General features: G+C 70.8%; 50 protein-coding genes, 1 pseudogene and 1 riboswitch (1 of these 52 only partly in view). Of the genes and pseudogenes, 36 read left to right on the forward strand and 15 right to left on the reverse strand.

The annotated features are described in order from the left end of the window. From C7444_RS20195 to C7444_RS05945, 3 genes are all read left to right on the forward strand, one after another. A partial coding sequence (locus tag C7444_RS20195; protein ID WP_170130649.1) for a hypothetical protein occupies positions 1-231 on the forward strand: 231 nt, incomplete at its 5' end. A 48-nt stretch (positions 232-279) separates the two neighbouring features. Then, on the forward strand, positions 280-531 hold the full coding sequence (locus C7444_RS05940; RefSeq protein WP_110399917.1) for a helix-turn-helix transcriptional regulator: 252 nt from the start codon (positions 280-282) through the stop codon (positions 529-531). Beyond that, positions 528-1814 (forward strand): type II toxin-antitoxin system HipA family toxin, encoded by a 1287-nt coding sequence (locus tag C7444_RS05945; RefSeq protein WP_245909426.1) that lies wholly within the window; start codon positions 528-530, stop codon positions 1812-1814. The genes C7444_RS05940 and C7444_RS05945 overlap by 4 nt, the downstream gene beginning before the upstream one ends. 5 nt (positions 1815-1819) lie before the next feature. Here the strand turns inward: C7444_RS05945 and C7444_RS05950 are convergent, their stop codons facing one another. Then, positions 1820-2752, reverse strand: coding sequence for a class I SAM-dependent methyltransferase (locus C7444_RS05950; protein ID WP_110400053.1), 933 nt, complete (start codon positions 2750-2752; stop codon positions 1820-1822). A 253-nt stretch (positions 2753-3005) separates the two neighbouring features. Here C7444_RS05950 and C7444_RS05955 point away from each other — a divergent pair, with 253 nt between their 5' ends. From C7444_RS05955 to C7444_RS20770, 10 genes and pseudogenes are all read left to right on the forward strand, one after another. Then, on the forward strand, positions 3006-3398 hold the full coding sequence (locus tag C7444_RS05955; RefSeq protein WP_110399918.1) for a PAS domain-containing protein: 393 nt from the start codon (positions 3006-3008) through the stop codon (positions 3396-3398). A 5-nt stretch (positions 3399-3403) separates the two neighbouring features. Continuing rightward, positions 3404-5005 carry a PAS domain-containing sensor histidine kinase gene (locus C7444_RS05960; RefSeq protein ID WP_110399919.1) on the forward strand — a complete coding sequence of 534 codons (1602 nt, stop codon included), beginning with the start codon at positions 3404-3406 and terminating at the stop codon, positions 5003-5005. Positions 5006-5408: 403 nt separating this feature from the next. Further along, on the forward strand, positions 5409-6377 hold the full coding sequence (locus C7444_RS05965) for a WD40/YVTN/BNR-like repeat-containing protein (protein ID WP_211317492.1): 969 nt from the start codon (positions 5409-5411) through the stop codon (positions 6375-6377). Positions 6378-6396: 19 nt separating this feature from the next. Then, a complete protein-coding gene (locus tag C7444_RS05970; protein WP_110399921.1) occupies positions 6397-8883 on the forward strand; it encodes an efflux RND transporter permease subunit in 2487 nt (828 codons plus the stop codon). 53 nt (positions 8884-8936) lie between these two features. After that, entirely contained in the window at positions 8937-10184 is a 1248-nt protein-coding gene (locus C7444_RS05975) for an MFS transporter (protein ID WP_110399922.1), read from the forward strand. Between the two features lie 40 nt (positions 10185-10224). Next, positions 10225-11040 (forward strand): cyclase family protein, encoded by an 816-nt coding sequence (locus C7444_RS05980; protein WP_110399923.1) that lies wholly within the window; start codon positions 10225-10227, stop codon positions 11038-11040. Positions 11041-11048: 8 nt separating this feature from the next. Then, positions 11049-11639: a cupin domain-containing protein gene (locus C7444_RS05985; RefSeq protein ID WP_110399924.1), complete on the forward strand. Its 591-nt coding sequence runs from the start codon at positions 11049-11051 to the stop codon at positions 11637-11639. Between the two features lie 14 nt (positions 11640-11653). Further along, positions 11654-12427, forward strand: a complete 774-nt coding sequence (locus C7444_RS05990) for an SDR family NAD(P)-dependent oxidoreductase (RefSeq protein WP_110399925.1) — start codon at positions 11654-11656, stop codon at positions 12425-12427. 15 nt (positions 12428-12442) lie between these two features. After that, positions 12443-12751: pseudogene (locus tag C7444_RS20765) on the forward strand (fumarylacetoacetate hydrolase family protein); the annotation flags it as partial. Between the two features lie 7 nt (positions 12752-12758). Then, positions 12759-13022, forward strand: coding sequence for a hypothetical protein (locus C7444_RS20770; RefSeq protein ID WP_259372553.1), 264 nt, complete (start codon positions 12759-12761; stop codon positions 13020-13022). 40 nt (positions 13023-13062) lie between these two features. Here the strand turns inward: C7444_RS20770 and C7444_RS06000 are convergent, their stop codons facing one another. After that, entirely contained in the window at positions 13063-14061 is a 999-nt protein-coding gene (locus C7444_RS06000; protein WP_110399926.1) for a PDR/VanB family oxidoreductase, read from the reverse strand. After that, the gene (locus C7444_RS06005) at positions 14058-15137 is read right to left on the reverse strand and encodes an aromatic ring-hydroxylating oxygenase subunit alpha (protein ID WP_110399927.1); all 1080 of its coding nucleotides are present in this window, start codon (positions 15135-15137) and stop codon (positions 14058-14060) included. Before C7444_RS06005 ends, C7444_RS06000 begins: the two co-directional genes overlap by 4 nt. A 111-nt stretch (positions 15138-15248) precedes the next feature. Between C7444_RS06005 and C7444_RS06010 the strand changes: the two genes are divergently transcribed. Further along, a complete protein-coding gene (locus tag C7444_RS06010; protein ID WP_110399928.1) occupies positions 15249-15971 on the forward strand; it encodes a TetR/AcrR family transcriptional regulator in 723 nt (240 codons plus the stop codon). A 24-nt stretch (positions 15972-15995) separates the two neighbouring features. Here C7444_RS06010 and C7444_RS06015 read toward each other — a convergent pair whose 3' ends face one another. After that, positions 15996-16970 carry a LysR family transcriptional regulator gene (locus C7444_RS06015; RefSeq protein ID WP_110399929.1) on the reverse strand — a complete coding sequence of 325 codons (975 nt, stop codon included), beginning with the start codon at positions 16968-16970 and terminating at the stop codon, positions 15996-15998. 381 nt (positions 16971-17351) lie between these two features. On the opposite strand from C7444_RS06015, the gene C7444_RS06020 reads away from it, so the two are divergent. The 20 genes from C7444_RS06020 to C7444_RS06115 all read left to right on the forward strand — a co-directional run bounded on the left by C7444_RS06020 (position 17352) and on the right by C7444_RS06115 (position 39177). Beyond that, on the forward strand, positions 17352-19061 hold the full coding sequence (locus tag C7444_RS06020; RefSeq protein WP_170130650.1) for a DUF1302 domain-containing protein: 1710 nt from the start codon (positions 17352-17354) through the stop codon (positions 19059-19061). 27 nt (positions 19062-19088) lie between these two features. Beyond that, positions 19089-20438 carry a DUF1329 domain-containing protein gene (locus C7444_RS06025; RefSeq protein ID WP_110399931.1) on the forward strand — a complete coding sequence of 450 codons (1350 nt, stop codon included), beginning with the start codon at positions 19089-19091 and terminating at the stop codon, positions 20436-20438. Between the two features lie 45 nt (positions 20439-20483). Then, entirely contained in the window at positions 20484-21647 is a 1164-nt protein-coding gene (locus tag C7444_RS06030; RefSeq protein ID WP_110399932.1) for an alpha/beta hydrolase family protein, read from the forward strand. A 90-nt stretch (positions 21648-21737) separates the two neighbouring features. Further along, positions 21738-22685, forward strand: coding sequence for a VOC family protein (locus C7444_RS06035; protein ID WP_110399933.1), 948 nt, complete (start codon positions 21738-21740; stop codon positions 22683-22685). 1 nt (position 22686) lies between these two features. After that, a complete protein-coding gene (locus tag C7444_RS06040) occupies positions 22687-23040 on the forward strand; it encodes a Rieske (2Fe-2S) protein (protein ID WP_110399934.1) in 354 nt (117 codons plus the stop codon). Positions 23041-23101: 61 nt separating this feature from the next. Continuing rightward, positions 23102-24232: an FAD-dependent oxidoreductase gene (locus tag C7444_RS06045; protein ID WP_110399935.1), complete on the forward strand. Its 1131-nt coding sequence runs from the start codon at positions 23102-23104 to the stop codon at positions 24230-24232. Positions 24233-24423: 191 nt separating this feature from the next. Further along, entirely contained in the window at positions 24424-24870 is a 447-nt protein-coding gene (locus C7444_RS06050; RefSeq protein WP_211317495.1) for a VOC family protein, read from the forward strand. 80 nt (positions 24871-24950) lie between these two features. After that, positions 24951-26234, forward strand: a complete 1284-nt coding sequence (hisD, locus tag C7444_RS06055) for a histidinol dehydrogenase (protein WP_211317496.1) — start codon at positions 24951-24953, stop codon at positions 26232-26234. A gap of 327 nt (positions 26235-26561) precedes the next feature. Then, positions 26562-27326, forward strand: a complete 765-nt coding sequence (locus tag C7444_RS06060) for an SDR family NAD(P)-dependent oxidoreductase (RefSeq protein ID WP_110400056.1) — start codon at positions 26562-26564, stop codon at positions 27324-27326. A gap of 24 nt (positions 27327-27350) precedes the next feature. After that, complete coding sequence (locus C7444_RS06065; RefSeq protein WP_110399936.1) at positions 27351-28340, forward strand: fumarylacetoacetate hydrolase family protein; 990 nt, start codon at positions 27351-27353, stop codon at positions 28338-28340. Next, complete coding sequence (locus C7444_RS06070) at positions 28341-30194, forward strand: phytoene desaturase family protein (protein ID WP_110399937.1); 1854 nt, start codon at positions 28341-28343, stop codon at positions 30192-30194. Between the two features lie 4 nt (positions 30195-30198). Continuing rightward, entirely contained in the window at positions 30199-31152 is a 954-nt protein-coding gene (locus tag C7444_RS06075) for an NAD-dependent epimerase/dehydratase family protein (protein ID WP_110399938.1), read from the forward strand. 34 nt (positions 31153-31186) lie between these two features. Beyond that, positions 31187-32119 (forward strand): VOC family protein, encoded by a 933-nt coding sequence (locus C7444_RS06080; protein WP_110399939.1) that lies wholly within the window; start codon positions 31187-31189, stop codon positions 32117-32119. 105 nt (positions 32120-32224) lie between these two features. Then, positions 32225-32581 (forward strand): Rieske (2Fe-2S) protein, encoded by a 357-nt coding sequence (locus C7444_RS06085; protein ID WP_110399940.1) that lies wholly within the window; start codon positions 32225-32227, stop codon positions 32579-32581. 45 nt (positions 32582-32626) lie between these two features. Further along, entirely contained in the window at positions 32627-33868 is a 1242-nt protein-coding gene (locus C7444_RS06090; protein ID WP_110399941.1) for an alpha/beta hydrolase family protein, read from the forward strand. A gap of 64 nt (positions 33869-33932) precedes the next feature. After that, on the forward strand, positions 33933-35066 hold the full coding sequence (locus tag C7444_RS06095) for an FAD-dependent oxidoreductase (RefSeq protein WP_110399942.1): 1134 nt from the start codon (positions 33933-33935) through the stop codon (positions 35064-35066). A 59-nt stretch (positions 35067-35125) separates the two neighbouring features. Then, on the forward strand, positions 35126-35878 hold the full coding sequence (locus tag C7444_RS06100; RefSeq protein WP_110399943.1) for an SDR family NAD(P)-dependent oxidoreductase: 753 nt from the start codon (positions 35126-35128) through the stop codon (positions 35876-35878). A 335-nt stretch (positions 35879-36213) separates the two neighbouring features. After that, positions 36214-37014, forward strand: coding sequence for a TIM barrel protein (locus C7444_RS06105; RefSeq protein ID WP_110399944.1), 801 nt, complete (start codon positions 36214-36216; stop codon positions 37012-37014). A 62-nt stretch (positions 37015-37076) separates the two neighbouring features. Further along, the gene (locus tag C7444_RS06110; protein ID WP_110399945.1) at positions 37077-38111 is read left to right on the forward strand and encodes a Gfo/Idh/MocA family oxidoreductase; all 1035 of its coding nucleotides are present in this window, start codon (positions 37077-37079) and stop codon (positions 38109-38111) included. A 34-nt stretch (positions 38112-38145) separates the two neighbouring features. Then, positions 38146-39177: a LacI family DNA-binding transcriptional regulator gene (locus C7444_RS06115; protein ID WP_110399946.1), complete on the forward strand. Its 1032-nt coding sequence runs from the start codon at positions 38146-38148 to the stop codon at positions 39175-39177. 28 nt (positions 39178-39205) lie between these two features. Here the strand turns inward: C7444_RS06115 and C7444_RS06120 are convergent, their stop codons facing one another. Continuing rightward, positions 39206-40867: an IclR family transcriptional regulator domain-containing protein gene (locus tag C7444_RS06120; RefSeq protein ID WP_110400057.1), complete on the reverse strand. Its 1662-nt coding sequence runs from the start codon at positions 40865-40867 to the stop codon at positions 39206-39208. 155 nt (positions 40868-41022) lie between these two features. On the opposite strand from C7444_RS06120, the gene C7444_RS06125 reads away from it, so the two are divergent. Together C7444_RS06125 and C7444_RS06130 are read left to right on the forward strand one after the other, a co-directional pair. Beyond that, the gene (locus tag C7444_RS06125) at positions 41023-42495 is read left to right on the forward strand and encodes an aldehyde dehydrogenase (NADP(+)) (RefSeq protein WP_110399947.1); all 1473 of its coding nucleotides are present in this window, start codon (positions 41023-41025) and stop codon (positions 42493-42495) included. An 88-nt stretch (positions 42496-42583) separates the two neighbouring features. Further along, complete coding sequence (locus C7444_RS06130) at positions 42584-43360, forward strand: hypothetical protein (RefSeq protein ID WP_110399948.1); 777 nt, start codon at positions 42584-42586, stop codon at positions 43358-43360. Between the two features lie 64 nt (positions 43361-43424). On the opposite strand, the gene atzF is transcribed toward C7444_RS06130, so the two are convergent. The 10 genes from atzF to C7444_RS06180 form a co-directional block, all read right to left on the reverse strand. Beyond that, positions 43425-45269: an allophanate hydrolase gene (gene atzF / locus C7444_RS06135; RefSeq protein WP_110400058.1), complete on the reverse strand. Its 1845-nt coding sequence runs from the start codon at positions 45267-45269 to the stop codon at positions 43425-43427. A gap of 384 nt (positions 45270-45653) precedes the next feature. After that, entirely contained in the window at positions 45654-49334 is a 3681-nt protein-coding gene (gene uca, locus C7444_RS06140; RefSeq protein WP_110399949.1) for an urea carboxylase, read from the reverse strand. A gap of 239 nt (positions 49335-49573) precedes the next feature. Then, positions 49574-50248, reverse strand: a complete 675-nt coding sequence (locus tag C7444_RS06145; RefSeq protein WP_110399950.1) for an urea amidolyase associated protein UAAP2 — start codon at positions 50246-50248, stop codon at positions 49574-49576. Positions 50249-50259: 11 nt separating this feature from the next. Beyond that, on the reverse strand, positions 50260-51072 hold the full coding sequence (locus tag C7444_RS06150; RefSeq protein ID WP_110399951.1) for an urea amidolyase associated protein UAAP1: 813 nt from the start codon (positions 51070-51072) through the stop codon (positions 50260-50262). 52 nt (positions 51073-51124) lie between these two features. After that, positions 51125-52000 carry an ABC transporter ATP-binding protein gene (locus C7444_RS06155; protein WP_110399952.1) on the reverse strand — a complete coding sequence of 292 codons (876 nt, stop codon included), beginning with the start codon at positions 51998-52000 and terminating at the stop codon, positions 51125-51127. An 8-nt stretch (positions 52001-52008) separates the two neighbouring features. After that, on the reverse strand, positions 52009-52797 hold the full coding sequence (locus C7444_RS06160) for an ABC transporter permease (protein WP_110399953.1): 789 nt from the start codon (positions 52795-52797) through the stop codon (positions 52009-52011). Between the two features lie 101 nt (positions 52798-52898). Next, complete coding sequence (locus C7444_RS06165; RefSeq protein ID WP_110400059.1) at positions 52899-53933, reverse strand: ABC transporter substrate-binding protein; 1035 nt, start codon at positions 53931-53933, stop codon at positions 52899-52901. 64 nt (positions 53934-53997) lie between these two features. Next, a riboswitch (guanidine-I (ykkC/yxkD leader) is annotated at positions 53998-54147 on the reverse strand. 190 nt (positions 54148-54337) lie between these two features. Further along, positions 54338-55297 carry a 2-hydroxyacid dehydrogenase gene (locus C7444_RS06170; RefSeq protein ID WP_110399954.1) on the reverse strand — a complete coding sequence of 320 codons (960 nt, stop codon included), beginning with the start codon at positions 55295-55297 and terminating at the stop codon, positions 54338-54340. Between the two features lie 71 nt (positions 55298-55368). After that, positions 55369-56097 (reverse strand): FadR/GntR family transcriptional regulator, encoded by a 729-nt coding sequence (locus C7444_RS06175; RefSeq protein WP_110399955.1) that lies wholly within the window; start codon positions 56095-56097, stop codon positions 55369-55371. Between the two features lie 146 nt (positions 56098-56243). Beyond that, a protein-coding gene (locus C7444_RS06180; protein ID WP_110399956.1) for an SMP-30/gluconolactonase/LRE family protein crosses the window boundary here: on the reverse strand, positions 56244-56643 show its 3' portion. It continues 713 nt past the right edge of the window; 400 of the gene's 1113 nt are visible here — the last part of the coding sequence; its start codon lies off the right edge, out of view; the stop codon is at positions 56244-56246.

Raw genomic sequence — 56643 nt, forward strand, 5'->3', positions numbered from 1 at the left:
CTGCTGACCGGCCTGACGCTGGCGGTGGGCGTGGCCACCTGGGTGTTCTCGCCCATCAAGTTCCAGGCCGACATGGGCCTGCTGCTGGCCTTCATGTTCCTGTGGAACATGCTCGGCGCGCTGGTGCTGCTGCCCGCGCTGGCCCACTGGCTGCTCCGGCCGCTGGTGAAGGCCGCCGCGCCGGTGCCGGCCGCGGCCGGCACGGGGGGGATGCAGATGGCGAGGACATGATCCGTAAAAGATGCTTTTTATTAAAAAAGCATCGTATATGATTCATGCATGGATGCTGAAACCCTTCTCTCCACGCTGGGCACCCAGTTGCGGGCTGCCCGTCAGTCCCGCGGCCTGACGCAGGCGCAGCTGGCCGAGCGAGCGGGCCTGACGCGGCTGAAGATCGGTCAGGCGGAGGCGGGAGCGGGCACGGTGTCGGCCGCGGCCTACGCGAAGATGGCGGCGGCCATGGACCTGGGCTTTCATCTGCTGCCGGTGCGCCGACCGACGCTCGATGAGCTCGAGGACTTCCTGGGATGAGCGTGAGCCTGCCCGCGGCGGCCTTGTCCGTGACGACCCCGGAGGGCCCTGCCGGCGTGCTGGCGCGTGACCGTCAGGGGTATGTGTTCACCTGCAGTGCGGGTGCGAGCGCTGCGGTGGGGGTCTCGCTGACCATGCCCGTGCGCTTGCGTCCGTACGAACGGGCGGGGCTGCATCCGGTGTTCCAGATGAACCTGCCCGAGGGTTTTCTGCTGGAGCGGCTGCGCCATCGACTCGCCAAGGCCACTGCAGCCGATCCGCTGCTGCTGCTGTCGGTGCTGGGGGGCGAGAACGCGGTGGGCCGCCTGCGTGTGGCCATGCCTCTTGCCCCGTCCAGCACCGGCATGGGCCCGCAGCAGACGGAAACCCTGTCGTCCCTGCTGGCCCATCGGGGGGCCGAGGGCTTGTTCGATCGCCTGGTGGATCGTTACCTGCTGCGCTCCGGACTCAGCGGGGTGCAGCCCAAGGTGCTGGTGCCCACGCTGATCGAGACTCCTGCTGCCGACCGGTCCGGCGAGTCCGTCTCTCCCGCCTCGAAGGCGTCGGTCCTGACCCGGGATCTGATCGTGAAGTCCGGCCTGGGTGAGTTTCCAGGCCTGGCGATCAACGAGTTCATCTGCATGACGATGGCCGCGCGAGCGGGCATCGAGGTGCCCGAATTCCATCTCTCCGATGATCGGCGGCTGTTCGTGATGCAGCGATTCGACCGTCGCGGCGACGGGCAGCTCATCGGTTTCGAGGACATGGCGGTGCTGGCCGGTCGGGATGCGAGCGACAAGTACAAAGGCAGCTACGAGATGGTGGCACGACTCGTCCAGGCCTTCTGCGCAGCGCAGCACCGTGTCGAGTCCCTGCGGCGCCTGTTCGACATCGTGGCGCTGTCTTGCCTGGTCGGCAATGGTGATGCCCACCTGAAGAACTTCGGTGTGCTGTATGACGGCGTGAGCGACGAGATGGCCGGCTCCGTCCGCCTGGCGCCGGCTTTTGACATCGTCAACACCACCTGCTATCTGCCCGAGGACAGTCTGGCGCTGGAACTGGCCGGCGGTCGCAGCCTGTTCGCCTCACGTCAATCCCTGCTGGATTTCGCCCCCGCCTGCCTGTTGACGCCACGCCAGGCCCGTGCGCGCATCGTGCGCCTCATCGAGGCGGCCCATGACGTGATGTTCGAGTTCGACGAGCTGGCCGCAGAGGTGCCCGGTTTCCGGTCGACGCTGCAGCGCCGTCTGGAGCTGTTCGGGCAGACCTTCCGTGCGCCTGCGGCCGGTTCCGGGCGATCCTGACCGGCTCAACCGCGCTGCAGCTCCGGTGCGCGGTAGACCAGCACCTTCAGCGCCCGCTCGGGGGACACGTCCGCGAACTCCGGCGGGTTCTCGACCCGCTGCACGAAACACAGCTCGGGGGCGAGTTCGTGCATCTGGTCCTGCAGGAAGGCCAGCCCCAGCTCGGGCGCGTTCAGGCACAGCAGCGCGTGGCCGCCCGGGGCGAGCAGGTCGGGCAGGCGGCGCATCAGGCGGGCGTAGTCCTTGGTGGCGACGAAGCTGCCTTTCTGGTGGCTGGGCGGGTCGAGGATGATCAGGTCGTACGGGCCGCCGCGGCTGATCTTGCCCCAGGTGGTGAAGATGTCGTGGCCCAGGAAGCTGGCCCCCGCCGCCAGTCCGTTGAGCGCATGGTTGCGCTGCCCGATGGCCAGCGCCCCGCGGCTCATGTCCACGTTGACCACCTGCCGCGCACCCGCCTGCAGCGCCACCACCGAGAAGGCGCAGGTGTAGGCGAACAGGTTCAGCACCTTCATCCGGGCGCGGGCGGCGACATGGCCGCGCACCCAGCGCCGGCCCTCGGCCATGTCCAGGAACAGCCCGTGGTTCTGGCCGCGCAGCACATGCACCCGGTACCGCGCGCCCTGCTCGAGCACCTCGTGCGGCTCGGGCACTTCGCCGGCCATCAGCCGGGTCTCGCCGTGCCCGGCGTGGCGGCACTGGTAGACCCAGTTCAGCGGCTGTCCGGGCGCCAGCTGCTGCCAGCGTGCCTGCAGCGCCGCCTGCACGGTGGCCAGCGCCTCGTCGGTCATCGGCTCGAAGCTGGTCAGCACCCAGACCGGCGGGAAGGCGTCGAGCGCCCACTGCTCGCAGCCCGGGTGCAGGCCGCCCCGGCCGTGGAAGATGCGGCGGGCGTCGGTGGGCAGCGGAGCGCAGGCGATGGCGGTGAGCAGGGGCAGCATGGGGTGGAGCGACACGCTGCAGAGGCAGGGGCCGGGGCGGGTTCCAGGGAGCGCGATGGTAGTCCGGTGCCGATCACGTCGGATTCCAGGCGGATGTGACGGGGGCTGCAGCCCCTGATGGCGCCAGGAAGATCAGGGTATTCCCTGATGATTTGCCGATCTTTTCCTGCCGAAACCCACTTCATGCACCTGCCGCGCGTCCGCAGCGTTCGGCGGCAGGCTCCCTGCCCATCCACTTCCTGCCCGAACCGCCATGACCGCGACCCAGTTGAATGCCCTCGCCTTCGACCAGCCTGAGCTGCTGTCTGCCCTCGATGGCCTGGACGATGCCGCCCTCGACGAGGTCAGCTTCGGCGTGATCGGCTTCGATGCCGAGGGCGTCGTCAGGCGCTACAACAGCACCGAATCGCGTCTGGCGGGCCTGCGCCCGGAGCGGGTGCTGGGCCTGCAGTTCTTCGGCGTGGTGTCGCAGTGCATGAACAACTACCTGGTGGCACAACGCTTCGAGGACTGCCTGGCCCAGGGCGAGCCGCTGGACGCGATGCTGGACTACGTGCTGACGCTGCGCATGAAGCCCACCAAGGTCAAGATGCGCCTGCTGTCGCATCCGGCGCATGACATGCGCTACATCTGCATCCTGAGGTGAGCGCCATGTGCCCCACCCATGGTGATGACCGGGACGTGGATGCCGTCCCGATGCCCGACCCGGACGAGCCTTCGCTGGAGCAGGATCACGAGGCGCTGCTGGCCTTCCTCTACGCCGCCCCGGTCGGCCTGGTGCAGATCGACCCGCGCGGCCAGGTGGAGCTGATGAATGCGGTCACCGCGATGCTGCTGATGCCGCTGTCCCTGCAGCACGACTGCGGCATGGACAACCTGTTCCACCTGCTGCGCCCCCTGGCCCCGGACCTGAGCGAACGTGTGGCCGCCCTCGGCCCCCGCCAGGGCCCGGTGTGTGACGACCTGCGGCTGCTGCTGTCGTCACCGGGCGAATCCCCCCGGTACGGCTCGCTGCGGCTGATCAAGCTCGACGCCCAGCGCCTGATCGCCACCATCACCGACATCACGCAGCAGGTGATGGCCGAACAGGGGCGGCTGCAGGCCGAGGAGCGGCTGCGTTTTGCGCTGGAGGCGGCCCAGGTCGGAGACTGGTCGCTCGATCCGGACAGCGGGCGCCTGCAGGGCTCTTCGCTGCACGACCGCTGCTTCGGCCCCGAACCCCTGCCGGCCGACTGGAACCTGGACGCCCTGCTGGAGCGTGTCCACCCCGACGACCGGGCCGCCGTCCAGCAGGGCCTGGAGAGCGCGCTGCGCGAGAGCAGCGCCTGGCGCAGCGAATTCCGCGTGCGCTGGTCCGACGCCAGCGTGCACTGGCTGGCCCTGCACGGTCGCCCCTTGCAACGCCCTGGCGGGGCCGTCCAGCTGGCCGGCGTGGTGCTGGAGACCACCCCCGAGCGCGAGGCCGACACGATGCGCCAGCGGGCCCGCGAACTGGAGGCCGACAACCGCAGGCTGTCGGACGCCAGCCGGCTCAAGGGCCAGTTCGTCGCCACGATGTCGCACGAACTGCGTTCGCCGCTGACCTCGATCATCGGATTCACCGAGCTGCTGCGCGGTGGCGTGGCCCCGGCGGGCACGGCCGAGCACGACGAGTGCCTCAACCACATCGCGGGCAATGGCCGGCATCTGCTGCAGCTGATCAACGACGTGCTCGACCTGTCCAAGATCGAGGCGGGCAAGTTCGAGTTCAGGCCGGCGCCGCTGGACCTGGCTCGGCTGGCGACCGAGGTGCGCGACACCATGGCGCCGCAGTGGAAGGGCCGACGGCAGGACTTCGAGCTCGATCTGCCCGAGGGCCTGGACGGGCTGCACCTGGACGCGTCACGCCTGCGCCAGGTGCTCTACAACCTGGTGTCCAACGCCATCAAGTTCACGCCGGAGGGCGGTCGGGTGGTGCTGCGTGCACGGGCCCTGCCGCAGGACCGGTTCGAGCTGGAGGTGTCCGACACCGGCATCGGCATCGCCGCGACCGATCTGCCCCTGCTGTTCACGGAGTTCCACCAGCTCGACAGCGGGGTGGCCCGCACACACGCGGGCACCGGACTCGGGCTGGCCCTGACCCGCCGCATGGTGCAGGCCCAGGGGGGCGACATCAGCGTCGAGAGCGTGCTGGGCACGGGCACGGTCTTCCGTGTCCGCTTGCCGCGCCGGCATGCCGACGGCGCTCAGCAGGCGTCCACCTCCCTGTCGTGACGCAGCAGGTTGGGGGGTTAACCCCCAACCTATTGACGCCATCGAACGGAAAAATGGAAGAAAACCATTTAGTGAATGGTTTGACCCTCGGTAATCTCCGGGACATCGCACAAGCCGAGGCGCACCGTCCGGATCCTTGAACCGGATCAAGCGCCCGCCGCATCCGGAGACCGACATGATTCCCGTACCGATGGTGCCCCCGGGCCGCCAGGGCGCAGCCTGGCCCGCCGACCCTTTGCTTCCGCCTTCGCCTTCGACCGAGCTTCGGCCATGCCGCCGCCGCGTGCTCGCCTGGCTGGCCGCGGGGCTGGCCGGCACGGGTGCCGCGGCCCGTGCGGCCGATGCGGGGCCGGTGCCACCGCCTTCAGCGGGGGCGATCGGCTCCGCGCTCCAGCGCCCTGCCGTGAGCACTGCGCTGGGGGCCCGGTCGGTGCTGCAGGGCGCCGCACAGGCGGGCCGCCGCCTGGTGGCGGTGGGGGAACGGGGCCTGATCCTGGTGTCGTCGGACGACGGGCAGTCCTGGCAGCAGCGGCCCTGTCCGGTCAGCACCGGCCTGACGGCGGTGCGTTTCGCGGACGACCTGCACGGCGTGGCGGTGGGCCATGGCGGCGTCGTCCTGAGCACGCAGGACGGTGGCCAGCAGTGGCGCCTGGTCCTGGAGGGGCTGCAGGCGGCCCGGCTGGAGCGGGAGGCGGCCCGGGCGCGTGGTGACGCGGCGGCGCTGCGGTCGGCCGAACGCCTGGTGGCCGACGGTGCGGACAAGCCCTGGCTGGACGTGCTGACGAGTGCGCCCGGGCGGCTGCTGGCCGTGGGCGCCTACGGCCTGGCCCTGGCCAGCGGCGATGGCGGCCTGACCTGGACGAGCTGGCGCGACCGGCTGGACAACCCGCGCGAGCTGCACCTCTACGGGGTGCGCCAGCGGGGCGAACGGCTGCTGATCGCCGGCGAGCAGGGCCTGGTGCTGCTGTCGGGGGATGGCGGGCGCAGCTTCCGCCGCCTGGTGCTGCCGTATGCCGGCAGCTTCTTCACCGCCGAGCTGCCGCCGGACGGCAGCCTGGTGGTGGCCGGCCTGCGTGGCAACACCTGGCGCTCGACCGACGGGGGCGCGAGCTGGCAGGCGCTGGCCGCGCCGGTGCCGGTGTCCATCGTCGCCTCGGCGCTGGCGCCCGACGGGGCGCTGCTGCTGGCCAGCCAGGCGGGCCAGGTGCTGCGTGCCGCCCCGGGCGAGCTCGCCTTGCGGGCGCTGCCGCTGCCGCCCCAGCCCCCGCTGACCGGGCTGCTGCCGCTGGCCGGGGGCCGGCTGCTGACCCTGTCCATCCTGGGGGCTCGACGCCTGAGCCTGTCCGACGCCGTGGCGCCTGCGCCTCACTGAAGCCCTGTTGCCGCCTGCCATGACGTTCACCTCCGCCGTTTCGCCTGCCGTCTCGCCCGCCACTTCGCTGGCCGGCTTCGACCCCCGTTCGGGCTCGCTGGTCGAGCGCGCCCTGTTCAATCACCGCGGCCTGGTCGTGCTGCTGTGCCTGCTGGTCACCGTGCTGCTGGGCTGGCAGGCCACCCGGCTGCAGCTGGGGGCCAGCTTCGAGAAGACCATCCCCACCCACCACCCCTACATCCAGAACTACCTGGCCCACCAGGGCGACCTGAGCGGGCTGGGCAATGCGGTGCGCATCGCCGTGGCCAATCCCTCGGGGGACATCTACGATGCGGCCTACCTCGAAACCCTGCGCCAGCTCAGCGACGAGGTCTTCCTGATCCCCGGCGTGTCGCGCCTGCAGATGAAGTCGCTGTGGACGCCCTCCACCCGCTGGGTGGGGGTGACCGAGGACGGGCTGGAGGGCGGGCCCGTCATCCCCGACGGTTACGACGGCGGTCCGCGCAGCCTCGAGCGGCTGCGCGCCAACATCGCCCGCTCCGGCGAGATCGGCCAGCTGGTGGCGCTGGATGGCCGCTCCAGCGTGCTCTTCGTTCCGCTGCAGGCCCGCGACGCACAGGGCCGGGCGCTCGACCATGCGGCGTTCGCGCAGCGTCTGGAGGCGCTGCGCGAACGCTACGAGTCACGCGGCGTGCGGCTGCACATCACCGGTTTCGCCAAGATCGTCGGGGACCTGATCGATGGCGTGCGGGCGGTGCTGGGGTTCTTCGCGCTGGCGGTGTGCATCGCGGCCGGCATGGTCTACGGCTATACCCGCTGCGTGCGCTCGACCCTGCTGGTGGTGCTGGCCTCGCTGGTCGCGGTGGTGTGGCAGCTGGGCCTGCTGCCGGCGCTGGGCTACACGCTCGACCCCTACTCGATCCTCGTGCCCTTCCTGGTGTTCGCCATCGGCATGAGCCACGGCGCGCAGAAGATGAACGGCATCATGCAGGACATGGGCCGCGGCATGCACCGGCTGGTGGCGGCGCGGTTCACCTTCCGGCGCCTGTTCCTGGCGGGCCTGACCGCGCTGCTGGCCGATGCGGTCGGCTTCGCGGTGCTGCTGCTGATCGACATCCAGGTCATCCGCGAGCTGGCCGTGGCCGCCTCGCTGGGCGTGGGCGCGCTGATCTTCACCAACCTGATCCTGCTGCCCATCCTGCTGAGCTACGCCGGCGTGAGCCCCGCGGCGGCGCGCCGCAGCCTGCGTGCGGAAGCGGCGGCCCGGGCCGCCAGCGGCGACCTGAGCGAGAACAGCGGCCGCTTCAAGCCCGACGCCGGCCTGTGGGCGGTGCTGGACCGCTTCACCCAGCGGCGCTGGGCGCTGGGCACGGTGCTGGTCTCGGCCCTGCTCGGTGCGGGCGGCTGGGTGATGAGCACGCAGCTCAAGATCGGTGACCTGGACCCCGGCGCGCCCGAGCTGCGCGCCGACAGCCGCTACAACCGCGACGTGGCCTTCATGAATGCGGCCTACGGCGCCGGCAGCGACGTGCTGGCGGTGATGGTGAAGACGCCCGACGGGCAGTGCTCGCAGCTGTCCACCCTGAACCGGATCGACGCGCTGGAGTGGCAGCTGCGCCAGCTGCCCGGGGTCGACAGCACCCAGTCGCTGGCCCTGCTGAACCGCCGGGTGCTGACCGGGCTGAACGAGGGCAACCCGAAGTGGTACGAGTTCCTGCCCAACCAGGACATGCTCAACACCGTCACCGCCGGAGCCCCCCGCGGCCTCTACAACGACGGCTGCAACCTGCTGGTGCTCAGCGTCTTCCTGCGCGACCACAAGGCCGACACCCTGGCCGGCGTGGTGCGCCACGTGGAGGCCTTCGCCGCGGCCAACGACACGGCGGACGTCGAGTTCCAGCTTGCCGCTGGCTCGGCCGGCATCGAGGCGGCCACCAACATCGTCGTGCACCAGTCGTGGACCCGCATGCTGGTGCTGGTCTATGCGGCGGTGGTGCTGCTGTGCCTGGTCACCTTCCGTTCCTGGCGCGCGGTGGTGGTGGCGGTGCTGCCGCTGCTGCTGACCTCGGTGCTGGCCGAGGCGCTGATGGTGGCGCTGGGCCTGGGCGTCAAGGTCGCCACCCTGCCCGTCATCGCGCTGGGCGTGGGCATCGGCGTGGACTACGCGCTCTACATTCTCAGCGTCACGCTGACCGAGCTGAGGGCCGGCCGCAGCCTGTCGCAGGCCTACCACCGCGCGCTGCTGTTCACCGGCAAGGTGGTGATGCTGACCGGCCTGACGCTGGCGGTGGGCGTGGCCACCTGGGTGTTCTCGCCCATCAAGTTCCAGGCCGACATGGGCCTGCTGCTGGCCTTCATGTTCCTGTGGAACATGCTCGGCGCGCTGGTGCTGCTGCCCGCGCTGGCCCACTTCCTGTTGAAGCCGGCGGCGCGGTCCGTGCCCGCCGTGGCCCCGCCGCCGGCTGCGGGCCGCGCCCCGGGCGCCACCGCCGCCGTGCCCCAGTGATGCGGACCGCCCGGCCCGCTGCCATGCCCACCCCTGCCCGACGAGACCCCCCCATGACCCCTCCCGAGAGTTTCCGCGGCCGTGCCGCCCTGATGGCAGCTCACTGCGCCGGCATGGTGGACCTGGTGGCCCTGCCCGTGTGGGTGGGCACGCTGGTGTCGCAGTTCGGCCTGGCGCCGCAGCAGGCCGGCCTGCTGGCCACGCTGTTCCTGGCCGGTGCGGTGGTGGCCAGCCTGGTGGTGGCGCCGCGCATCGCCCGCCTGCCCGGGCGCCGGGTGGCCAGCCTGGGTTATGCCGTGGCAGCGGCCGCGTTCGCCGGCGTGGCCCTGGGCGTGGTGCCGGCCAGCGTGCCGGGCAGCGAGGCCGCGTATGCCTTGCTGGCCCTGCTGCACGCGGTGGCCGGCGTGTCGGCCGGGGCCGCCCTGAGCGTGACCCACGGCACCATCGCCCGCAGCGCCCGGCCGCACCGGCTGTTCGCGCTGGTGGGCATGGCCCTGGGGGTGTTCGCCATCCTGTTCATGGGGGCCACGCCACCGCTGGTGGCGGCCCACGGTGGGTCGGTGCTGTTCATGGTGTTCGGCGGGGTGATGGCCGTGGCCGCGGTGGTCTGCGCCGTGGCGTTTCCGCAGACCGAGGAGCCCGCCGCCGCCCCTTCGCCCGCCGGCTCCCGGGCCGACGTGGCGGCGCCCCGCGCCCCGCTGCCGCCGGCCGTGTGGGCCGGCATGGCGGGCCTGGCGGCCATGGCGCTGGTGCAGGCCATGACCTTCAGCTTCCTGGAGCGTGTGGGGGACCACCGCGGTTTCAGCGCCGAGGCGATCACCGGCGTGCTGGTGGCCCTGGGCGTGGTCAACCTGCTGCCCGCGCCACTGGCAGCATGGCTGGAAAGGCGCCTGCCGGCCCGGTCCGTGCTGCTGGGCGGGGCGCTGCTGCAGGCGGTGCTGGCCATCATCATCATGACCGCCACCGGCCTGCTGCCCTACGCGGCGGCGGCCTCGGTGTTCGCGGCGGTGATGATCTTCACCCACACCTTTGCCTTCGGCGCGCTGGCGCAGATGGACCGCTCGGGTCGTGCCCTGGCCGCCACCCCCGCCATGCTGATGGTGGGGGCCGCGCTGGGTCCGATCCTGGGCGGCACGCTGGTGCAGTTCCTGGGCTACGGCAGCCTGGCGGTGGCGGCCCTCGTCATCGGCCTGGGCGCCTTCACCTGCTTCCTGCGGCTGCGCATCCGCCCGCCCGAGCCGGGGCTCGCCCGTGCCCCGGCCGGCCCGCTGGGCGTTGCCGCCGACGCCCACCCGCGCTGAACGCCCGCGCCTGTCCGCCCATGCCCACCCAGGAGCCCCGATGACGACCTCTCGCCGTCCCCCCCGCCCCGCGCGCCGCCTGATCGACCTGTCGATCCACCTGGAGAACGACGTGCTCTCCGACCCGCCACCGCTGGCGCCCAGGATCACCTACCAGAAGCACCAGGACACGCTGGCCGAGTTCATGGCCATGATCCCCGGCACGAAGGCCGAGGACTACCCCGACGGCGAGGCCGCCGCGGCCGAGTGGGTGACCTGCACCACCCACAGCGGCACCCACCTCGACGCGCCCTGGCACTTCCACTCCACGCAGGATGCGAAGAACGGCGGCAGCCGGCCCTCGATCACCATCGACCAGGTGCCGCTGGACTGGTGTCTGCAGCCCGGCGTGAAGCTGGACTTCCGCCACTTCCCCGACGGCTACGTGGCCACGGCGGCCGACGTGCAGGCCGAGCTCCAGCGCATCGGCTGGGAACTGCAGCCGCTGGACATCGTGCTGGTCAACACCCGCGCGGGCAGCCGCTACGGCCACGACGACTTCGTCAGCGCCGGCTGCGGCATGGGCCATGAAGCCACGATGTACCTGCTCGAGCGTGGCGTGCGCCTGACCGGCACCGACGCCTGGAGCTGGGATGCCCCGTTCATCCACACCGCCAGGAAGGTGGCCGAGACCGGTGACAAGTCGCTGATCTGGGAAGGCCACAAGGCCGGGCGCGACATCGGCTACTGCCACCTGGAGAAGCTGCACAACCTCGAAGCCCTGCCGCCGCACGGCTTCACCGTCAGCTGCTTCCCGCACAAGATCCGTGGCGCCAGCGCCGGCTGGACCCGCGCCGTGGGCATCATCGAGCCGTGAGTCCCGACATGAACTTCCCGTCCATCCATCGCGTGGTCACCGGCCACGACGCGCAAGGCCGTGCCGTGGTGGCCAGCGAGGGCCCCTTGCCTACCGTGGTGGAGCTGGACGCCTTGCCCGGCACGGTGTTCCACGAGGTCTGGTCCACCCAGGCCAGCCCGGCCTGGGTGGACAACGGCGCCGACCCCACCGTGGGCGCGATCCGGCTGCCACCGCCCGCCCGGGGCACCCGCATCCGCTTCGTGGACATCCCGCCCGACACCGACGACTTCCTGGCCCACGGCGCTGCCCGCATGCAGGCCGCCTTCGCGCAGATCGGCGATGCCGCTGCCTCCACCGTGCAGGCCGGCTCGCCTCACCCGCTGATGCACCGCACCGAGTCGGTGGACTACGGTGTGGTGATCGCGGGCGAGTTGACCCTGGTGCTGGACCAGGGCGAGGTGCTGCTCCAGCCGGGCAGCGTGGTGGTGCAGCGCGGGACCCAACACGCCTGGGCCAACCGCAGCGTCCGGCCCTGCCGCATGCTCTTCGTTCTGGTGGACGGGCGTTACGACCCGGCCATTGCCGCCGCACTGGGCGGCACCGCCGCCGGGCACTGAACGAGATCACCCCCATGTCACCCCTCTTCTCCTTGACGGGCCGAGTGGCGCTGGTCACCGGCGGCACGCGCGGCCTGGGCCGCGCCATCGCCGAGGCCTACGCCCACGCCGGTGCCCGGGTGGTCATCAGCAGCGAGGACGACGCCGCCTGCGCCCGGGCCCAGGCAGAGCTGCAGGCCCGGGGCCTGGCCATCACTGCCCACGCCGCCGACGTGCGCGACGACGCCGCCCAGGCCGCGCTGGTGCAGGCCACCGTGCAGGCCCATGGCGGGCTGGACGTGGTGGTGGCCAACGCCGGCATCGGAGACCCCATGCAGGGCAGCCTGGCCCCCGGCCCCGAGGCCTACCGCCGGGTGATGGACATCAACCTCGACAGCATCGTGCGCCTGTGCGCGCTGGCCGTGCCGCACCTGAAGGCCCGGGGCGGCGGCAGCCTGATCCTCATGTCCAGCCTGTCGGCCGTGCGCGGCAACAAGGCGCTGGGCCCTTATGCGCTGGCCAAGGCGGCGCTCTCGCAGCTGGCCCGCAACCTGGCTGTGGAACTGGGGCCGGACAACATCCGCACCAATGCCATCGCCCCCGGCTTCATCGCCACCGAGCTGAGCAGCCCGCTGCTGACCGACGCCGCCTTCATGGCCCGCCGTCTGCAGATGACCCCGCTGCGCCGTCCGGGCAGCCCCGAGGAAGTGGCCGGCCCCGCGCTGCTGCTGGCCAGTCCCGGCGGGGCCTTCATCAACGGCCAGACGCTGGTGGTCGACGGCGGCACGCTCATCACCGACGGCAGCTGAGACGTCCGTGTATGCGCCATGCGAGATGGCGTCGACTTTGAAGGCGAGTTTGGCGTCATCACCGACGCCGTTCCCATGGGCTGCACCCGCGCGCAGGCCGCCGGCCACATCCGCCTGCTGGTGCTGATCCACGACCGGTCGCTGCGCCGCATTGCCCCGGTGGAGATGAAAACCGGCTTCTGCTGGGTGCAGGCCAAGCCCGCTTGCAGCGTGGCCTCCATCGCCGTGATGCCCGACGAACTGGGCCTGGCCAGGCGCGACGGGTGCGTGCAGATGCACCCGCAGGTGGACTGGAACGGCCAGCGCTTTGGCCTTCGGTTTTGACCAGTTGGTGGCCCACGCGGTCTACAGCCGCGAGCTGGTGCCCGACACCGTCATCGGCTCGGGCACCGCCAGCAGCGAAAGCTACCGCGAGGTGGGCTCCTCGTGCATCGCCGAGCGCCACGCCATCGAGTTGATGGATGAAGGCGTGGCCCGCAATCCCCACATGGCCTTCGGCGACAAGGTGCGCATGGAAGCCAGGCTCGAGGACGGCCTGCCGGGGCCGTTCGGGGTGGTGCAGCAGACCGTGGCCAGATCGCCTGTACAGTCCTGATCCCCTGTGTGCCGTCCGGGCCGACGCCCGGGACATTGGCCTACAGTGCCACCACCAGGCGAGTGGATTTCGCCCGTGAGCAGCAGGGCGTGAAGCAGCGGTTGTCGGCGCGCTCCTGCGGGGTCAGGTACTGGTCGCGGTGGTCAGGTTCGCCAGCCAGCACGGGCAGCACGCAGGTGCCGCAGATGCCTTGCTCACACGATACCGGCACGGTCACGCCGACTGCCGCCAGGGCCTGCACGGCGGTCTGGCCTGGGGCCACGGGCACCACCCTGCGGCTGTGAGCAAGTTCCAGCTCGAAGGGCATGTCGGTGCTGTCCGTGGACGGCGAAGGCCTGATGCCGAAGGACTCCACCACGATCTGCGCCTCTGACCAGCCGTGGCGGCGTGCCGTGTGAGTGGCGGCTGCGATGAAGCCGCCTGGGCCGCAGAGGTAGAGCTGGGCATGCGTGGGTGGCGAGGTCAGAACCCGGTCCAGGTCCAGTCGTTGGGTTGCCGGTCCGTCGTCATGATGCAGCTGCACATGTGGAGCCAGCCGGCCTGCCAGAAGCAGCTCGCGGAACGGCGTGCGTGCGGCCGAACGCGTGGCCACATGCAGGGTGAAGGGCTCGTCGGCTTCGTGCAGCGCCTGGGCCATGGCCAGCAGCGGCGTCAGGCCAATGCCGCCGGCCAACAGCAGGCGAGGTGGTGTGGTCGGGCCCGCGCCGGGGCGCAGCGCAAACAGGTTGCGTGGTGTGCTGATGGTCAGCAGGTCGCCCGGATGCAGTTGCTCGTGAACCGCTGCCGAGCCGCCACGCGAGGCCGGGTCGCGCAGCACGGCAATCAGGTAGCGGCTGGTCTCGCCGGGAGGGTTGCACAGCGAGTACTGGCGCACCCAGCCACCAGGCAGATACAGGTCGATGTGGGCCCCGGCAGCAAACGCAGGCAGGGCATCACCGAGAGCTGCCACCAGCTCCAGTGCGCAGATGTCCTGTGCCACCATGGTTTTGCTGCTCACCCGCACCTGCAATCGGAGTCGGCCAGCATCGGTCGCGCTCATGCGGCAGCCCCCTGAGCACTGACCGTCCGGGCGGTTTGCGCGGCGTGCTCTTCTCGGATGAGCTGGTCCAGCACTCGGCGCGCACGCACGGCTGCAGCGTCGCCTGACAGCAGCACGGGCTGGTTCTCCCAGAAGCCGGCCTGGCCCATGGCCGCCTGCTGCACCTCCAGCATCGGCAGGTCCTCGGCCTCAAAAGGTACGCGCAGGCTGGCCGTCTGTCGTCGAGCCAGCTCGGCCCCCAGCGGGCCCATGGATCTGGGGAAGGCGATGCCGAACCAGTAGTGGGTGCTGGTGGCTGTCTCAGGGGTGAACAGGTGCGGCAGGAAATTCTGTCGGCCTTCGCTGCGCGGCTGGCCTGTGGGCGTGGCGCCAGCGTCCAGAAGCAGGTTGGCCGGGGCGTTCCAGCGCACGTCGATCCAGCGGTCGACCCTCATCCCATGGGGCAGGTCCATGGCCTGATACAGGAAGTCAGGCATCACCTCATCGTGTGTCTGGCGCAGCGAGTACACCGTGTGGCCCTCTTGCCTGACCTCTGTGCTGGCGTGCTTGACCGCGCTGCTGCCCAGGGTACCGGGATGAAGAAACTCGATGTGGGAGAGGTCCAGGATGTTGTCGGTCTCCAGCACATAGTTGGCCTGGGCGTGCAGGTAGTCCTTGCCCACATGCCAGTGCTCGGGGTCCAGGCAGGAGAAGTCGGGAATCAGGGCGGCGTCGGCCTGGCTGGTTTCACCCATCCAGATCCACAGCACGCCATGGCGCTCCACCAGCGGATAGCTGCGCACCTGTGCTGCCGCGGGGATCCTGCCGTCACCGTGAGGGTTGAGGGTACAGGCGCCCGAGCCTGCAAATCGCAGTCCGTGGTAGGCGCACTCGATGGCCTGCCCGTCATCGCACAGCCGCCCCCTGGACAGTGGCACGAAGCGGTGGGGGCAGCGATCTGCCAACGCATGGGCCGTGCCATGCGCGTCGCGGAAAAACACCAGTTTCTGGTCCAGCAGCGTGCGCGCCAGCAGGGCACCGGGTTTGAGCTCTTCGTCCCAGGCTGCCATGTACCAAGTGTTCATGAGGTAAGCCATGTGGTCTCCGTGTTGATCAAAATTAATGTGAACACCGTTCACTTTAGGGCGAATCTCCCTTCTGGACGCAGCGGGTTTTCCCGGGCCGGATCAGGCGAGGAGAATCCGTCCATGTCTTCCAAGATGCACGACCAGTTCCCTGCCGGGTCGACCCCCGAACGGCAGTCGCCGGCAGTCAAGCCCCGTTCAGTCAAGGTGAGCGATACCGCCGATGCCCTGAACCCTGAGGCTGCGGTGCGCCCCTACCACCACGGTCAGCTGCGTTCGAGCGCTCTGCTGGCCGCTCGGCAGGTGGTGACGCAGCAAGGCCATGTGGCCGTGTCGATGCGCGAACTGGCTCAGCAACTGGGCGTGGCACCCAGCGCCCTGTACCGCCACTTCGCCGATCGCACCGCACTGCTGCTGGAACTGGCGGACCAGGTCCACGCCGAGCATCTGGTCCAGTTGCAGGTGTTGCAGGCCACCGCGCCCGATGCCTGGACCGCCCTGGAGGATGCTGGCCGGCACTTTCTCCGTTTTGCACAGGCCCAGCCTAGGATGTTCCGCATGATGTACGACGATGCGGTGATCAACGCCCCTCGTACCGAGGCCGACTCGCCGTCCCTGGAGCTCACCTATGGCCTGTTGCTGGATCTTGCCGCCCAGGCCTGGCCAGCACTGAAGCCACAGGCGCTGCGCCAGCGCCTCATCGCCTACTGGTCAGCCCTGTTCGGCTGCGCCACGCTGGGCAGCCACAGCCTGCTCAAGCCCTACATGTTGATCGGGCTGGAGCCGGCTGCCGTCGAGGATGCGGTGCTGGCCATGGCCATGGGGCCGCGAGTGGCCAGAGGCTGAGCCGCCGCCAGCTGGCCGCCGTCCTCAGGTGTGGGTGTGGGGATGGTGGCCCGGCGTCGGCAGCAGGCCGCCCTCGGCGGCGATCTGCGCATCCAGCCGCCGCACGGCGGCGCGGAACAGGTCCAGCAGCCACACCAGGCCCGGGTCCTGGCTGCGGTACTTGTGCCACTGCACCGACTGGGGCATGGCCGGCAAGGCCACCGGCAGCGGCCGGATGGCCAGCGGCCAGGCCAGGCGCAGCACGTGGGCCATGCGGGCGTGCACGGTGGCGATGAAGTCGGTGCCCACGACCATGGCCGGCACCGAGCCGAAGCTGTGCGTGAGCACCGCGTAGCGGCGCTGGATGCCGGACTGGCGCACCAGCATGGCCTCGTAGCTTTCCGACTGGCCGGCATTGGGCGGCACCATCATCACGTGGCGCGCGGTCTCGTAGCGCATGCGCGTGAGCGTGCCCTGGGCCAGCACGCTGCCCTGCCACACCACGCAGACGAAACCGTCCTCGTACAGCGTCTCGCAGGGGTGCTCGGGCGAGGTGAAGCGGTGCGGGATGATCAGCAGGTCGGCCTCGCCGCGCTCCAGGTCACGCTGCGGGTTGTTGACCTGCGGGCGGAACTCGATCTCGGCGGTGCAGCCCTGGGCCTGCGCCAGGCTCATCAGGTGAGGCCCCAGCACCAGCTGGGTGTAGTCCGAGGCGATGATGTGGAAGCGCCGGCTGGTCTGGGCCGGGTCGAAGCGCGGCTGGGCGGCGATGGTGCTGTCCACCCGCATCAGCACGTCGCGCACCGCCCCGCGCAGGCCTTCGGCACGCGGCGTGGGCTCCATGCGCCGGCCCACCTGCACCAGCAGTTCGTCCTCGAAGTAGTCGCGCAGCCGGGCCAGCGCATTGCTGGTGGCCGACTGGCTGAGGTTCAGCCGCTCGGCGGCGCGGGTGATGCTGCATTCGTCGAGCAGGGTGTCCAGAGCGACCAGCAGGTTCAGGTCCAGGCGGTTGAAGCGCATGTGCGGGGTCGGGCGCAGGCCCGTCCGGAAGGGGGCTGGCGGGCCGGCGAGGTGCTGGCGGGCAAACCCGCAAAGCATTGACCGGATCGATTCGAGAAGTTCTTGCAAACCATTTTGCAGAAAGGTTGATCCTTCGTAACCTCTCGTTCACCCGATACCGCCACCTGCGCCGGCTTCCCCGCCGGCCACGGATTCCACCCCGCGGAGCGGTCCGCCCTGCCACCCGCAGCAGGACGGATCGCCCCGATGCCCCGATGCACCGGGGCCCAGCACGACGGCCCTGCAGCGCCTGTGCCACCTGACGTGGCGCCGGGGCGCGGGCGCAGCCTTGCCGGCAGAGCGCGGATCGGGCCGACCGCACCGCACAGGAGACAAGCGAGCATGACAAGCCATCCCCGACCCCGCCGCCACCTGCTGGCCCTGGCCGCCCTGCTGGCCGGCGGCGCCCACGCCTTCGAGATCGACACCGGCAGTGAAGACTGGTCCGTGCGCTGGGACACCGGCGTGCGGCTGAGCACCAAGGTCCGCACCGAAGCGGCCGACCCGGCGCTGCGGGATTCGTTCCGCCAGCTGGTGCCTGGGGTGGCGGCCTCGGCCTTTCCGCAGGCGCTGAACTTCAACGCCGGCGACCAGAACTTCCAGAAGCGCGGCATCGTCTCGGAGCGCCTGGACCTGCTGACCGAGCTGGATGCCATCTGGCGCCAGGACTTCGGGGTGCGGCTCAGCGCGGCGGCCTGGTACGACGCCAAGCTGCACGGCAGGACCCGGGCCGACAACGACGCGACCATCGGCCAGACCCCCCACAACGAGTTCCCGGCCCGCACCCGGCGCCTCTCGGGGCGTGATGGCGAGGTGCTGGATGCCTTCGTCTTCGGCGGCTGGCCGCTCGACGGCGGCGCCAAGGTCACCACCCGCCTGGGCCGCCATGCGCTGCAGTACGGCGAGAGCCTGTTCTTCGGCGACAACGGCGTGGCCCGCGCCCAGGGACCGATCGACATCGACAAGCTGCTGGCTTCGCCCAACGCGCAGTTCAAGGAGATCGTGCGACCGGTGCCGCAGCTGTCGGCGCAGTGGCAGCTCTCGCCCACGCTGTCGCTGGGCGGCTACCTGCAGTTCCAGTGGGAGTCCGACCGCCTGCCGTCGGCGGGCAGCTACTTCTCCAGTGCCAACATCCCCTGGGGCTCGAGCCAGTCCGAGCGCGTGGGCATCAGCGACGCCACCACCCACGCGGTGCTCACCAACTACCTGCTGGCCGCCGGCGAGGACCAGCGGCCGAGCGACAGCGGCCAGTTCGGCATGCAGCTGAAGTGGCGCCTGGACGAGAGCGACCTGGGCTTCTACGTCGCCCGCTACCACGACAAGGGCGGCCAGCTCTACGGCCGGCTGGCGACGCTGCCGGGGGCACAGGCCGACAGCGGCGGCCAGTGGTTCTACGTCTTCCCGGAGGCCATCAAGGTGGCCGGAGCCAGCTTCTCCACGTCGCTGGGTGACTTCAACCTGGCCGGCGAGGCCTCGGTGCGCGACGGCATGCCGCTGCACATCGTCAGCAACCACCTGTACGGCTTCTATCCCGGCCAGGCCCGGCCGCGCCATGCCACCGGCCGTACCGCGCACCTGAACCTGTCCACGCTGGCCACCTTCGGCCCCGGCCTGCTGGCGCAGGAGTCGACCCTGGTGGCCGAGCTGGCCTGGAACCGCCTGCTCAGCGTCGACGATCCCGACCGCACGATCACGGCCGGGCACGGCCGCACCCGGGATGCCACCGCGCTGCAGCTGGTCTACACGCCCAGCTACCGGCAGGCCCTGCCGGGCGTGGACCTGAGCGTGCCGGTGGGCCTGCGCTACACGCTGGACGGGGCCTCCTCGGTCACCGCCTGGGATGCCCGCGGCAACGGCATGCTGACGCTGGGCCTGGAGGGCAACGTCGCCAACACCTGGCAGTTCGCCGTCACCTACACCCACTACCTGGGTGATGCCGTGCCTTTTGTCGACTACCGCCCCGCCGCCAGCGGGGGACAACCCATCTTCGGCCGTGGCAACGCCCTGGCCGACCGCGACCACCTGGCCCTGAGCCTGCGCCGCACCTTCTGAATCCGAACCTTGCCTGGAAGCACTGCCATGACGATCCGCCCTCTCCTGATCACCGGCGCCCTGGCGCTGGCCACCGCCTCGGCCGGTGCCGCCGTCAGCGCCGACGAGGCCGCCCGCCTGAAGTCCGACCTGACCCCGCTGGGGGCCGAGAAAGCCGGCAACAAGGACGGCAGCATCCCGGCCTGGACCGGTGGCCACACCACGGCCATCCCGGGCGACAAGCCCGGCGGCCGCCGTGGCGACCCGTTCAAGGACGAGAAACCGCTGTTCAGCATCACCGCCGCCAACGCCGCCAGCCATGCCGACAAGCTGACCGACGGCACCCAGGCGATGCTGAAGAAGTCCCCCGGCTTCCGTGTCGATGTGTACAAGACCCACCGCACCGCTGCCGCGCCTCAATGGGTGTACGACAACACCTTCAAGAACGCCACCCGCGCCAGCCTGAAGGGCGATGTGCCGCAGGGCGCCTTTGGCGGCGTGCCCTTCCCGGTGGCCAAGACCGGCGCCGAAGTGATGTGGAACCACATGCTGCGCTGGCGCGGCACCAGCGTGCAACTCAATATCAACCAGTACCAGCTGACCAGCGACGGCCGTTCGGTGCTGACCACCGACGGCGTGATCGAGCAGCAGCTGCCCTACTACTTCCAGGACAGCTCGGCCGAGAAGCTGGCCGAGAGCAACGAGTTCTGGATGATCCGCCTGAAGAACCAGGGCCCGCCGCTGCGTGCGGGCGAGGCCATCGTGGGCCGCAACCAGATCGATGGCGCCAAGGACCAGGCCTGGGTCTACCTGACCGGCCAGCGCCGCGTGCGCAAGCTGCCCAACCCCTGCTGCGACACGCCCACCCCGTCGGCCGCCGGCGTGATGAGCTTTGACGAGATCGAGACCTGGACCGGCCGCATCGACCGCTTCGACTGGAAGCTGCTGGGCAGGAAGGAGATGTTCATCCCCTACAACGGCAACAAGCTGCTGCAGCCCAAGACCGACGCCGAGGTCATCACCGGCGTGCACCTGAACCCCGACCACGTGCGCTGGGAACTGCACCGCGTGTGGGTGGTGGAAGCCACGCTGCGCGCCGGCCAGCGCCACCAGGCGCCCAGGAGCCGCTACTACTGCGACGAGGACACCTGGGCTTGCGTGCTGGCCGACCGCTGGGACGCCAACGGCCAGCTGTGGAAGACGCTGTGGTCGCAGACCCTGGTGGCGCCGGACCTGCCGGGCACCGTCATCGGCGCCTTCGGCTTCACCGACCTGATCTCGGGCTCGGGCTTCGCCGGCAACCTCTACAACGCCAAGGGCGGCCAGTACGTGGTGAAGCCCCGTTTCCCCGACAGCACCTTCACGCCCGACGCCCTGGCCGGCGAGAGCGTGCGCTGACCCTTTTTCCCACCCTTTGAGCTGACTCAAGAAAGCCCTCCTGGCATGTTCAAGTACTTCCCCACCAACTACGTCTGGAACCTCTCGGTCGATCTGGCCATCGAGATGGGCGCCAAGATTGGCGAGATCGAAGCCATGTGCTCACCGCTGCAAGAGGCGGCCAAGGCCCCGGACGCAGAGGGCACCCGTGCCTTCCGTGAAACCTGGGTGCACATGGCCGACCAGCTGTGCGAGCTGGCGACGGAGGATGAGCAGGCCGGGTGCCTGATCTCGGCCGGCGACAAGCGCAGCCGTGCCGCCACCTACCTGCTGACGGCCGAGCGCCTGCAGGCCCATGGCGCGCCGGGCCGGGCCGCGCTGTATCAGCGCTTCCTGGACCTGTTCGCCCAGGGCCTCCGGCTGAGCCACGAGAACTGCCAGCGTGTCGAGATCCCTTATGAAGGAAAGGTGATCTCGGGCCTGTACGTGCGGGCCGAAGGCCTGCCGCCTGGCCAGCGTGCTCCGCTGCTGGTGCAGGTCAACGGCCTGGATTCGACCAAGGAGATGAAGTACCGCGTCGGTCTGCCCCGCTGGCTGGCTCAGCGCGGCGTGTCCTCGCTGGTCATCGACCAGCCGGGCACCGGCGAGGCCCTGCGCCTGCACGGCCTGACCGCCCGCTTCGACTCGGAACACTGGGCCAGCCGCGTGGTGGACTGGCTGGAACAGCACGACGAGGTGGATCCGAAGCGCATCGGCTGCGAAGGCGTGTCGCTGGGCGGCTACTACTGCCCGCGCGCCGTGGCCTTCGAGCCGCGCTTTGCCTGCGGCGTGGTCTGGGGCGCCAACCACGACTGGCGCGATGTGCAGAAGCGCCGGCTGGAGAAGGAAGGCAACTTCCCCGTGCCGCACTACTGGGCGCATGTCTGCTGGGTCTGGGGCGCCAAGGACATGGACGACTTCATGCGCATCGCCGAGAACGTGCACCTCGACGGCGTGGTCGAGAAGATCCGCGTGCCCTTCCTCGTCACCCACGGCGAGAAGGACAGCCAGATCCCGCTGAAGTGGGCCCACCGCACCTACGAGCAGCTGGTCAACAGCCCGAAGCGCGAACTGAAGGTCTTCACCGACCGCGAAGGCGGCGTTCAGCACTCCAGCTTTGACAACTCGGCCAATGCCGGCGCCTGCATCGCCGACTGGGTGGCCGAAACCCTGGGCGGGCGCACCGCCTGAGCGCGCTTTCCGTCTGAGCACGCGCTCCGCCCCCCTCCTCCCCTTTCCGCCCCCTTTCCACCCCATTGCGCTTTCACGAGGACCCCCACCATGAACATCACCGGACTGGAGACCCTGGTCTTCGGCGTGGAAGACCTGGCCGGCTGCCGCCAGTACCTGCTGGACTACGGCCTGGAACCTTCTGAGCACGACCCCGACCGCCTGGAAGCCCTGGACGGCAGCGGCGTGGTGCTGCGCCCGGCCAGCATGGCCGGTCTGCCCGACGCGCCCCAAGGCTGCCCGCTGCGCAAAACCGTGCTGGGCGTGGCCGACGCCGCCACCTTGCAAGCCATTGCCGAAGAGCTGGGCCGCGACCGCGAGGTCAAGCGCCTGCCCGACGGCAGCATCGAGAGCGTGGACGACTCCGGCTTTGCCATCGGCTTCCAGATCAGCCAGCGCAAGCCGCTGCACCTGTTGGGTGAGGTCTCCAACGCACCGGGCTCGCCCATCCAGCGGGCGGCCAACCAGCTGGGCGTGGTGGCCGGGCGGGGTCGCATCCAGCCTCGGGCCTTGTCGCACATCGTCTACTTTGTGCCCGATGTGGCCAAGGCCGAAGCCTTCTACACCCAGCGCCTGGGCTATCGGGTGACCGACCGCTTTGACGGCGTGGGTCCCTTCATGCAGCCCGCTGGCTCGCTGGAGCACCACAGCCACTTCCTGATCGGCGCGCCTGCCTTCATGCAGGGCGTGGAGCACTTCACTTTCCACTTCGGTGGGCCCACCGAGGTGATTCAGAACGGCAACCGCTTCATCGAAGCCGGCTACCAGGCCTTCTGGGGGCCGGGCCGCCACATCTTTGGCTCCAACTGGTTCTGGTACTTCAACAGCCCGCTGGGCTGCCATGTGGAGATGGACGCCGACATGGACCTGCACGACAACACCTGGACCCCGCGCAACACCTCCATCAGTGCCGACGCCTCGCAAGCCTTCTTGCTGCGCCGGCGCGACAAGTGGATGCCCGGCCCCGGCACCTCGCATGACGGCGACTACGCCGCCTGACATGGCCGAGCCCACCGTGCTGTGCCGCGTGGACGAGCTGGCCGATGGCCAGGCCCGGGGCTTCGACCTGGCGGGCGATGGACAGGACCAGTTCTTCCTGGTGCGCCACCAGGGCCAGCTGCATGCGTGGCGCAATGCCTGCCCGCATGTGGCCGGCGCGCCGATGGCCTGGCGCCGCCACGCCTACCTCAGCGCCGATGGCCAGCAGGTAATGTGCCACGCGCACGGCGCCCGCTTTGAACCCGACACCGGCTTGTGCGTGCAAGGCCCCTGCCAGGGCCAGCACCTGCAGCGCGTGCCCCTGTGGGTGGACGAGGCCGGCCAAGTGCGCCTGACACCAGCACCGGCCCGCTGAACCGCTACCGCCCACCCCTGGCTACCTCACCCACAACCACCCAAGAGACAAGGAACTCACCATGACCGCAATCAAGAACGCCCTGGTGGTCGGCGGAGGTTTCTCCGGCATGGCCGCCGCCATCACCCTGCAGCGCGCCGGCATCGCCGTGGACCTGCTGGAGCAAGACGCCTCCTGGTGCCCGTTGGGCGCCGGCATCACTGTCAGCGGTGCCACGCTGCGCGCGCTGGAAACCCTGGGCGTGTACCCGCAAATCGCCGCCGCCGGGGCCCCCACCTCAGGTCTGGACCTCTACACCCAATCGGGCCAGCACCTGACCACGCTGCGCACTCCGCCGGTGATGGGTTCCAGCGTGGCCGACACCGGTGGCATCCTGCGTCCGGTGATGGCGCGCATCCTGGCCGACGCCACCCGCGCCGCTGGCGTGAACGTCACCCTGGGCCAGACCTGGACTGACCTGGAGCAATCCGACGACCAGGTGCATGTGCAGTTCAGCGATGGCCAGCGCCGCAGCTACGACCTGGTGGTGGGCGCCGACGGCGTGCACTCCAAGCTGCGTGACCGCCTGATGCCCGAAGTGCCGCCGCTGCAGTACATCGGCCAAGGCGTGTGGCGCGCCGTGGCCCGCCGGCCTGAAGGCCTGGAGCGTGGTGCCATGTGGTTCGGCCAGCACATCAAGTGCGGCGTCAACCCGGTGTCGGCCACGCAGATGTACGTCTACATCACCGAAGACCGGCCCACCAAGGAACACATCGACCCCGCCACCTGGCCGGCCGTGGTCAAGGGCCTGCTGGCGCCTTTTTCCCACCCGCTGGTGCAGGACCTGATCCCGCAGATGGACCTGCCCGAAGCCGCCATCGACTACCGCCCGCTGGCCAACCTGCTGGTGCCGGCACCGTGGAACCGCGGCCGCGTGGTGCTGATCGGCGACACCGTGGCCGCCACCACGCCGCACCTGGCCTCGGGCGCCGGCATCGGCATCGAGAGCGGCATCGTGCTGGGTGAAGAGCTGGGCCGCCACAGCGACCTGCAAGCCGCGCTCGACGCCTTCCACGCCCGCCGCTTCGAGCGCTGCCGCATGGTGGTCAAGAACTCCGAGCGCCTGTGCAAGATCGAGATCGACGGCGGCGACAAGGCCGAGCACGCGCAGATCATGCGTGACTCGCTGCTGGCCCTGACCCAGCCGATCTGAGCGTCGCCGGCCCCGCTGCGGCCCGGCGGCATCCACCCGTCGGCCGGCGGCGGTGCGGGGTCTGACCTGTTGATGAAATCAACAGCCCGTTTCAAAAACAATTGATTTTCTCGAACACTTGGTCTGATTAGCATCCGTCAATTCCCAAACGACAGGCCCGCGTCCCGACGGTGCCGACGGAGACCGACCCGATGACTGAATCGCTCACCTGCGCCGTGGGTCCGCTGCGGCCGCACCACTTCGGCATCAGCGTGCCCGACCTCGATGCCGCGCTGCTCTGGTATGAGCGCATGCTCGGCTTCTCGCTCGAGGAGCGGCTGTTCATCGACAAGATCCCGGCCCACATCGCCTTCGTGCGGCGCGGCCCCTTCCGCATCGAGATCTTCCAGGTCGAGGGCGCCGCGCCGCTGCCCGACGCACGCCGCGTGCCCAACCTCGACCTGAAGACCCATGGCAACAAGCACATGTGCTTCGAGGTGCCGGACGTGCCGGCGGCGATGGCGGCGCTGCGCGCGGCCGGTGCCGACATCGCCTTCGAGCTGACGGTGGCGGGCAACCCCACGGCCTTCGTGCGCGACTGCGCCGGCAACCTGATCGAGTTCCTCCAGCCCTTCGAGTCGCGCCCCGTGGCGGCGTGAGCGGCGGGTTCACCCAGGCAGGGCGGCCCGTGCAGCCCGCACCGACGATTCCAGTCCCCGTTTCTTCCGGAGTTATCCCCGTGACCATCCAGATCATCAAGGCCGGCAAGCCGGCGCAGTTCAAGGCCGACATCAACGCCCAGGTGCGTGCCACCGTCGAAGGCATCCTGGCCGACATCGAAAAGCGCGGTGACGAGGCCGTGCGCGACTGCTCCGTCAAGTTCGACAAGTGGTCGCCCGAGAGCTTCCGCCTGTCGCAAGCACAGATCGATGCCTGCATCGCCAAGCTGTCGCCGCAGACGCTGGAAGACATCCAGTTCGCCCAGGCCCAGATCCGCAACTTCGCCCAGATCCAGCGCGATTCGATGAAGGACGTGGAAGTGGAGACGCTGCCCGGTGTCGTGCTCGGCCACCGCAACATCCCGATGAACTCGGTGGGCTGCTACATCCCTGGCGGCAAGTACCCGCTGATCGCCTCGGCCCACATGAGCGTGCTGACCGCCAAGGTGGCGGGCGTGAAGCGCATCATCGCCTGCGCCCCGCCGTTCGACGGCGCGCCCTGCCCCGAGATCGTCGCGGCCATGCACCTGGCCGGCGCCGACGAGATCTACTGCCTGGGCGGCGTGCAGGCCGTGGCCGCCATGGCGATTGGCACCCAAAGCATCAAGGGCGTGGACATGATCGTCGGCCCGGGCAACGCCTATGTGGCCGAGGCCAAGCGCCAGCTGTTCGGCCGCGTGGGCATCGACCTGTTCGCCGGCCCGACCGAAACCATGGTGATCTGCGACGACACGGTGGACGCCGAACTCGTGGCGGTCGACCTGCTGGGTCAGGCCGAGCACGGACCGACCAGCCCGGCCTACTGCCTCACCACCAGCAAGACGATCGCTGAGCAGCTGCCCGCCGCCATCGACAAGGTGCTGGCTCGCCTGGACACCGCGCCCATCGCCAGCGTGTCCTGGCGCGACTACGGCGAGATCATCCTGTGCGACACCGACGAGGAGATGCTGGCCGAGTCCGAGCGCCTGTGCTCCGAGCACGTGCAGGTGATGACCCGCGACCCGGACTGGTTCCTGCAGCGCATGAGCAACTACGGCGGCCTGTTCCTCGGCGCCCGCACCAACGTCAGCTACGGCGACAAGGTGATCGGCACCAACCACACGCTGCCCACGCAGGGGGCGGGCCGCTACACCGGCGGGCTGTGGGTGGGCAAGTTCATCAAGACCCACACCTACCAGCGCGTGCTGACCGACGAGGCCAGCGTGATGGTGGGCGAATACTGCTCGCGCCTGTGCGGCTACGAGCACATGAGCGGCCACAAGGAGCAGGCGGACATCCGCGTGCGCCGGCTGAAGAAGGCCTGAGGTGATGTGGACGGTTGCAGGCTGGCCATGGTGGGCGCGTGGTCGGGAGACCGGGGGATCCGGTTCCGCTCATGTCCTCCGCCGCCAGCCTGCGGCTGTCGTCTCCCCCTTTACTTCGCTGCACCGGATCCCCCGGTCTCCCGCCCTTCACACGGCATCGCACTGCGGGCCGAGACAGTCCGCCAACGGTGGTTGGCGGCGGGGCAGGGGGGAGTGGCGCAGCGAAGTAAAGGAGGAGCTGATGGCCTTCAGGCCATCAGCGGGGGACATGAGCGGAGCCACTCCCCCCTGTCACGCTGCCCGCCTCAACCTTTGCACGACCAGACCATGAACTCACTCAACGGACAAGTCGCCGTCGTCACCGGCGGTGCCGGCGGCCTCGGTGAAGCCATCTGCATCGGCCTGGCCCAGGCCGGCTGTGCGGTGGTGGTGGGCTACCACAGCTCCGAAGGCCCGGCGCGCGCGCTGGCCGGCCGGCTGCCTCCCGCCGCGCTGCCGCATGCCGCCCTCCGGTGCCCCGTCACCGACTCGGCGGCCCTGGCCGCGCTGGCGGTCGAGGTCGGCCGGCGCTACGGCCGCTGCGACCTGCTCGTCAACTGCGCCGGCACCACCCGCTTCGTGCCCCACGGCGACCTCGACGCGCTCGACGATGCGCTGATCGACCAGATCCTGGCCACCAACGTGCGCGGCCCCATCGCCGCCGTGCGGGCGCTCAGGCCCCTGCTCGCCGCGCCGCGCACCGAGGGCGGCACCGGCCTCGTCGTCAACATCTCGTCCATCGCCGCGGTCACCGCCATGGGCAGCAACATCGCCTACTGCGCCAGCAAGGCCGCGGTGGACAACCTGACCAAGTCCCTGGCCCGCGCGCTGGCCCCCGCGGTGCGGGTGCTCAGCGTCTCGCCCGGCCTGGCCGACACCGAGTTCGTGAAAAGCATGGACGTGGGCTGGCGCGACGAACAGGCCGGCCGCACCCCGCTGCAGCGCCTGGCCCTGCCCGAAGAGGTGGCCGCCGCCGTCGTGGCCGCGGCCACCCACCTCACCTTCACCACCGGCGCGGTCATTCCCGTCGATGGTGGCCGGCCGCTGGCCTGAGCACCGAACCCCGAGGAGACACGCTTGAAACTCGCCACCCTGAAGAACGGCACGCGCGACGGCCGCCTGGTCGTCGTCTCGCGCGACCTGACGCGCGCCATCGACGCCGCCCCCGTGGCCGCCACCCTGCAGCAGCTCATCGAGCACTGGGACGACCTGGCGCCCGGCGTGCAATCCATCTACGAGCTGCTCAATGCCGGCACGGCGCTCAACGACTTTCCCTTCGATCCGGCGCAGGCCATGTCGCCGCTGCCGCGCACCCACCAGTTCGTCGACGCCTCGGCCTTCCTGAACCACGGCAACATCATGGAAGAGGCCTACCAGCTCTCCGTGAAGAAGACGCCCGGCATCCCGGTGCTGGTGCAGCGCCAGAGCGACGACTTCTGGGGCCCCTGCGACGACTACCCGCTGGTGGAGGCCGACCACGGCGACTTCGAGGGTGAGTTCGCCGTCATCGTCGACGACACGCCGATGGCCAGCACGCCCGAGGTGTGCGCCAGCAGGATCCGGCTGGTGATGATCTTGAACGACGTCAGCATGCGCGCCCACCTGTTCCGCGAGCTGCAGATGGGCTTCGGCTTCATCAACGCCAAGCCGGCCACGGTGTTCGGCCCGGTCGCCGTCACCCCCGACGAGCTGGGCGAGGGCTGGGGCGCCGACGGTCGCATCCACCTGGACATGAACGTCAGCCGCAACGGCCAGTGGTTCGGCGAGCCCAACGGCCGCGAGATGGACTGGAGCTTCGGCGAGCTGCTGGCGCGCCTGGGCCTGAACCGCAACCTGCGCGCCGGCACCATCCTGGGCACCGGCACGGTGTCCAACCAGGCCGCCCGCACCGTGGGCTCGGCCTGCCTGGCCGAGAAGCGCGCGCTGGAGAAGATCAGCACCGGCGACTCCATCACCCCCTTCCTGCAACTGGGCGACCGGCTGCGCTTCGAGGTGTTCGGCGCCGACGGCCAGAGCATCTTCGGCGCGGTGGACCACCAGTTCGTTCCCTTCAAGGCAGAGCAGTAAATGACCTACGACATCGTTGCCATGGGGGCCGGCCACAACGGCCTGGTCGCCGCCGCCTACCTGGCCAAGGCCGGCAAGAAGGTGCTGGTGCTGGAGCGCAAGTCCTACCCGGGCGGTGGCGTGTCCACCCGCCAGCTCAACACGCCGGGCTACTGGCATGACGAGCACAGCAGCGTGCACATCATGATCCAGGGCAACCCGATGCTGCGCCAGGACGAGCTGGGCCTGCTGAGCCAGCACGGGCTGGACTACCACTACTCGCCGGTGCCGCACGCGACCATCTTCCCGGACCAGTCGGTGCTGTTCACCTACAAGGACCTGGACAAGACCTGCGAGTGTTTTGCCAAGGTCAGCCCCAAGGACGCCGAGACCTACCGGAACTTCGTCAAGATGAGTTCCGAGATCCTGAAGGTCTTCATGCCCGGCCTGTACAGCCCGCCGCCGCCGCTGGGCGAGCTCGTCGCGATGCTCGACCGCAGCGACGAAGGCCGGCTGATGCTGGAGTACATGACCCGGGACTGCCTGAGCCTGGTCAACGACCTGTACGAAAACGACAAGATCAAGATCCACCTGCTGCGCCTGGTCAGCGAGAACCTGCAGGCGCCCAACGAGCTGGGCACCGGCATGGGCGTGCTGCTGATGCCCGGCATCATCCACACCTATGGCGTCAGCCAGCCGGTGGGCGGCAGCGGCAAGCTCACCGAGTCGCTGGTGCGCTGCATCGAGAGCTTCGGCGGCGAGGTGCGCTGCAACGCCGAGGTGGCGCAGATCCTCACCAGCGGCGGCCGCGCCACCGGCGTGCGCATGGCCGACGGCGAACGCATCCTGGCCCGCGACGCGGTGATCGGCGCCATCCACCCGCACGTGGTGCGCAAGTTCGTCGACGGTGTGCCCGAGCCGGTGCTGAAGAAGGCCGAGCGCGCCCAGCTCGCGCCGTTCTCCATCATGGTCAGCCACTACGACCTCAAGGAGAACTGCCAGTACCACGCCGGTGAGGAGGTGGGCTACGCCACGATGCTGGAGTTCATGGCCACCGACCGCCTCGACGAGATGCTGGCCGACTTCGATGACTTGAAGCGTGGCCTGATCACCGAGCGCCGCCTGTGCGCCGGCGGCGACGAGAGCATCGGCGACAAGAGCCGCGTGCCGGCCGGCGCCGGCATGTTCCACGGCATCACCTTCGCGCCCTACACGGTGACGGACAAGCGCTGGAGCGGCCAGCACTGGGACGAGTTCAAGGAGGAGATCGGCGATCTCTCGCTGGCCCACTACCGCAAGTTCGTCAAGAACCTGACCCCCGACAACATCATCGCGCGCAGCATCGTCAGCCCGGTGGACCTGGAGCGCTCCAGCCCCAACAGCATGAAACGTGGCGACCTGCACGGGGTGGCGCCGTACTTCCACCAGAGCGCGGGTGCGCGGCCCACGGCCGACCTGGGCCAGTACACCGTGCCGGGGGTCGATCGCCTGTTCCTGGCCGGCCCGTCGCAGCACCCGGGCGGGGGTGTCTATGGCGCCGGCCGCGCCACGGCCATCAAGATGTTCGAGGCGCTGGGCATGGACTTCACGTCCGTGGCCGCCGGGGCCCGCCAGGACAGCGCCAACCCGAACGTGATGGCTGCCGCGAAGAAGGACGGCATGGTCCTCAGGGGTGCCGCCAACGAGGAGCTGATGCACGTCGAGGCCATCGAGCGGGTCGGCGACGAGCTGGTCATCAAGGGCAAGAGCTTCGGCACCATGCCGATGCAGGCCCGGCTCGATGCCTCGTCCGCCCGGGCCGGCCTGAAGCTGCTGGGCCTGGGCAAGCTGGCCTTCCTGGCCTCGCTGCCCTTCCGCTCGGACGCCAAGGACTGATGCCATGACCCATGTCGTCGTCACCGGCTCCGAAGGTTTCGTCGGCCAGGTGCTCGTGCAGCGCCTGCTGCGCGAGGGCCTGGGCGGCCAGCCCGTTTCGCGCCTGACCTTGATGGACGTGCGCTTTGCCGAGCCGCACGCCGATGCCCGCGTGCGCCAGCTCGCCGGCAGCATCGCCGACCCTGCCGTGCGCGCCCGGGCGAACGAAGGGGGCGTGGACGCCGTCTTCCACCTGGCCAGCGTGCCCGGCGGCGCGGCCGAGAAGCACTACGAGCTGGGCCGCGAGATCAACCTGATAGCCACGCTGGGCCTGCTCGAGGACCTGCGCGCCCAGGCCGCCGATGGCCAGGTGCCGCGCTTCATCTTCGCCAGCACCATCGCCGTCTACGGTGAACACCTGCCGCCCGAGGTCGACGAGCAGACCCTGCCCAACCCCGGCCTGAGCTACGGCGCCCACAAGCTGGCGGGTGAATGCCTGGTGGCCGACGCCACGCGCAAGGGCTGGGTGCAGGGCTGCTCGCTGCGCCTGCCCGGCGTGGTGGCGCGCCCCGGCGACGGCGCCGGGATGATGAGCGCCTTCATGAGCCAGCTCTTCTGGAAGCTGGCCGCTGGCGAGCCCATCACCGTGCCCGTCAGCGCCGAGGGTGTGGCCTGGTGGATCTCGGTGGGAGCGTGCGTGGACAACCTGCTGCATGCCGCCACCGTGGACCCGGCCCGCCTGAACGCCCGCCGCAGCTACCAGATGCCGGTGCTGCGCCTGACGGTGGCCGAGCTGGTCGAGGCGCTGGCACGGCGCTTCGGCGACGACCGCCGCGGCCTGGTCACCTACGCCCCCGATCCGTCCATCGAGAAGCTGTTCGCCCGCTACCCGCCGCTGGCCACGCCCGAGGCGCTGGCCCTGGGCCTGCGGCACGACGGCGACATCGATCAGCTCATCACCCGGGCGATGGCGCACTGAGCGCCTGCCCGCACGGCATTCAAGGAGACAAGACATGAACATCCTCGGACTCGACACCCTGGTCTTCGGCGTGGACGACCTCGCCGGCGCCCGCCAGTACCTGCTCGACTACGGCCTGGACGAAGTGAGCTACAGCGCCGACCGTGGTGGCGTCTGGGCCGCGCTGGACGGCACCAGCATCACCGTGCGCCCGGCCGACTTTCCCGGCCTGCCGCCGCTGCCGCCCGGCGCCCGCACGCCCTGCCTGCGCGAGACGGTCTACGGCGTGGCCGATGCGGCGACGCTGGCCGCGCTCACCGAGCACCTGAGCGCCGAGCGTGAGGTCAGTCTGGGCGAGGACGGCGTGCTGCGCTGCATGGACGACGGCGGTTTTGCCGTCGGCTTCCAGGTCACGGTGCGCCGGCCCTACAGCGCCCGGTTCCTCGGCTTCAACGTGCCCGGCCAGCCACCCGGCCGCGCGCCCAACGACTGCGCCGCCGACCCCGATGAAGTCATCAAGCCGCGCAGCCTGTCGCACGTCGTCTACTTCGTGCCCGACGTGGCCCGCGCCGAGGCCTTCTACGCCCGCCTGGGCTTCGTGGTGACCGACCGCTTCAACCACCTGGGCCCGTTCATGCGCCCGGCCGGCACGCTCGACCACCACACGCTGTTCATGATCGAGCGCCAGAACGATCACATGGTCGGCTGCAACCACTTCACCTTCCACCTGGGCTCTGGCGCCGAGGTGCTGCAGCACGGCTGGAACTTCATCAACAAGGGCTACAAGAGCTTCTGGGGGCCGGGCCGCCACATCATGGGCAGCAACCACTTCTGGTACTTCAACAGCCCCTTCGGCGCGGTGATGGAGGTCGACGCCGACATGGACCTGCACGATCAGACCTGGGTGCCGCGCGAGATGGATCCGGGCAGGGACAACTCGCAGATCTTCCTGTTCGGCGCGCTGCCGAAATGGGCCCCGGGCGAGTAAATGCCCCACCCCCTGCGCGCTTCGCACGCCCCCTCAAGGGGGCACTGCCAGCGGCCCGGCAAAGCCGGTTCCGCGGCAGTCGCTGGATGAATCCAACTCTCGGCCATGTCGCACGAATCCCGCTTTCTCTGCCGGCTTGACGAGCTGCCCGACGGCGGCTCGCGCGGGCTGCTGCGCGAGGGCTTCGAGGACAGGCTCTGCGTGGTGCGCCAGGGCGACGAGGTGTTCGTCTGGCTCAACGACTGCCCGCACGAGCACCGGCCGCTGGAGTACCGGCAGGACCAGTTCCTGTCGGGCGACGGCGGCCACATCGTCTGCTACGCCCACTCGGCGCACTTCGACATCCGCAGCGGCCACTGCTTTGCCGGCCCCTGCACCGGCGCTCACCTGCTCAAGGTGCCCGCCGAGGTGCGCGACGGCGAGGTGTGGATCTCCGCCGACCTGCCCTCGGTCTTCGACTGACGCCCCGTTCGACCCCCATCGTCCCCGACTTCCAGGACCCACCCGATGTTCCAGTACTTCCCCACCAACTACGTGTGGAGCCTCTCCACGATGATCGCGCTGACCCACGGCGGCAACGTCGGCGAGGTGGACGCGATGTGCGCCCCCATCCTGGAAGCCGCCCGGGCCGGTGACGACCCCGGCACCCTGGCGTTTTACGAAGCCTGGAAAGGCGGCGGCGACCGGCTCATCACCCTGGCCGAGGCCGACCTGCAACGTGGCCACCGCCTCTCGGCCGGTGAAAAGTTCGGCCGCGCCGCGCTGTACTACGGCATTGCCGAACGCATGCAGGCCCACGGTTTCGAGGCCCGGCTGCAGATGTACCAGCGCTCGCTGGAGCTGTTCGCGCTGGCCCGCCAGCACGGCCGCGAAAACTGCGAACGGGTGGAGATTCCTTACGACCTTGGCCCCCAAGACATCGCAAGCGATGTCGCCCCCCCGAGGGGGAGCGCTGAGCTTGGGGCGGCCCGGCGCTCAGCCGGCGTCCACCTCTCTGGCCTGCTGGTGCGTGCCGAAGGCCTGGCACCCGGCCAGCGGGCCCCGCTGGTGGTGGTGATGAACGGCCTGGATTCCACCAAGGAAATGCTGGCCAAGAGCGTGATGGGCACGATGTTCGCCCGCCGTGGCCTGAGCGCGCTGTTCATCGACCAGCCCGGCACCGGCGAGGCGCTGCGCCTGCAGGGCCTGCCGGCGGTGCACGACACCGAGGTCTGGGCGTCCAAGGTGGTGGACTGGCTGGTGCAGCGGCCCGACGTGGACCCGCTGCGCATCGGCGCGCTGGGCGTGTCGCTGGGCGGCTACTACTGCCCGCGTGCGGTGGCCTTCGAGCCGCGCTTCGCCTGCGGCGCCGTCTGGGGGGCCAACCACGACTGGCGTGCCGTGCAGCAGGCGCGCCTGAATCGGGAGGGCGAGAACCCGGTGCCGCACTACTGGAAACACGTGCAGTGGGTCTTCGGCGCCCGGGACCTGGACGACTTCTTCGCCAAGGCCGAGCACATGCACCTCAACGGCGTGGTCGAGAGGATCCGCGTGCCCTTCCTCGTCACCCACGGCGAGCGCGACCGCCAGATCCCGCTGAAGTACGCCCACCAGACCTACGAGCAGCTGGTGAACTGCCCGAAGAAGGACCTGTTCATCTTCGACGCCAGCACCGGTGGCGTCGAGCACAGCTCGCTGGACAACCCGAACAACGCCGGCAACCAGATCGCCGACTGGCTGGCCGAGCAGCTCGGCGGCACGGTGGCGTGACGCCCCCCAGCGGCCCGACCGCCGTGGTCGGCCGCTCCATGACACATCCCGAGGAGACATCCACATGGCACTGATCAACAAGGTCCTGATCGTCGGCGGCGGCGTGGGCGGCATGTGCGCCGCCATCCAGTGCGCCAGGCAGGGCATCGAGGTCGATCTGGTCGAGATCAACCCGGACTGGGCGCCCGATGGCGCGGGCATCACCATCAGCGGCCCCAGCCTGCGCGCGCTGCGCACCGTGGGGGTGGTCGACGAGGTGCTGGCCCAGGGCGGCTTCTGGTCGGCCATCGACATCTGCGATGCCCAGGGCCAGCTCACCCGCACCGTGCCCATGGCCACCGCCCACGGCGCTGAAGAACTGCCCTGCGCCGCCGGCATCCTGCGCCCGGTGCTGGCCGACATCCTGGGCCACGCCACCCAGCGCGCCGGCGCCAATGTGCGCCTGGGCCTGAGCTTCGACAGCCTGCACCAGGACGCCGACGGCGTGGACGTGCGCTTCACCGACGGCAGCCACGGCCGCTACGACCTGGTGGTGGGCGCCGACGGCGTCAACTCCAGGGTGCGCCAGGTGGTGATGCCCGACTTTCCCGGCCCGCAGTTCACCGGCCAGGGCTCGTGGCGGGCGGTGGTGCCGCGCCTGCGCGAGAACAGCACCATCTACATGGGCCGGACCACCAAGGCCGGCATGAACCCGATCAGCGCCACCGAGTGCTATCTGTTCGTGCTGGACAAGCGCGCCGGCATGGACTTCATCCCGCCGGCCGAGTGGCCCGCCCGGCTGGCCGAGCTGCTGCAGGAGTTCGGCGGCCAGGTCGGCCAGATCCGCGACGCGCTGCTGGCCGGCGAGATGAGCGACGCCCGGCTGCTGTACCGCCCGCTGGCCGGCCACATGATCGACGGCCCCTGGCACCGCGGCCGCATCGTGCTGCTGGGCGACACGGTGCATGCCACCACGCCGCACCTGGCCTCGGGCGCGGGCATCGCGATGGAAGGCGCCATCGTGCTGGCCGAAGAGCTGGCCCGCCGCCACAGCCTGGAAGGCGCGCTGCTGGCCTACGCCGGACGCCACTACGATCGTGCCCGCCTGGTGGTCAGCGCCTCGGGCCGGCTGGGCCAGATCGAGCAGCAGGGCGGCTCGGTGGAAGCGCACACCCTGGTCATGCGCGACGCCCAGGAGAAGCTGCGCGCCCCGCTGTGAACCTGCCCCGCCCGGCCCCGGGCGCCCCATCACCCTTGCCTTGCGACTGGCCCAGGACCATGACCTCATCCACATCCCATTCCCGCACCGCCCTGGTCACCGGCGCTGCCGGCGGCCTGGGCGAAGCCTTCGCGCTGCGCCTGGCCGCCCGGGGCCACGCCCTGGTGCTGACCGACCGGGCCGACTGCACCCCGCTGGCCCGCCGCCTGGTCGAGCAGGGCAGCCGTGTCACCGTCATCGGCTGCGACCTGGGGGACGCCCAGGACGTGCAGCGCCTGGCCGCCGAGGCGCTGGCCTGGGCCGGGGGCTGCATCGACGTGCTGCTCAACAACGCCGCCTTCATGCCCCACATGCCGCTGGCCCGGCTCACGCCGGCGCTGTGGCGCCAGATCATGGCGGTCAACGTGGACGCGCCGCTGCTGCTGGCCCAGGCGCTGGCGCCCGCGATGGCCGAGCGCCGCTGGGGCCGCATCATCAACCTCGCCTCCAGCACCGTCTGGGGCCCGCCGCCGGGCATGAGCGCCTACGCCACCAGCAAGATGGCCGTCATCGGCCTGACCCGGGCGCTGGCGGCCGAGCTGGGCGGCCAGGGCATCACGGTCAACGCGATCTCGCCGGGCCTGACCCGCCACCCCGGCAGCGCGGCCCACCTGCCCCCCGAAGCCTTCGAGGGGGTGCGCTCGCGCCAGTTCATCCCGCGCACCGAAGTGCCCGAGGACCTGACCGGCGCGCTGGCCTTCCTGGCCGGCGACGACTCGGCCTTCGTCACCGGCCAGGTGCTGAACGTCGACGGGGGCGGCTTCGGGTTCTGAGCGGCCCGGTGCCCGGCCAGCCCGACAGGGGGCGCGCCACGACGCCGTGGCGCGCCCCCTTTTGCCATGCCGACCTCCAGGCGGATCACCGGGACGGCCCCTCCGTCATTTCGATCGCTGTGTCTGTTTTCGATTGAATTGAAAATGGGTTTCTAAGAGTAAACCCCACTGCGGGGCGGGGACGGTGGACGTATAAACACGGCATTGCACGCGCGTGCAGTTTTTTTCCAGCGTTCTGCACGCGCGTGCAATCGGGTGTCGATCGTCGATCGACCGGCGCCCGAACCCTCTGGATCCGGATCCGCCGCCCCTTCTTGCTCAACCTGATTGACGACATGACTCAAGCCACCCCCCAGGCCGGCCACTTCACGCTGGCCGTGTCCTCCGAAATGGTCTTCCGCGACCTGCCCCCGGTCGAGCGCGTCCGGCGCATCCACGCCCTGGGCTACCAGGTCGAGATCTGGGACTGGACCCGGCACGACATCGCCGCGCTGGCGGCCACCGGCGCTACCTTCTCGTCGATGACCGGCTACATCAGCGGCACGCTGGCCGATGACGCCGGCGCCGACGAGCTGCTGCGCACTGCGGCCCTGTCCATCCCCGTGGCCAAGGACCTGGGCGTGCCGCGCCTGAACCTGCACGGCACGGGTCTGGACGGCAAGGGCCTGCCGGTGCAGCCCTGCGAGGTGCCCACCGGCGCGATGTGGCTCAAGGCCCGCGACACCCTCGACCGCATCGCCGACCTGGGCGAGCGGCACGGCGTGACCTTCATGCTGGAGAACCTGAACCTGCCGGTGGACCACCCGGGCACGCCCTTCGGCCGCGCCGAGGACACGCTGGCCCTGGTCTCGTCGGTCGACCGCCGCAGCCTGGGCCTGAACCTCGACCTCTACCACGCGCAGATCGGCGAGGGCAACCTGATCGAGCTGTGCCGGCGCTGCCTGCCCTGGATCGCCGAGATCCAGGTGGCCGACGTGCCCGGCCGCTGCGAGCCGGGCACCGGCGAGATCCACTACGCCGGCATCGCCCGGGCGCTGACCGCCATGGGCTGGCACGGCACGGTGGGCCTGGAGGCCTTCGCCTCCAGCGACAGCGAGCTGGCCCTGCAGCGCTTCCGCGACGCGTTCACGGTCTGAGCCCGCCCCCGCCCCGCTTCCTCTTCGACCCTCGTTCCTCGAACCTTCCCAAGGATGACCCCATGAGCAGCAGAAAATCCCTCCACATCGCGCTGATCGGCGCCGGCCGCATCGGCTCCTTCCACGCCGAGAGCATCGCCCGCCGCATCCCCAACGCCAGGCTGGTCGCCGTGGCCGATCCGGCCCCCGGCGCCGCCCGCCGCCTGGCCGACACGCTGGACTGCGAGGTCGCGCACACCGACCCGACCGCCCTCTGGTCCGACCCGGACGTGGATGCGGTGCTGATCGCCACGCCGGCACGTTTCCACACCCCGCTGGCCGAAGCCGCGGCCAACGCCGGCAAGCATGTGTTCTGCGAGAAGCCGATGGCGCTGACGATCGCCGAGGCCGACCGCGTGATCGCCGCGGCCGCCGCCAACGGCGTGCAGCTGCAGGTGGGCTTCAACCGCCGCTGGGACCGGGCCTTCGCCGAAGGGCGCGCGGCCATCGACGCGGGCAAGGTGGGCACGCCGCAGCTGCTGCGCTCGCTGACGCGCGACCCGGGCCCGTTCCGGGCCGACCCGGCGAAGATTCCGCTGTGGACCATCTTCTTCGAGACCCTGATCCACGACTTCGACACCCTGCTGTGGCTCAACGCCGGTGCCCGGCCGGTGGAGGTGCATGCGATGGCCGACGCGCTGGTGCGCCCCGACGCCAAGGCGGGCGGCCACCTCGACACCGCCGTGGTGACGATCCGCTTCGACAACGGCGCGCTCGCCGTGGCCGAGGCCAACTTCTGTGCCACCTACGGCTACGACATCCGCGGCGAGGTGTTCGGCTCGGGCGGCATGGTGACCATGGGCGACGTGCAGCGCTCCAGCCTGCGCCTGTTCGATGGGTCGGGCGTTTCCAGCGACACTTGGCGCCTGGACACCCACCACTTCGTGGACGCCTACACCGCCCAGATCCAGCACTTCGTCGACGTGGTGCTGCAGCGTGTGGAGGCCCGCGGACCGACCGGTGCCCATGCCCGCGCGGCCCTGGCGGTGGCGCTGGCCTGCATCGAGTCGGTCAAGCTCGGGCGTTCCGTGGCCCTGTCGGAGGTCGTGTCCCCCTGACAGCCCTCTCTCCTTGAAATCCGTCGTCCTCGCCATGAATCGCAAAGCCACTGCCGCCGATGTCGCCGTCGAAGCCGGGGTGTCCCGCTGGACCGTGACCCGCGCCTTCGCCCCGGGCTCGATCATCTCCGAGAAGAGCCGTGAGCACGTGATGGCCGTGGCCGAGCGCCTGGGCTACCGGCCGAACCTGCTGGCCCGCAGCCTCATGACGAAGACGACCCACCAGATCGCGGTGCTGGTGGACGATTTCTCCAACTTCCACAAGCTGCTGGCGCTCGAGAAGCTGACCGCGGCGCTGCAGGCCGAAGGCCTGGTCGCGATGCTGGTGCACATCGGCCAGCACTTCGACCACGCCCATGCCTTCCTCCACGCCGACCAGCGGCAGGTGGACGCCGTGGTGCTGCTGGGCACCGGCTTTCGCGACGAGACGCTGCAGTCGGCCATCCAGGCCGGCAGCCCGCCGCTGTACGTGCTGGCCCGGGAAAGCACGATCGACGGCATCGCTTCGGTGGCCTGCGACCCCGAGGTGTCGATGCACACGATCGTCGATCACCTGGCGGCCCGCGGCTACCGGCGCCCGGGCTTCATGTCCGGCGCGAAGGCGCTCTCCACCGGGCTGGGCCGGCAGCGCTGCTTCTCCGCGTTCTGGCAGGCGCGTGGGGTGCACGAGGTGCCGGAGCTGGCGGCGGGTGCCTACGACGTCCGTGCCGCGCAGGCCTGCCTGAGGGACTACCTGTCACGGACCCCGGCCGGGGAGCGCATCGACGTGCTGATGTGCGAGAACGATGTCCTGGCGCTGGGGGCCCTCGATGTCGCCCGCGGCGAGTCCGGCTTGCGCGTGCCCGAGGACCTGGCCATCGCCGGTTACGACGGCAGCGACCTGGCCGGACTGTCGCTGCTGGGGCTGACCACCTACGAGCAGCCGATGGACGAGATGGTCGCGGTGCTGGTCGACATGCTGCAGGGCCGGCGTGAGCCCCGCTCCGTCACGCTGACGGGGCGGCTGATCCCGCGGGCCTCCACGGCGGGCCCGGCCCGCTCCGGTCGGCGGCTCGCCGGCGACTGAAACGCACCGGGCGCCACGGCCGTCGGGCTCAGCCCTGCGGCCCGCCGGCCGCCAGCCCCACCACCAGCAGCCGCCCCGAGCCCGGCGCATTGCCCAGCACCTCGCTGGACAGGCCCTCGCGCGCGGTGGGCACGCACAGCAGCGGGGCCTCGGCGGGGCCGCCCAGCGCCACGCCGGTCGGGCAGGGCACCGGCAGGCCGATCACCCGGTCGAGCGAGCCGTCGGGGGCGAAGCGGGCCACGCTCCAGCCGCCCTTGAGCGCGCACCAGGCCCCGCCGTCGGCGTCCAGCGCCAGGCCCAGCAGGCGGCCCGAGCCCTTGGGCACGGTGGCCAGGCGGCGCACCGTGGCGCTGCCCGGCGTCAGCGTGTAGAGCGTGCCGGACTCGGGCGCCACGGCGACGAGGCGGCGCCCGTCGGCCTGCCAGGCCAGCGCGGTGGCCGGCTCGGGCAGGTGCCAGCCATGGGGGCTGCCCTCGTCCCCGGCCAGCGGCGCGAGGCGCCAGCGTTCTCCGTCGGGCACGCAGGCCCAGACCTGGCCCTGGGCGTCGGCGCACACGGCGCTGAAGCGGCGGCGTGGCCAGCCGGCCAGCGCGGTCACGCCGCCGTCGGGGCCGACCTGCCACCAGCCGCCGGACTGGGTGCTGACGAGCACGCCGCCGGCCGTGTCCGCCAGGCCGTGCGCGGTGGCCTGCGGCAGCGGCAGCAGCAGCATCGCGTCGATCGGCGAGTCGAGCGACGCAACCACCCGGTCGGATTCGCGCGGGCCGCCCAGGCCGTCGACCACGTGCACGGCCGGTGCGAGCGTGTCGGCCCACCAGAGCTGGCGGGTGCTGGCGTTCCAGGCCGGATAGGCCCCCCGCAGCGCCCAGCCACCGGGCACGACGTGCACCAGGCTGTCACCCGCCGCGGGTGACGGGGCGGGGCTGCTGCCGAGCTGGGCGCCGATGCGGCGGGCGGCCTGGGCGACCTCGCTGCCCAGCAGCTCCAGCCGCTCCAGCGTCAGCCGGAAGGCCGGGCCGGCCACGCTGATGGCGCCACGCACCTGGCCCTGCGGGTCGACCACCGGCGCGCCCACGCAGCGCACGCCGGGCACGATCTCCTCGTCGTCCAGCGCATAACCGCGGGTGGCGGTCAGGCGCAGCTCGGCCATCAGGCGGCGGCGCTCGGTGATCGATCGGGGCGTGACGGCGGGCAGCGGCAGGTCCTTGACCAGCGCCTCGCGCTCGGCCTCGGGCAGCGCGCTCAGGATGGCCTTGCCCTGGCTGGTGCAGTGCAGCGGCTTGCGCTCGCCCAGCGCCGACGCGGAGCGGTGCGCGTGGGCGCCGTCGCAGCGCTCCAGCGACAGCACCTCGCGGCCGTCGAGCACGGCCAGGTAGGAGGTCTCGCCGGTGAGGTCGCGCAGGCCGCGCAGCTCGAGACCGGCGGCGGCGACGAGGTCGGGCATGGTGTAGGCGGCGCGGGCGTACTCGACGCAGCGAAAGCCCAGGCGGTAGACCCGCCGCAGCGGGTCGCGCCGCACCAGGCCGCGGGCGACCAGCGTGGCCAGCAGCCGGTAGAGCGTGGTGCGTGGCAGCTGCAGGCGCGTGCCGAGCTCGGCCTGGCCCAGGCCCTGGGGGGCGCTGCCGATGGCGTCGAGCACGTCGAGCGCCTTGTCGAGCGCGGCGGTGCCGTCACTGGAAGTCTGAGCCATGAAGAAATATCCCAGCATGTGGAACATGAACTCTAAGGCATGGGGGAGATGCGCTTTGAATCCATTGGGGGCAAGGCTAGCATCGTGAACGACAGGTGTCCCGCATGCTGGTACACATTCTCCACCCCACACCGGCCGTCACGGCACCCCACTCCATGAGCACCCTGCACAGCATCCAAGCCCGCACCGGACAAACTCTGGGCGCCCCGCTCGACGCCTCCACCCCCGCGCAGGTGGACGCCGCCGCCGTGGCCGCCGGCGCCGCCTTCCCCGCCTGGGCGGCCAGCACCGGCGCGCAGCGCGCCACGCTGCTGCGGGCCCTGGCCGATGCGCTCGAAGGCGACCGTGAAGGCCTGGTCGCGCTGGCCGACGAGGAGACCGCGCTCGGACCGGTCCGCCTGAACGGCGAGCTCGACCGCACCACCTTCCAGCTGCGCCGCTTCGCCACCATCGCCGAGACCGGCGTGCCGTTCGCCCTCACCGACGACCCGGCCGTGGCCGGTGCCCCGCCGGTGGGCCACCCGGCCATGGTGCGCCAGCAGGTGCCGCTGGGCCCGGTGGCGATGTTCTCGGCCAGCAACTTCCCGTTCGCCTTCAGCGTGCTGGGCGGTGACACCGCCAGCGCGCTGGCCGCCGGCTGCCCGGTGGTCATCAAGGCGCACAACGGCCACCTGCTGCTGTCCAACCGCGTGTTCGGCCTGATCCAGCAGGTGCTGACCGCACAAGGCCTGCCCGCCGGTCTGGTGGGCATGGTGCAGGGCGGCGGGCGTGACGTGGGCGTGCGCCTGGTGCGCCACCCGGCCATCGCCGCCGGCGCCTTCACCGGCTCCACGCAAGGGGGCGCGGCGCTGCAGGCCGAGGCCAGTGCCCGTCCGCGGCCGATCCCGTTCTATGGCGAGCTGGGTTCGATCAACCCCGTCGTCGCGCTGCCGGCGGTGCTGGCGGCCAAGGGGGCCGACCTGGCCACGCTGATGGCCGGCTCCATCACCCTGGGCTGCGGCCAGTTCTGCACCAGCCCGGGCGTGCTGGTGCTGGTCGACGATCCGGCCAGCGATGCCTTCGTGCAGCAGCTGCAGGCCGCGCTGGCCCCGCTGAACCCGCACCCGATGCTGACGCCGGCGATGCGTGCGGCCTTCGACCGGGGCGTCGAGCACCTGGTGCAGGCCGGCGCGAGCCCGCTGCTGCACGAGCCGACCACGGCCAACGCCCCGCGCCCCTTCCTCGCGCAGGTCGACGCGGCCACCTTCATCGCCAGCGAGGCGCTGCGCGAGGAGGTGTTCGGCCCGTCCCAGGTGATCGTGCGGGCGGCCGACGTGGCCCAGGCGGTGCAGGTGCTGGAGGCCGTGGGGGGCAGCCTGACGGTGACGCTGTGGGGTGCCGAGACCGAGAGCGACGAGGCCCGTGCGCTGGTGCGCGCCGCGATGAACATCGCCGGGCGCGTGCTGTTCGCCGGCGTGCCCACGGGCGTGGCCGTCACCGCCGCGCAGCAGCACGGCGGCCCGTGGCCGTCGAGCACCCAGCCGATGACCACCTCGGTGGGCGACGCCGCGCTGACCCGTTTCCTGCGTCCGGTGGCGCTGCAGGACGCTCCGGCCTGGCTGACGGCCCGCGCCGGCCGGCCGGTCTGAGCCCGGCACGTCGCGGCTGGCGTGGCCTGCGCCTCCTGCCCCTGCGGGTAGAGTCGCTGTCCTCGCCATTCCCGCGCCCCGCCGTGCCATGACCCGATTGCAGACCGAGTTCCGCCGCCTCTACCTCCCCCGTGCGACGGCGGCCGCCGTGACCGATCCGGACCAGGACGGGCTGATCGATGGCCAGGGCGAGGTGCGTGCCCTGGTGCTGGAGCTGGCCCGCCCGGCGGACTGGGAACTGCTCTCGCGGGTCTGGAAAGGCGTGCAGACCGACCTGGACCTGCCGGCCCCCGCGATCGCCGTGTCCGGCACCGACGGGCTGCAGCTCTGGTTCTCGCTGAGCGAGCCGCCGGGCCTGGCGCCAGCCCTCGCCTTCCTGGACGCCCTGCGCTGCCGCTACCTGCCCGAGGTGGCCGCGCCGCGGGTGCGCCTGCTGCCCGAGGTCGATGCGGCGGGGATGCCGGTCCGGCACGCCCGGCCGGTCCCGGCGCTCGACGAGCGCACCGGCAACTGGTCGGCCTTCGTCGCGCCGGACCTCGCACCGCTCTTCGCCGAGACCCCCTGGCTCGACCTGCCCCCGGGCGACGACGGCCAGGCCAGCCTGCTGGGCCGGCTGGCCAGCATCGACCCGCCCGCCTTCGCGGCCGCCCTGGCGCGGCTGCAGCCGTCCGCCCCACCGGCCCCTGCCGTCCACCCGATCCCGGCTCCGGTTGACCCCGACCCGGCACCGACGTCGCGGCCCCCTGGCGCCGCACCGTCGGAGCCCGAGCGTTTCCTGCTGGCCGTCATGAACGACGAGACCGTGCCCCTGGCGCTGCGCATCGAAGCGGCCCGGGCGCTGCTGCCGCGACGCGCCGATCGGTGAGGCGGGGGGCGGCTCGGCGGCCGCGGCGGCGGGACAAGAACGGAAACCGTCGAACTGCCGTCGCTCAGCCGCCCTGCCCCGCCTTCCAGGCGCGCCAGCCGCCGTGCGCGGTGATGTCGGTGGCCCCCGCCAGTCCCGAGGCCTCGCAGATGAAGCCGCAGACCTCGCTGCCGTCGGCCAGCAGCGTGCGGCCGATGCCCAGCGGCGCGGGGATGGCGGCGACGAAGCTGCCGAACCGGCTGGCGGGCAGCTCCCACACCTCGACCTCGATGGCCGTGCCGCCGGGCTCGCCTTCGGCCACGCGCATCAGGCCCGGGCGCCTGCCGTCGGCCAGTGCATGCAGGCGGTAGACCGGTGCGGTGCGCGTGGTGGCCACCAGGCGTGCACCGCGGCTGGTGAGCTGCGGGTTCAGCGGCATGCCGCTGAGGTGGGCGCCGCAGACGGCCACGCGCACCTGACCGCTGGCCTGGGCCGCAGCGGGTTCCGGCGCGGCGCAGGGCAAGGGCAATCCGGTGGCGCCCAGCGTGGCGGCCAGGCCGCTGAGCTGCGCCTGCCAGCGTGCGGCCAGGTGCAGCAGTGGCACGTCCTGGTGGGCGGGCGCGAAGAGCGTGATGCCGAAGGGGTTGGCGCCCGCGCCCAGCGAGCCATCCACCCGCGCCGCGGGCACGGCCACCGCGCTGTAGTCGAGCAGGTTCATGAAGTTGGTGTACCCGCCCAGCTCGCTGTTGCGCAGGATGGGCTCGGCGAGCATCGCCTCGATGCTGGGGTGGCCCGGCGCGGTGGGGGCCAGCACCGCATCGACCTGCGGCCACAGCAGGTCATCGCAGCGGCGCTTGAGCGCCTTGAGCCGGTACATCGCGGCAAAGGCATCGGCCGCCAGCGGCTGGGCGCCGCCGAGCGTGATCTCGCGCGTGACCGGAAACAGCGCCTCGGGCTGGGCGTCGATGAAGCCGCGGATCGCCTGGTAGCGCTCGGCCACCCAGGGGCCTTCGTAGAGCAGGCGGGCGGTCTCCAGCAGCGGCTCGAAGTCGATCTCGACCAGTTCCGCGCCCAAGCTCACGGCATGCGCCACCGCGGCCTCGAAACCCGCTGCCCAGGCCGGGTCGGTGAACCGGCGCTGCGCCGGCAGCGGCACGCCCAGGCGCAGCGTGGCGCTGCGGCCGAAGTCGAAGCCGTGCGGCTCGGCGGCTCGGCTGTAGGGGTCCAGGGCGTCAAAACCTTCGGCCGCGGCCAGCACACGTCCGGCGTCTTGCGCGGTCAGCGCAAAGATCGACACCACGTCCAACGAGCGGCAGGCAGGCACCACGCCGTGGGTGGACAGACGGCCCAGGCTGGGCTTGAGGCCGACGAGCTGGTTGAACGCCGCCGGCACGCGGCCCGAGCCGGCCGTGTCGGTGCCCAGCGAAAAACTCACCTGCCCCAGCGCCACGCTGACCGATGAGCCCGCGCTCGATCCGCCCGACACCAGGCGCGGATCGAAGGCATTCTGGCAAGCGCCAAACGGCGAGCGCGTGCCGTTCAGCCCGGTGGCGAACTGATCGAGGTTGGTCTTGCCGATGGGGATGGCACCGGCATCCATGAGCTTCTGCACCACGGTGGCGCTGGCCTCGGGGGTGTAGGCAAAGGCGGGGCACGCGGCGGTGGTGGGCACGCCGGCCAGGTCGATGTTGTCCTTGATGGCGAAGGGCACGCCGTAGAGCGGCAGGCTGGCTGCATCGGCACGCGCCATCAGCGCGCGGGCGTCGGCACGCAAGGCCTCGGCGTCGCGGCGGTGGATCCAGGCGTGGTGCGGGTCGGCGGCGGTGGCGTCGATCACCTGCTCGATCACGTCGAGCGGGCTGTGCGTGCCGGCGGCGTAGGCGCTGCGCAGCGTGTGGAGGTCGAGGGAGATCTTGGCGGGGGTGCTCATGGCGGGTTCGCTCTCGTTCGGATGCCGGGGATCGGTGTTCACCAGGTCACTGCGGCGGGTGGGGTGTGGGGGGAGCGGTGCCGAGGCCGCGGGCGGGCTGGCCACCTCCGTGTCCCCCGCCCGCAGTCCTGCGGACTGCGGGCTCCTCCTTCACCTGCGGTGGCCGGCCCGCCCGCGGCCTCGGCAATGCCATCGTCGTGGCGTGCGTCGGTTTGGACTGCGGTGGCTGGACTGGGTGTGGCCTTGGCAACGCCCTCGTGGCGGAATGCGTTTTCGGATCCGTCACCGCGGTGGCAGGCAGGGGGACAGGGGGCTTTGCAGAGCGAAGCAGAGGAGGAGACGACGGCCGCAGGCCCCCAACCGAATGACGCCGAAGCGCTTGCATCACAGCCCCTCGCTCAACACCACCACGTTCTGCCCGGCGCTGACGGCGGCGCCTTCGCGGCAGCCCAGGCTGAGCACGCGACCGGCGATGGGCGCCACCACGGCGAACTCGGTTTTCATCGATTCAACGATGACCAAGGTGTCGCCCGGCTGCACGGCCTGGCCGGGCTCGATCAGCACGCGCCAGACGCTGCCCGGCACCTGCGTGGCCACCGCCCGGGCGCCTTCGGGCACGGCGTCGTCCGCTGGGGCCGGTGGTGCATCGGCCTCGCCCACGTACTCGGCCTGGCCGGCGGCGCGCCAACGCTCGCGCTCCTCGGCAAAGGCCAGTCTTTGGCTGGCGCGGAAGGCGGCGATGCCCTCGGCTTCGGTGTCGAGGAAGTGTTGGTAGGCCTGCAGCGAGAACGTGCCCGGCTCGGTGCGCAGCGTGTGGCGGCCGGCGGGGAAGTCGCGGCGGATCTGCGCCAATTCATCGGGGCTGACCGGGTAGAAGCGGATCTGGTCGAAGAAGCGCAGCAGCCAGGGTTTGCCGGGTTCGAAGTCCCCGGCGGGCTCGCCGGTCAACGGGTCCACGCCACCGCGTGCGTCGCCCCAGCGGTTCCACATCTGCAGCGTGCGGCCGACGAACTGGTAGCCGCCCGGGCCTTCCATGCCGTAGACACAGAGGTAGGCGCCGCCGATGCCGACCGCGTTTTCGGGCGTCCAGGTGCGGGCCGGGTTGTACTTGGTGGTGACCAGGCGGTGGCGCGGGTCCAGCGGCGTGGCCACGGGCGCACCCAGGTACACGTCACCCAGGCCCATCACCAGGTAGCTGGCGTCAAACACCGTGCGGTGCACGGCGTCGATGTCGGGCAGGCCGTTGATGCGGCGGATGAACTCGATGTTGCTGGGGCACCAGGGCGCGTCGGGCCGCACCGATTGCATGTACTTCTCGATCGCCAGCCGCGTGCTCGCGTCGTCCCAGGACAGCGGCAGCCACACGGTGCGCGAGGGCACGCTGAGCTGCTCGGTGGGGCCGAGCGCCTCGTCGGCGGCGGTGAGTGCGGCCAGCAGCGCCTCGCGGCTGACCTGCGCCGGTTCGTAGTGCAATTGCAGCGAGCGGATGCCCGGGGTGAGGTCGGTGATGCCGGGCAGCTGGCCGGCGGCTTGCGCGGCCTGCAGCGCCTGCATCAGCGCGTGCACCCGCAGGCGCAGCGCGATGTCCAGCACCAGCTCGCCCAGCTCCACCAGCAGGTAGCGGTCGCCGGCCTGGCGCACCACCATGGCCGGGCGGCCGGGCGCGGCCGGGCGCTGCAGCAGGCGCGGGTCGGTCAGCACCGGGGCGCTGGGCCACGTGCCCGCAGCGGGCGCTTGCAAGGCGTTCACCTGCGCTTCTTGCTCGGCCTGCAGGGCCAGCGCGGCGTCGTGCGAGATGGCGTGGAAGCGCACGGTGTCGCCCGGTTTCAGCTGGCCGAGCTTCCAGCGCTCGGCGGCCACCACCACGGCGGGGCAGACGAAACCGCCCAGGCTCGGGCCGTCCGGGCCGAGGATCACCGGCATGTCGCCGGTGAAGTCGATGGCGCCGATGGCGTAGGCGTTGTCGTGGATGTTGGACGGGTGCAGGCCGGCCTCGCCGCCGTCATGGCGCGCCCACTGCGGCTTGGGGCCGATCAGGCGCACGCCGGTGCGGCTGGAGTTGTAGTGCACCTGCCAGTCGGTGGCAAAGAAGGTGGCCACATCGGGGTCGGTGAAAAAGTCCGGCGCGCCGTGCGGGCCGTAGAGCACACCGATCTGCCACTCGGTGTGCAGCACCGGCGCCACGCCCGCGGGCAGCGGCGCGGCCTCGGGCAGGGCCACGGCCTGCGTGCCCACATGCAGCAGATCCCCCGCGCGCAGCGTGCGCCCGCCGTGGCCGCCAAACTGGCCGAGCGTGAAGGTGGCGGCGCTGCCCAGGTAGAGCGGCACGTCGAAGCCGCCACGCACCGCCAGCGTGGCACGCAGGCCGGCGCCTCGCACAGCGCCGAGGCGCAGCACCGTACCTGCGGGCACGGCCACGGCCTGGTTCAGCGGCAGTGGCGTCACCGTGCCATCGGCCCGCTCCAGCGTGGCGTTCAAGGCCGCGCCCACCAGCGCCACCAGGGTGTCGGCATGGGCGCGCAGCGTGGGGCCACTGAGCGTGATTTCGAGCGCGGGCGCCGCACTGGCATTGCCCACCAGGCGGTTGGCCAGCCGGTGGCTCAGGTCGTCCATCGGGCCGCTGGGAGGCACGCCCACGTCCCAGTGGTGCAGGCGGCCGGGCCAGTCCTGCACGCTGGTCTGCACCCCCGGCTCCAGCACCTCCAGCGCCAGCGGCGCGTAGGCGAACTCGCCCAAGCTGCGCGTGACCAGGCGGCCGGCCACAAACGTGCTCTCGGCCGACAGCGCGCGCAGGTAGCGCAGATTGGTCTCGATGCCGGCCAGGCGCGTGTGTGCCAGCGCCTGCTGCAGCTTGGCCACGGCCTCGGCGCGGTCCCGGCCGGTGACGATCAGCTTGGCGATCATCGGGTCGTAGTGCGGCGGCACCTCGCTGCCGCGCGTCACCCAGGTCTCGATGCGCGTATCGGCCGGGAACACCACCTCGGTCAGCAGGCCCGCGCAGGGCTGGAACTGGCGCGCTGGGTCTTCGGCATAGAGGCGCACTTGAATGGAGGCACCCTGCGGTTCGGGCACGTCGAGCGCCCACGCATCACCCCGCGCCAGCTTCACCATCCAGGCCACCAGGTCGATGCCGGTGACCTGCTCGGTCACGCCGTGCTCCACCTGCAGCCGGGTGTTCACTTCCAGGAAGTAGAAGGCGCCGGTGTCGGCATCGAGCACGTACTCCACCGTGCCGGCGGAGCGATAGTTGACCGCGCGGCCCAGGCGCAGCGCCGAGTCGATCAGCGCAGCGCGGGTGTGTGCGGTCAGGTGCGGCGCCGGGGTTTCTTCGACCACTTTCTGGTTGCGGCGCTGGGCCGAACAATCGCGCTCGCCCAGGGCCACCACCTCGCCGCGCCCGTCGCCAAACAGCTGCACCTCGATGTGCCGCGCGCGCTCGACGAACTTCTCGACGAACAAGCCCGCGTCTTTGAAATTGGCGCGCGCCAGCCGCGCCACGGCGTCAAACGCGGGCGCCATCTCGGCCGCGCTGCGAATCAGCCGCATGCCGATGCCTCCGCCACCGGCCGTGCTCTTGAGCATCACCGGGTAGCCGATGCGCTGGGCTTCGCGCTCTGCTTCGGCCAGGTCGGCCAGCAGGCCACTGCCGGGCAGCAGCGGCACGCCATGCGCCACCGCCAGCTCGCGTGCGGTGTGCTTCAAACCAAAGGCGCGCATCTGCGCGGGCGTGGGGCCGATGAAGGCGATGCCGGCGGCTTCGCAGGCGTCGGCAAAACCAGGGTTCTCCGACAAGAAGCCATAGCCGGGGTGGATGGCGCCGGCACCGGTCTGCTGCGCCGCGGCCAGGATGGCTTCGGTGTTCAAGTAACTCTGTGCGGCCGGCGCGGGGCCGATGCACACGGCCACATCGGCCTGCGCCACGTGGGCCGAATCGGCATCGGCCTCGGAATGGACGGCCACCGACTTCAGGCCCAGGGCCTTCAGGCTGCGGATCACGCGGCAGGCGATGGCGCCGCGGTTGGCGATCAGGACGGTGTCGAAACCAGGAAGGGGTGCAGCGGACATGGCGGAGTGACCTCAGGCCAGGCAGCGGGTCGTCCCGCCAGAGAAAGAAGACGGCGCGTGAGTCGTCCCGCGCGCCAGCCCGGAAGCGGGCTCGGAAGGCGTGAATGCTCCGGTGTGGCTGAGCGGACCGTCCAGAGCGCCGCCATCCAGGCACGGCGCGGGCCACGACGCGCATCTGCAACGCCGAGGGTGGTGTTCTGGGTGGAATGAGCGGCCAGGCCGGGTTCGTTCACAACGCTTCAGCTCCAGATCAGGAACTCAACCGGCGTGGGCTCGTAGGCATTGCAGGGGTTGTTGAGCTGCGGGCAGTTGGAGACCAGCATGTAGAGGTCCATCTCGGCGCGCAGCTCCACGTACTTGCCGGGGCCGCTGACCCCGTCGGCAAAGGTGAGTTGGCCATCGGCGGTGACGGGCACGTTCATGAAGAAGTTGATGTTGGGCACCAGGTCGCGCTGGCCCAGGCCCACGTCGGCCTGCTGCAGCGCGAGCAGGTAGTTGTCGCGGCAGCTGTGCATGAACTTCTTCTGCAGCGCGTAGCGCACGGTGTTGCTCTCGGCCGCGCAGGCGCCGCCCAGGGTGTCGTGGCGGCCGCAGGTGTCGGCCACGATCTCCAGCATCGGCCGGCCCAGGTTGCTCATCAGCACCGAGCCGGTGGTGAGGTAGATGCCGCCTTGGCGCAGCAGCGTGTCGGTGGCGCTGTAGTGCTCGCTGGCGTCGTGGCGGGCGTAGAAGATCACGTCGACGGCCTGGTTGCCTTCGAGGTCGACGATGCGCAGCGTCTGGCCCTGCCGGATCTCGGTGAACCAGGGCTCACCGGCGGGTTGGCGGTGGCGCCGCGTGGCGGCCTCGGGCTGCAGGGTGCTCTCGTGGAGGCGGATGGCGGTGGCGGTGGGGGTCACGGTGGCGGTGCTCATGGCGTGGGAACTCAGCTGAGCGCAAAGGTGTCGCTGTTGTGCAGCGCGCGTGCGCACTCGGGGCGGAAGCGGCGGCACAGGTCGTCGGCCGGCGCCGGGCCGCAGCGCCAGGCGGCCACGCCCACCTTGCCGGGCGCGTAACCGGGGCGTGGGTCCAGCGGGTGCGGCGCGGTGCTGATGGCGACGATCACGTCCATGTCCATGCGCAGCTCCACCATCGTGCCCTTCACCGCGCGCTCGGCGTCGAACTGGAAACGCCCCTCGGCGTCGACCGCCACCTTGCTGAACAGGTTGACCGGCGCGATCTGGTCGCGCGCCGTCAGGCCGTGCTTGGCGGTCTCGATCAGCAGGCCGTCGCGGCCGCTGCGCTGCATCGCGTTGCGGTGTTGCTCGTAGCGGCGTTCGCCGTACTTGGCCTCCATCGTCGGCGTGTCGAGCAGCGCGCCCAGCGGGTCGTGCCAGCCCAGCGTGTCGTGCGTGAACGAGGCCATGCTGCGGCCGTTCTCGCTCATCAGCACATGGCCGGCGCGGTAGTGCGCGGTGTGCTGGGCCTTGAGGCTGTCGGGCATGTTGTAGCGCTCCAGCGTGTGGTGCGCGGCGTAGAGCACCAGCGACACGTTGGCGCGCTCGTCCAGCGCCACGAAGCGCAGCGCCGTGCCGCGCGACAGGCGCCAGCTCCAGTGCGCGCCGCCGGGCAGGGTCTCGCTCCACAGCACCTGGTCCGCGGACAGCTCGGGGGCGAAGCGCCGCCAGTGGGCGACGGCGTCCACCGGGGCGCTCATGGGCGGGTTGTCGAGGGTGTGTTCGGGGTGGTGCAGGCTCATGTTGAGGTCTTTCGTCTGCGGGGTGTGAGGCGGGCTGCTCAGGTGGCGGCGCTCAGCGGGGGTCGATCTGCGTGTCGACCGTGCCCTGCGAGAGCTTGCGCAGCAGCTCGATGTCGGTCTTCATGCCGGAGGTTTCGCGGATGCGTTCCAGGATGTCGCGCTTGAGCGCGATGAACTCGGGCGCCAGCTTCATGTCCTGCGTGCGCCCGGCGGGCAGCGGCACCTCGTAGACGGTGTCGATGCGGCCCGGGCGCGGCGCCATCAGCACGATGCGCTGGCCGAGGTAGATGGCCTCTTCCACGTCGTGGGTGACGAAGACGATGGTGCTGCGCTCCAGCCGGTGCACGTGCAGGATCAGGTCGTGCATGACCTCGCGCGTCTGCGCGTCGAGCGCGCCGAAGGGCTCGTCCATCAGCAGCATCTGCGGCTGGCCCATCAGCGCGCGGGCGATCGCCACACGCTGCTGCATGCCACCCGAGAGCTGGTTGGGATAGGACCTGGCCGAGGCCGTCAGCCCCATCAGCCGCAGCAGCGCGTCGGCGCGGCCGGAGGCGGCCTCGACATCGGCGCTGGTGCGATCGCGGGTGTGCACGCCCAGCTGGCGGCAGAAGCGGATGTTGTCGAGCACGTTCAGCCAGGGGTAGAGGCTGTAGTGCTGGAACACCATGGCGCGGTCCTGCCCCGGGCCGGTGATGGGCACACCGTCCACCTTGACGGCGCCGCGGCTGTGCGACTCCAGGCCGGCGATGGTGCGCAAGAGCGTGGACTTGCCGCAGCCCGAGGCGCCGACGAAGGTGACGAACTCATGGGGTCGGATGTCGAGGTCGACGTTCTCCAGCGCGGTGACGGCCTTGGCGCCTTCACCGAAGAACTTCCAGACGCCTTCGCAGGCGATGCGGGCCGGGACGGCAGGGTGTGCAGTGCTCATGGGGGCGCTCAGCTGCGGGCGGACAGCCAGGGGAAGGCCTTGCGGTGCGCGAGGCGGAACAGCTGGTCGATGGCCAGGCCGATGAAGCCGATCAGCAGGATGCCGGCGAAGATCTTGTCGGTCTGCAGGAAACGCTGGGCCTTCAGGATCGAGAAGCCCAGGCCCGAGTTGGCGGCCACCAGTTCGGCCACCACCAGGTAGGTCCAGGCCCAGCCCATGGTGATGCGCAGGGTGTCGAGCAGCGCCGGCTTGGCCGAGGGCAGGATCACCTTCTCGACCACTTCCTGGGTGCTGGCGCCCAGGGTCTGGGCGGCCTCGATCTGGGCCATCGGCACGCGCCGCACATCCTCGGCCACCATCAGCACCATCTGGAAGAAGGTGCCGATGAAGATGATCGCGATCCTGGCGCTCTCGTCGATGCCCACCCACAGCATCACCAGCGGGATGAAGGCCACCGCCGGCATGTAGCGGATGAAGTCGGTCAGCGGCTCCAGCAGCGCCTGCACCGCGCGCCAGCTGCCGATGCACAGGCCCAGCGGCAGCGCGATGACGGCCGACAGCGCCCAGCCCGCCACCACGCGCCAGGTGCTGATGACGATGTCGCCGAGCAGGTCGTCGTCACGCCACCAGCTGCCCAGGCGCTCCAGCACCTTGCCCGGCCCGGGCAGGAATACCGGGTCCACGATCTGTGACGCCGACAGCAGCGTCCAGCCCAGCAAGGGCAGCAGCAGGCCCAGCGCTGCCAGCACCCAATAGGCGCTGGTGGGAATGGCCTGACGGGGAGAGGTCCAGCTCATCGGTTGAGGCTCCGGATCGTGACGGTGGCTCGGTGTGTGACCCAGCGGCAGCCGCGGAACCGGCTGCGCCCCCTGGGGGCGGCGCAGCCGCTTCGGGAGGGTCATTTCAGTGCATCAGCCAGCAGCGAGGCGTCGATGCCCTTGGCCGCGTCGGGCGTGCCCTCGATCAGCTTGTGCTCCTTCAGGAAGCCCAGCACCTTGGGCGTCACGCCCACGAGCGATGTGGCTTGTGTGGGGTCGAGCGCGGCCTTGTTGGCGGCGGCGTCAAAGAACCTGGTGCCGGGCATGAACACCTGGTAGTCGTCGGCCTTCATGCTCACCACCTTGGCCATGATCTTGGCGGCTTCGGCGGGCTGCTCGCGGATGAACTTCTCGGTGTCGAACCAGGCCTTGATCATGCCGACCAGGTCCTTGCGCTTGCTGGCAATTGCTTTTTCTTGCGCCACCAGCAGGTCGGGCACCAGGCCGGGCATGTCCTTGGACGTGAACAGCGCGCGGCCCTTGCCGCTGCGGGTGATCTGGTCGATCCAGGGGTTCCACACCACGGCGGCGTCCACCTTGCCACCCAGGAAGGCGGCGGCCGCGTCACCGGCGGCGAGGTTGACGATCTTCACGTCGCTGGGCTTGAGGCCATTGGCCGCCAGCGCATTGGCGAGCACGAAGTGCGAGATGCTGTACTGCTCCAGCGCCACCTGCTTGCCCTTCAGCTCGGCAAACGATTTGATCTTGGGCGAGACCAGCAGCGCGTCGTTGCCGGCGGAGTTGTCGTTGACCAGGATGGTCTTCAACTTGATGCCCTTGGCGAGCGGGCCCAGGGTGTCGGACCAGGTCTGCGAATTGGCATCGAGCTGGCCGGCCGACAGCGCCGAGACCGAGTCGGTGTAGTTGGCGAACCAGACCAGCTTGACGTCGGCGCCGTGCTTCTTGAAGTAGCCCTTCTGCTCGGCCACGTACCAGGCCACCCAGCCCGGCCAGTCGGAGACGCCGACCTTGACCTCGGCCATCGCCGGTGCGCTGGCGCCGAGTGCGCTGGCGAACACGGCCAGGGCGCCGAGCTGCGCGGCCAGGCGCGAGCGCCAGCCCGCACCAGAGGAAGAACGAGGGGCGGTCTTGCGCGAGGTGATTGGTTCAGACATCCAGGGCTCCATCGGGTCGGTCAACAGAAAACGCGGCGAGAGACAGCACCTCACAACGAAGTGGTTCTCCCGGGCTTTTGTCCCGCCGTGGAGCCTGACCACCGTCCAGGCACTGATCTGCCGATCGACGCCCTGGGTGATTGAGGCCGGTTGCTCTCGGACCAGCACGCATTGCCTTGCAAGGACAAGCGCCGGAACCCTAGCGACCCTTCGCTGAGCGATGTGGCATCGCTTTCGCCCGGACATTCAAGCAAGCACCGGGCCAGATGACGTCTGGACGCAGTGCCCTCCGGGGCTCGTGCGGTGTGGCACCCCGCATGCACCACGGACCTGCCGGTCCGCGGCCCGGGATGACGCCGAAATGGTGCGATCCCGGATGCCCGGCCCCCAGCCTGGGGCGTGCCTCACTCCACCGGCGAGACCAGCCGGCCGGTCTGGAAGAAGGCATCGAGGTTGTCCAGCACCCGCACGGCCATCGCCAGCCGGGTCTCTTCCGTCGCGCTGGCGACGTGGGGCAGCAGCACGGTGCGGGGTGCGGCGCGCATGGCCTCGGAGATGCGCGGTTCGTTCTCGAACACGTCGAGCCCGGCCCCCGCGATGCGTCCGGCCTGCAGCGCCTCGAGCAGTGCCGCCTCGTCGACCACGCTGCCCCGGGCCACGTTGATCAGGAAGCCGCGCGGCCCCAGCGCCTCGAGCACCTCGGCGTTGATCAGGTGGCGGGTCCCGTCGCCGCCGGCGGTGATGACCACCAGGTAGTCGCTGTTGCGGGCCAGCGCGCGCAGGTCGGGCTCGTGGCGCCAGGGCACGTCGGCCACGGCGCGGCGGCTGTGGTAGGCCACCGCCATGTCGAAGCCGCTGGCGCGCCGCGCGACCACCTGGCCGATGCGGCCCAGGCCGACGATGCCCAGCCGGGCGCCGCTGATGCGCCGGCCGAGCGGAAAGCGGTTCAGCCCGTCCTCGGCCCACCGGCCCGAGCGCACGTAGGCGTCACCCTCGACCACCCGCCGGGCCAGCGCCATCAGCAGGGCCCAGGCGGCATCGGCCACGCAGTCGTTGAGCACGTCGCTGGTGGTGGCCAGCGCGACGCCCCTGGCCTTCAGCGCGGCCACGGGAATGCGGTCCAGCCCCACGCCGTAGCTCGACACCACGCGCAGCCGGGGCAGCAGCGGCAGCAGGTCGGCGGAAAAGCCCAGGCCGGCGGACGACACGATGCCGTCGAAGCGTGCGCCTTCGGCCTGCAGCCAGGCGATCGGGTCGTCGTGGTCGAGCAGGCGCTCGACGTGGTAGCGCGCCTGCAGCGGTTGCTCCAGCAGCGGCACGAGGGCGCCGGTCTGCAGCAGGCAGGGGGTCGGGGGCGGGTTCATTCAGGCTCCAGGGGTCAAGGAAACGGGGGATGGGGGCCGCGGCCCGTCGCCCTGGCCTGGTGCTCCGCGGCTCAGGCCAGCCCGGTCTCGGCGCGGCGGCGGCGCTCGCGGCTGTTCACCAGGTGGGTGCGCATGGCGGCCCGGGCGGCGTCGGGGTCCTGGGCGACGATGGCGTCGAAGATGCTCTCGTGTTCGCTGTTGATGCGGCGCAGGTAGAGGCGCCCTTCTTCGTTGAGCGCCTCGCCGGGCTCCAGGCGCGCCCGCGGGATGATGGTGCGCCCGAGCGTGCCCATCAGCTCGGTGAAGTGGCTGTTCTGCGTGGCCCGAGCGATCTCCAGGTGGAACTGGAAGTCCGAGCCCACCGCGCTGCGGCCGTCCTCCTGGGCCTGGACCAGGTCGTCGAGCGCCTGCCGCAGCGCCGCGATGTTGGCCTCGCTGCGGCGCGAGGCGGCCAGCGCGGCCGCCTCGGTCTCCAGGCCGATGCGCAGCTCCAGCACCGCGACCACGTCCCTCAGCGTGCCCAGCTGCTCGGGCGTGATGCGAAAGCCCGGCGTCTCGCCCAGGCTGCGCACGAAGGTGCCGATGCCGTGGCGGGTCTCGACCAGTCCGCCCGCCTGCAGCTGCGAGAGCGCCTCGCGCACCACCGTGCGGCTGACGCCGAACTCGCCCATGATCGCGGCCTCGGTGGGCAGCTTGTCTCCCACGGCCAGCTTGCCGTTGCGGATGCGCTCGCCCAGCGAGGCCACCAGGTCCAGGGCCAGGCTGCGGGGTCGGCGTCGAAGAGGCGTGTCAGTGGTCATGTCGGGTGTCGGGTCGAACCGGCTGCAGCGGCCTCGGGCCGAGGCGCTGGCTGGGGCCGGTCGTGGTCGGAGCACAGTTTGCAGGATGCGGCGCGATTGTCCACGCCCTGCCGGTGCGCCGGTCCATGCCGGCATCCGCATGGACCTCACGTCGCCCCGTGGGCCTCCACGTGAAGGGCGTAGACCGAATGGCAGCTCGCCATGTAGAGGCGGTTGTTCTTCGGGCCGCCGAAGCACAGGTTGGCGCAGCGCTCGGGCAGGCGGATGTGGGCCAGGGCCTTGCCCTGCGGGTTGAACACCATCACGCCGTCGAGGTCCTCGGGCTTGCCCTTGAGCGCGTAGACCTTGCGGCCGCCCGCCTCGACCGGCTCGGCCTGCAGCGCACCGTTGCTGCCCCAGCCGCACCAGAGGTTGCCGTCACGATCGACCTTGAAGCCGTCGAGTGCCCCGTGGTCGGCGGCGTCGATCAGCTTGCTGCGCGCGCCCACCGTGCCGTCGGCATTCACGTCGTAGGCCCAGATGCTGCGGTTGGGCGTGCCTTTCCAC

This window comes from Sphaerotilus hippei, from assembly GCF_003201595.1.
Lineage (GTDB): Bacteria > Pseudomonadota > Gammaproteobacteria > Burkholderiales > Burkholderiaceae_C > Sphaerotilus > Sphaerotilus hippei.

Bases quoted from the DNA above. Each gene is read 5' to 3' on its own strand.
- C7444_RS05940 (WP_110399917.1), top strand. From the start codon at position 280: ATGGATGCTGAAACCCTTCTCTCCACGCTGGGCACCCAGTTGCGGGCT.
- C7444_RS05945 (WP_245909426.1), top strand. From the start codon at position 528: ATGAGCGTGAGCCTGCCCGCGGCGGCCTTGTCCGTGACGACCCCGGAG.
- C7444_RS05950 (WP_110400053.1), bottom strand. From the start codon at position 2,752: ATGCTGCCCCTGCTCACCGCCATCGCCTGCGCTCCGCTGCCCACCGAC.
- C7444_RS05955 (WP_110399918.1), top strand. From the start codon at position 3,006: ATGACCGCGACCCAGTTGAATGCCCTCGCCTTCGACCAGCCTGAGCTG.
- C7444_RS05960 (WP_110399919.1), top strand. From the start codon at position 3,404: ATGTGCCCCACCCATGGTGATGACCGGGACGTGGATGCCGTCCCGATG.
- C7444_RS05970 (WP_110399921.1), top strand. From the start codon at position 6,397: ATGACGTTCACCTCCGCCGTTTCGCCTGCCGTCTCGCCCGCCACTTCG.
- C7444_RS05975 (WP_110399922.1), top strand. From the start codon at position 8,937: ATGACCCCTCCCGAGAGTTTCCGCGGCCGTGCCGCCCTGATGGCAGCT.
- C7444_RS05980 (WP_110399923.1), top strand. From the start codon at position 10,225: ATGACGACCTCTCGCCGTCCCCCCCGCCCCGCGCGCCGCCTGATCGAC.
- C7444_RS05985 (WP_110399924.1), top strand. From the start codon at position 11,049: ATGAACTTCCCGTCCATCCATCGCGTGGTCACCGGCCACGACGCGCAA.
- C7444_RS05990 (WP_110399925.1), top strand. From the start codon at position 11,654: ATGTCACCCCTCTTCTCCTTGACGGGCCGAGTGGCGCTGGTCACCGGC.
- C7444_RS06000 (WP_110399926.1), bottom strand. From the start codon at position 14,061: ATGAGCGCGACCGATGCTGGCCGACTCCGATTGCAGGTGCGGGTGAGC.
- C7444_RS06005 (WP_110399927.1), bottom strand. From the start codon at position 15,137: ATGGCTTACCTCATGAACACTTGGTACATGGCAGCCTGGGACGAAGAG.
- C7444_RS06010 (WP_110399928.1), top strand. From the start codon at position 15,249: ATGTCTTCCAAGATGCACGACCAGTTCCCTGCCGGGTCGACCCCCGAA.
- C7444_RS06015 (WP_110399929.1), bottom strand. From the start codon at position 16,970: ATGCGCTTCAACCGCCTGGACCTGAACCTGCTGGTCGCTCTGGACACC.
- C7444_RS06020 (WP_170130650.1), top strand. From the start codon at position 17,352: ATGACAAGCCATCCCCGACCCCGCCGCCACCTGCTGGCCCTGGCCGCC.
- C7444_RS06025 (WP_110399931.1), top strand. From the start codon at position 19,089: ATGACGATCCGCCCTCTCCTGATCACCGGCGCCCTGGCGCTGGCCACC.
- C7444_RS06030 (WP_110399932.1), top strand. From the start codon at position 20,484: ATGTTCAAGTACTTCCCCACCAACTACGTCTGGAACCTCTCGGTCGAT.
- C7444_RS06035 (WP_110399933.1), top strand. From the start codon at position 21,738: ATGAACATCACCGGACTGGAGACCCTGGTCTTCGGCGTGGAAGACCTG.
- C7444_RS06040 (WP_110399934.1), top strand. From the start codon at position 22,687: ATGGCCGAGCCCACCGTGCTGTGCCGCGTGGACGAGCTGGCCGATGGC.
- C7444_RS06045 (WP_110399935.1), top strand. From the start codon at position 23,102: ATGACCGCAATCAAGAACGCCCTGGTGGTCGGCGGAGGTTTCTCCGGC.
- C7444_RS06050 (WP_211317495.1), top strand. From the start codon at position 24,424: ATGACTGAATCGCTCACCTGCGCCGTGGGTCCGCTGCGGCCGCACCAC.
- C7444_RS06060 (WP_110400056.1), top strand. From the start codon at position 26,562: ATGAACTCACTCAACGGACAAGTCGCCGTCGTCACCGGCGGTGCCGGC.
- C7444_RS06070 (WP_110399937.1), top strand. From the start codon at position 28,341: ATGACCTACGACATCGTTGCCATGGGGGCCGGCCACAACGGCCTGGTC.
- C7444_RS06075 (WP_110399938.1), top strand. From the start codon at position 30,199: ATGACCCATGTCGTCGTCACCGGCTCCGAAGGTTTCGTCGGCCAGGTG.
- C7444_RS06080 (WP_110399939.1), top strand. From the start codon at position 31,187: ATGAACATCCTCGGACTCGACACCCTGGTCTTCGGCGTGGACGACCTC.
- C7444_RS06085 (WP_110399940.1), top strand. From the start codon at position 32,225: ATGTCGCACGAATCCCGCTTTCTCTGCCGGCTTGACGAGCTGCCCGAC.
- C7444_RS06090 (WP_110399941.1), top strand. From the start codon at position 32,627: ATGTTCCAGTACTTCCCCACCAACTACGTGTGGAGCCTCTCCACGATG.
- C7444_RS06095 (WP_110399942.1), top strand. From the start codon at position 33,933: ATGGCACTGATCAACAAGGTCCTGATCGTCGGCGGCGGCGTGGGCGGC.
- C7444_RS06100 (WP_110399943.1), top strand. From the start codon at position 35,126: ATGACCTCATCCACATCCCATTCCCGCACCGCCCTGGTCACCGGCGCT.
- C7444_RS06105 (WP_110399944.1), top strand. From the start codon at position 36,214: ATGACTCAAGCCACCCCCCAGGCCGGCCACTTCACGCTGGCCGTGTCC.
- C7444_RS06110 (WP_110399945.1), top strand. From the start codon at position 37,077: ATGAGCAGCAGAAAATCCCTCCACATCGCGCTGATCGGCGCCGGCCGC.
- C7444_RS06115 (WP_110399946.1), top strand. From the start codon at position 38,146: ATGAATCGCAAAGCCACTGCCGCCGATGTCGCCGTCGAAGCCGGGGTG.
- C7444_RS06120 (WP_110400057.1), bottom strand. From the start codon at position 40,867: ATGGCTCAGACTTCCAGTGACGGCACCGCCGCGCTCGACAAGGCGCTC.
- C7444_RS06125 (WP_110399947.1), top strand. From the start codon at position 41,023: ATGAGCACCCTGCACAGCATCCAAGCCCGCACCGGACAAACTCTGGGC.
- C7444_RS06130 (WP_110399948.1), top strand. From the start codon at position 42,584: ATGACCCGATTGCAGACCGAGTTCCGCCGCCTCTACCTCCCCCGTGCG.
- atzF (WP_110400058.1), bottom strand. From the start codon at position 45,269: ATGAGCACCCCCGCCAAGATCTCCCTCGACCTCCACACGCTGCGCAGC.
- uca (WP_110399949.1), bottom strand. From the start codon at position 49,334: ATGTCCGCTGCACCCCTTCCTGGTTTCGACACCGTCCTGATCGCCAAC.
- C7444_RS06145 (WP_110399950.1), bottom strand. From the start codon at position 50,248: ATGAGCACCGCCACCGTGACCCCCACCGCCACCGCCATCCGCCTCCAC.
- C7444_RS06150 (WP_110399951.1), bottom strand. From the start codon at position 51,072: ATGAGCCTGCACCACCCCGAACACACCCTCGACAACCCGCCCATGAGC.
- C7444_RS06155 (WP_110399952.1), bottom strand. From the start codon at position 52,000: ATGAGCACTGCACACCCTGCCGTCCCGGCCCGCATCGCCTGCGAAGGC.
- C7444_RS06160 (WP_110399953.1), bottom strand. From the start codon at position 52,797: ATGAGCTGGACCTCTCCCCGTCAGGCCATTCCCACCAGCGCCTATTGG.
- C7444_RS06165 (WP_110400059.1), bottom strand. From the start codon at position 53,933: ATGTCTGAACCAATCACCTCGCGCAAGACCGCCCCTCGTTCTTCCTCT.
- C7444_RS06170 (WP_110399954.1), bottom strand. From the start codon at position 55,297: ATGAACCCGCCCCCGACCCCCTGCCTGCTGCAGACCGGCGCCCTCGTG.
- C7444_RS06175 (WP_110399955.1), bottom strand. From the start codon at position 56,097: ATGACCACTGACACGCCTCTTCGACGCCGACCCCGCAGCCTGGCCCTG.